Annotated in this window: 46 protein-coding genes and 1 pseudogene (1 of these 47 running past the window's edge); 12 read left to right on the top strand and 35 right to left on the bottom strand. The window is 43.4% G+C overall.

Going from position 1 to position 57,671, the window contains the following annotated elements; all coding sequences use genetic code 11:
* From L5M18_RS14350 to L5M18_RS14340, 3 genes are all read right to left on the bottom strand, one after another.
* Positions 1-1,124, bottom strand: the 5' portion of a protein-coding gene (locus tag L5M18_RS14350; protein ID WP_263197465.1) for a TonB-dependent siderophore receptor. It extends 1,054 nt beyond the left edge of the window; the window shows 1,124 of its 2,178 coding nt (coding positions 1-1,124); its start codon is at positions 1,122-1,124; its stop codon lies beyond the left edge, outside the window.
* Between the two features lie 272 nt (positions 1,125-1,396).
* Entirely contained in the window at positions 1,397-1,873 is a 477-nt protein-coding gene (locus L5M18_RS14345; protein ID WP_105252512.1) for a hypothetical protein, read from the bottom strand.
* Positions 1,873-3,042, bottom strand: a complete 1,170-nt coding sequence (locus L5M18_RS14340; RefSeq protein ID WP_263197464.1) for a PepSY-associated TM helix domain-containing protein — start codon at positions 3,040-3,042, stop codon at positions 1,873-1,875. Before L5M18_RS14340 ends, L5M18_RS14345 begins: the two co-directional genes overlap by 1 nt.
* Positions 3,043-3,170: 128 nt before the next feature.
* On the opposite strand from L5M18_RS14340, the gene L5M18_RS14335 reads away from it, so the two are divergent.
* Both L5M18_RS14335 and L5M18_RS14330 read left to right on the top strand, forming a co-directional pair.
* Positions 3,171-5,258, top strand: coding sequence for a TonB-dependent siderophore receptor (locus L5M18_RS14335; RefSeq protein WP_317629899.1), 2,088 nt, complete (start codon positions 3,171-3,173; stop codon positions 5,256-5,258).
* A gap of 175 nt (positions 5,259-5,433) precedes the next feature.
* Entirely contained in the window at positions 5,434-6,369 is a 936-nt protein-coding gene (locus tag L5M18_RS14330; RefSeq protein WP_263197461.1) for a hypothetical protein, read from the top strand.
* A 159-nt stretch (positions 6,370-6,528) separates the two neighbouring features.
* On the opposite strand, the gene L5M18_RS14325 is transcribed toward L5M18_RS14330, so the two are convergent.
* The 7 genes from L5M18_RS14325 to L5M18_RS14295 form a co-directional block, all read right to left on the bottom strand.
* A complete protein-coding gene (locus L5M18_RS14325) occupies positions 6,529-7,326 on the bottom strand; it encodes a CLCA_X family protein (RefSeq protein WP_263197459.1) in 798 nt (265 codons plus the stop codon).
* A 185-nt stretch (positions 7,327-7,511) separates the two neighbouring features.
* On the bottom strand, positions 7,512-8,546 hold the full coding sequence (locus L5M18_RS14320; RefSeq protein WP_263197457.1) for a sensor domain-containing diguanylate cyclase: 1,035 nt from the start codon (positions 8,544-8,546) through the stop codon (positions 7,512-7,514).
* A gap of 187 nt (positions 8,547-8,733) precedes the next feature.
* Entirely contained in the window at positions 8,734-10,635 is a 1,902-nt protein-coding gene (locus L5M18_RS14315) for an ATP-binding protein (RefSeq protein ID WP_263197456.1), read from the bottom strand.
* Positions 10,625-10,924, bottom strand: coding sequence for a hypothetical protein (locus L5M18_RS14310; protein WP_263197454.1), 300 nt, complete (start codon positions 10,922-10,924; stop codon positions 10,625-10,627). The genes L5M18_RS14315 and L5M18_RS14310 overlap by 11 nt, the downstream gene beginning before the upstream one ends.
* A gap of 3 nt (positions 10,925-10,927) precedes the next feature.
* On the bottom strand, positions 10,928-12,121 hold the full coding sequence (locus tag L5M18_RS14305; RefSeq protein ID WP_263197453.1) for an EAL domain-containing response regulator: 1,194 nt from the start codon (positions 12,119-12,121) through the stop codon (positions 10,928-10,930).
* A complete protein-coding gene (locus tag L5M18_RS14300; RefSeq protein ID WP_131524741.1) occupies positions 12,118-13,086 on the bottom strand; it encodes a helix-turn-helix transcriptional regulator in 969 nt (322 codons plus the stop codon). The genes L5M18_RS14305 and L5M18_RS14300 overlap by 4 nt, the downstream gene beginning before the upstream one ends.
* Before the next feature lie 1,524 nt (positions 13,087-14,610).
* Positions 14,611-15,207 carry a VF530 family DNA-binding protein gene (locus tag L5M18_RS14295; RefSeq protein ID WP_263197451.1) on the bottom strand — a complete coding sequence of 199 codons (597 nt, stop codon included), beginning with the start codon at positions 15,205-15,207 and terminating at the stop codon, positions 14,611-14,613.
* Between the two features lie 664 nt (positions 15,208-15,871).
* Here L5M18_RS14295 and L5M18_RS14290 point away from each other — a divergent pair.
* The gene (locus L5M18_RS14290; RefSeq protein WP_263197450.1) at positions 15,872-17,482 is read left to right on the top strand and encodes an ABC-F family ATPase; all 1,611 of its coding nucleotides are present in this window, start codon (positions 15,872-15,874) and stop codon (positions 17,480-17,482) included.
* A 206-nt stretch (positions 17,483-17,688) separates the two neighbouring features.
* Positions 17,689-17,844 (top strand): hypothetical protein, encoded by a 156-nt coding sequence (locus L5M18_RS14285; protein ID WP_173913200.1) that lies wholly within the window; start codon positions 17,689-17,691, stop codon positions 17,842-17,844.
* Positions 17,845-17,847: 3 nt separating this feature from the next.
* Here the strand turns inward: L5M18_RS14285 and L5M18_RS14280 are convergent, their stop codons facing one another.
* The 5 genes from L5M18_RS14280 to L5M18_RS14260 form a co-directional block, all read right to left on the bottom strand.
* Positions 17,848-18,285: a Fic/DOC family protein gene (locus L5M18_RS14280; protein WP_263197449.1), complete on the bottom strand. Its 438-nt coding sequence runs from the start codon at positions 18,283-18,285 to the stop codon at positions 17,848-17,850.
* 289 nt (positions 18,286-18,574) lie between these two features.
* Positions 18,575-19,159, bottom strand: coding sequence for a hypothetical protein (locus L5M18_RS14275; RefSeq protein WP_263197448.1), 585 nt, complete (start codon positions 19,157-19,159; stop codon positions 18,575-18,577).
* A 21-nt stretch (positions 19,160-19,180) separates the two neighbouring features.
* Positions 19,181-19,609: a hypothetical protein gene (locus L5M18_RS14270; protein WP_263197447.1), complete on the bottom strand. Its 429-nt coding sequence runs from the start codon at positions 19,607-19,609 to the stop codon at positions 19,181-19,183.
* 326 nt (positions 19,610-19,935) lie between these two features.
* Complete coding sequence (locus L5M18_RS14265; RefSeq protein ID WP_263197446.1) at positions 19,936-20,997, bottom strand: HNH endonuclease; 1,062 nt, start codon at positions 20,995-20,997, stop codon at positions 19,936-19,938.
* Positions 20,987-21,667, bottom strand: coding sequence for a class I SAM-dependent methyltransferase (locus L5M18_RS14260; RefSeq protein WP_263197445.1), 681 nt, complete (start codon positions 21,665-21,667; stop codon positions 20,987-20,989). The genes L5M18_RS14265 and L5M18_RS14260 overlap by 11 nt, the downstream gene beginning before the upstream one ends.
* 391 nt (positions 21,668-22,058) lie before the next feature.
* Between L5M18_RS14260 and L5M18_RS14255 the strand changes: the two genes are divergently transcribed.
* Complete coding sequence (locus L5M18_RS14255) at positions 22,059-23,693, top strand: diguanylate cyclase (RefSeq protein ID WP_263197444.1); 1,635 nt, start codon at positions 22,059-22,061, stop codon at positions 23,691-23,693.
* 114 nt (positions 23,694-23,807) lie between these two features.
* On the opposite strand, the gene L5M18_RS14250 is transcribed toward L5M18_RS14255, so the two are convergent.
* From L5M18_RS14250 to L5M18_RS14205, 10 genes are read right to left on the bottom strand one after another with little or no spacing between them, the layout of a single operon-like run.
* Positions 23,808-24,857 carry a chemotaxis response regulator protein-glutamate methylesterase gene (locus L5M18_RS14250; RefSeq protein ID WP_263197443.1) on the bottom strand — a complete coding sequence of 350 codons (1,050 nt, stop codon included), beginning with the start codon at positions 24,855-24,857 and terminating at the stop codon, positions 23,808-23,810.
* Positions 24,858-24,860: 3 nt separating this feature from the next.
* On the bottom strand, positions 24,861-25,481 hold the full coding sequence (gene cheD / locus L5M18_RS14245) for a chemoreceptor glutamine deamidase CheD (protein WP_105252529.1): 621 nt from the start codon (positions 25,479-25,481) through the stop codon (positions 24,861-24,863).
* On the bottom strand, positions 25,468-26,313 hold the full coding sequence (locus L5M18_RS14240; RefSeq protein ID WP_028759906.1) for a CheR family methyltransferase: 846 nt from the start codon (positions 26,311-26,313) through the stop codon (positions 25,468-25,470). The genes cheD and L5M18_RS14240 overlap by 14 nt, the downstream gene beginning before the upstream one ends.
* Positions 26,314-28,311, bottom strand: a complete 1,998-nt coding sequence (locus tag L5M18_RS14235; protein ID WP_263197441.1) for a methyl-accepting chemotaxis protein — start codon at positions 28,309-28,311, stop codon at positions 26,314-26,316. It abuts the gene before it with no gap.
* A 5-nt stretch (positions 28,312-28,316) separates the two neighbouring features.
* Positions 28,317-28,829 (bottom strand): chemotaxis protein CheW, encoded by a 513-nt coding sequence (locus L5M18_RS14230; RefSeq protein ID WP_049821692.1) that lies wholly within the window; start codon positions 28,827-28,829, stop codon positions 28,317-28,319.
* A 10-nt stretch (positions 28,830-28,839) separates the two neighbouring features.
* Positions 28,840-30,993: a chemotaxis protein CheA gene (locus tag L5M18_RS14225; RefSeq protein WP_263197439.1), complete on the bottom strand. Its 2,154-nt coding sequence runs from the start codon at positions 30,991-30,993 to the stop codon at positions 28,840-28,842.
* 17 nt (positions 30,994-31,010) lie between these two features.
* Positions 31,011-31,376 (bottom strand): response regulator, encoded by a 366-nt coding sequence (locus L5M18_RS14220; RefSeq protein WP_028759902.1) that lies wholly within the window; start codon positions 31,374-31,376, stop codon positions 31,011-31,013.
* Between the two features lie 3 nt (positions 31,377-31,379).
* Positions 31,380-33,113, bottom strand: coding sequence for a SpoIIE family protein phosphatase (locus L5M18_RS14215; RefSeq protein ID WP_263197438.1), 1,734 nt, complete (start codon positions 33,111-33,113; stop codon positions 31,380-31,382).
* A gap of 8 nt (positions 33,114-33,121) precedes the next feature.
* Complete coding sequence (locus L5M18_RS14210) at positions 33,122-33,406, bottom strand: STAS domain-containing protein (RefSeq protein ID WP_028759900.1); 285 nt, start codon at positions 33,404-33,406, stop codon at positions 33,122-33,124.
* A gap of 14 nt (positions 33,407-33,420) precedes the next feature.
* Positions 33,421-34,563 (bottom strand): methyl-accepting chemotaxis protein, encoded by a 1,143-nt coding sequence (locus tag L5M18_RS14205; protein ID WP_263197437.1) that lies wholly within the window; start codon positions 34,561-34,563, stop codon positions 33,421-33,423.
* A 276-nt stretch (positions 34,564-34,839) separates the two neighbouring features.
* On the opposite strand from L5M18_RS14205, the gene L5M18_RS14200 reads away from it, so the two are divergent.
* Positions 34,840-37,545 carry an acetate--CoA ligase family protein gene (locus L5M18_RS14200; protein WP_263197435.1) on the top strand — a complete coding sequence of 902 codons (2,706 nt, stop codon included), beginning with the start codon at positions 34,840-34,842 and terminating at the stop codon, positions 37,543-37,545.
* Positions 37,546-37,676: 131 nt separating this feature from the next.
* On the opposite strand, the gene L5M18_RS14195 is transcribed toward L5M18_RS14200, so the two are convergent.
* The 5 genes from L5M18_RS14195 to L5M18_RS14175 all read right to left on the bottom strand — a co-directional run bounded on the left by L5M18_RS14195 (position 37,677) and on the right by L5M18_RS14175 (position 44,742).
* Positions 37,677-38,705, bottom strand: coding sequence for a GGDEF domain-containing protein (locus L5M18_RS14195; protein WP_028759897.1), 1,029 nt, complete (start codon positions 38,703-38,705; stop codon positions 37,677-37,679).
* 188 nt (positions 38,706-38,893) lie between these two features.
* Positions 38,894-40,519: a phosphoethanolamine transferase gene (locus L5M18_RS14190; RefSeq protein WP_263197434.1), complete on the bottom strand. Its 1,626-nt coding sequence runs from the start codon at positions 40,517-40,519 to the stop codon at positions 38,894-38,896.
* Between the two features lie 268 nt (positions 40,520-40,787).
* The gene (locus L5M18_RS14185) at positions 40,788-42,881 is read right to left on the bottom strand and encodes a prolyl oligopeptidase family serine peptidase (protein ID WP_263197433.1); all 2,094 of its coding nucleotides are present in this window, start codon (positions 42,879-42,881) and stop codon (positions 40,788-40,790) included.
* A 211-nt stretch (positions 42,882-43,092) separates the two neighbouring features.
* Positions 43,093-43,572, bottom strand: coding sequence for a MarR family winged helix-turn-helix transcriptional regulator (locus tag L5M18_RS14180; protein ID WP_028759894.1), 480 nt, complete (start codon positions 43,570-43,572; stop codon positions 43,093-43,095).
* Positions 43,573-44,742, bottom strand: coding sequence for a cation diffusion facilitator family transporter (locus L5M18_RS14175; RefSeq protein WP_263197432.1), 1,170 nt, complete (start codon positions 44,740-44,742; stop codon positions 43,573-43,575). It abuts the gene before it with no gap.
* Between the two features lie 454 nt (positions 44,743-45,196).
* Here L5M18_RS14175 and eco point away from each other — a divergent pair, with 454 nt between their 5' ends.
* Complete coding sequence (gene eco / locus L5M18_RS14170; protein WP_063882899.1) at positions 45,197-45,748, top strand: serine protease inhibitor ecotin; 552 nt, start codon at positions 45,197-45,199, stop codon at positions 45,746-45,748.
* Between the two features lie 87 nt (positions 45,749-45,835).
* On the opposite strand, the gene L5M18_RS14165 is transcribed toward eco, so the two are convergent.
* From L5M18_RS14165 to L5M18_RS14150, 4 genes are all read right to left on the bottom strand, one after another.
* Positions 45,836-46,111 carry a hypothetical protein gene (locus L5M18_RS14165; RefSeq protein ID WP_006081699.1) on the bottom strand — a complete coding sequence of 92 codons (276 nt, stop codon included), beginning with the start codon at positions 46,109-46,111 and terminating at the stop codon, positions 45,836-45,838.
* Positions 46,104-48,092, bottom strand: a complete 1,989-nt coding sequence (locus tag L5M18_RS14160) for an ATP-dependent DNA helicase RecQ (RefSeq protein WP_263197430.1) — start codon at positions 48,090-48,092, stop codon at positions 46,104-46,106. Before L5M18_RS14160 ends, L5M18_RS14165 begins: the two co-directional genes overlap by 8 nt.
* A gap of 348 nt (positions 48,093-48,440) precedes the next feature.
* A complete protein-coding gene (locus tag L5M18_RS14155; protein WP_105252539.1) occupies positions 48,441-48,779 on the bottom strand; it encodes a hypothetical protein in 339 nt (112 codons plus the stop codon).
* Between the two features lie 168 nt (positions 48,780-48,947).
* The gene (locus L5M18_RS14150; RefSeq protein WP_263197428.1) at positions 48,948-49,475 is read right to left on the bottom strand and encodes a hypothetical protein; all 528 of its coding nucleotides are present in this window, start codon (positions 49,473-49,475) and stop codon (positions 48,948-48,950) included.
* Positions 49,476-50,065: 590 nt separating this feature from the next.
* On the opposite strand from L5M18_RS14150, the gene L5M18_RS14145 reads away from it, so the two are divergent.
* Together L5M18_RS14145 and L5M18_RS14140 are read left to right on the top strand one after the other, a co-directional pair.
* The gene (locus L5M18_RS14145; RefSeq protein WP_263197427.1) at positions 50,066-51,181 is read left to right on the top strand and encodes a tyrosine-type recombinase/integrase; all 1,116 of its coding nucleotides are present in this window, start codon (positions 50,066-50,068) and stop codon (positions 51,179-51,181) included.
* 419 nt (positions 51,182-51,600) lie between these two features.
* The gene (locus L5M18_RS14140) at positions 51,601-53,658 is read left to right on the top strand and encodes a PhoX family protein (RefSeq protein WP_263197425.1); all 2,058 of its coding nucleotides are present in this window, start codon (positions 51,601-51,603) and stop codon (positions 53,656-53,658) included.
* 147 nt (positions 53,659-53,805) lie between these two features.
* Here L5M18_RS14140 and L5M18_RS14135 read toward each other — a convergent pair whose 3' ends face one another.
* Entirely contained in the window at positions 53,806-54,570 is a 765-nt protein-coding gene (locus L5M18_RS14135; protein WP_263197424.1) for a tRNA-uridine aminocarboxypropyltransferase, read from the bottom strand.
* A 397-nt stretch (positions 54,571-54,967) separates the two neighbouring features.
* On the opposite strand from L5M18_RS14135, the gene ampC reads away from it, so the two are divergent.
* From ampC to tnpA, 3 genes and pseudogenes are all read left to right on the top strand, one after another.
* The gene (ampC, locus tag L5M18_RS14130) at positions 54,968-56,152 is read left to right on the top strand and encodes a class C beta-lactamase (protein WP_263197423.1); all 1,185 of its coding nucleotides are present in this window, start codon (positions 54,968-54,970) and stop codon (positions 56,150-56,152) included.
* A 380-nt stretch (positions 56,153-56,532) separates the two neighbouring features.
* Positions 56,533-57,423: pseudogene (locus L5M18_RS14125) on the top strand (MFS transporter); the annotation flags it as partial.
* A 79-nt stretch (positions 57,424-57,502) separates the two neighbouring features.
* Positions 57,503-57,671, top strand: a 169-nt coding sequence (gene tnpA / locus L5M18_RS23495; protein WP_411569266.1) for an IS66 family insertion sequence element accessory protein TnpA, incomplete at its 3' end; no start/stop codon positions are given.

The raw sequence follows: 57,671 nt of genomic DNA, 5'->3' as shown, positions 1-57,671 counted from the left end.
ACAAATTGATGCTCACGGTTAAAGAGTTGGTAATCGCCTTTCAACTGAAAATCGAAATTATCAGAGTTACTTTCACCATGGCTGTGATAACGCTGACCGCTCAAACCTGCACCGGTTTCTTTATTCAGCAAGCCAGACATATAGATCATTTTGGTGGTGGTTTCATATTCCATGCGATTATAGTTCGCCACCAACTGCCAACCATTGCTGAAATAATGGTTCAAGTTAGCAAAATAGTTGATGTTAGTCGTTTCCCAACGGCTCCAATCTGCCGCTGTTGTAGTAGAAACATCCCAATCAGTAGCCGAACCATCGCTGAATACTGCTGGTAACGCACCCCACATCGCTCCTTTGGGGTTGTTGTTATTGTAACTACCGCCAACGCGCAGCATAGTGTTGTCAGTAATGTCTGAATCAATTACGCCGTAAAGAATGGTCTTACGGTCTTGATAAAGATCCTGATAAGAATCGCTATTGACATATTTCGCGACCATGCGACCGCGCACACTGCCACTGTCGTTGAGGCCATTAGAAACATCTGCGGTAACTTGTTTTTTATCCCAGCTACCCGTAGCAACATCAACATAGCCCTTAAGTTCGTCACTGTCGGCATGTTTGCGCACTAGGTTGATTGAAGCAGAAGGATCCCCTGCCCCCGTTAGTAAGCCTGTTGCACCACGCACCACCTCTACACGCTCATACAGAGAGATATCAGACACAGTCTCACCTGCATCGCCCCCCAAACTCCAAGATAAAGGTACGCCATCAATCTGGTAATTCTGAACCGCAAAACCACGGGCCATAAAGCCATTTCGAACGTTATCTGTTTTAGATGAAGACAAACCTACTGTGTTATTAACCACATCAACAACGGTATTGAGTGCCTGATCCTGGATCCGTTCAGCGGTCAAGATGCTCACTGACTGTGGCGTTTCCTGCAGTGACAGCCCTAAGCCTGTGGCGGTATCAATGGTTCGACTCACAGTGTACTTGCCCATCACTGTTATTTTTTCAATATTTTGATCATTTGCATCTGCAGCAGAAGACGGCTCTGCAGCCAAGACTGACAAAGGGTTTAATGCCAAAGTAATGGCAGACGCGAGAGGTAGTAGATAAAAGCGCATAGTAATTTAGGGAGTTTATTTAGGATGAACATACGGTAACACTATTGCGAATCACTTTCATTTGTATTTTGGTGATGTATATAACAAATTCATCATTTATTAATGAGGAATAAACGTCCCCGTTGTGTTTATGCCTTCAAAAGTGAGCATTTACGGCGAAAAAGGTTATTCTTTACCCGTATTCGGTTAATCATTCTTAATCTACGCCACTAAAAGCGACCCTGAAATTATTACTCCATAGGATCGCCATTAGTGTTTAGCTTTTACCTCATTCAGTGTGTCTGTACTATTAGCTCGGCAGGCAGAGGCCACTTTGCCACTTGCCACTCACCTTGCCAATTCTCTATCGATATCCACAGACTATCTGCGGAGGTTAGTGTCTTAGTTGCGATGGCGTGTACGTGTTGGCCATGCTTATTACCGTGCAAAATACCATTCTCGCTGCGCTGTAAATCTGCTATTGGCAAAGCCTGCGTTCCAATATTGGCATAGCCTTGGCGTATATTGCCTACCTCACCTTTTTCAAAAACCAACATAAAATCTTTCACATAGTCATCATGATGTACATAGGGTGCTTTTAGATCTAAGGGTAAAGGGGCTATTTTAAATTCACCTAACTCTTGAGCCTGCCAGGCCGGTGGAAATGTAGGGGTTAGCGACTGATACAAAAACAATAGGGGGAGCAATAGAATAAACCCACTCAGTTTATATTTATTTTTTTGCCAAAAAGTTGAATGAATGAAAGCCATTAACGTACCTCCTCTAACCTATCTGCCACAGTACTGGGGGATCCCATTTTTTTAATTGCACGCACATTACGCAGTCCCCACATCATAAATCCTGTGATTGACATACCCGATAGGATCACCCCAAAAATAAACCAAATGATTTTTGTCCAGATACCACCTAAGGTACCGTAATGCAAAGGATCTGCGATATGCATTAGCGTTTGTATCCCTGTCATCGTCTCGGGTGATGTCGCTCTTGCAATCTCCCCCGTCCAAGGGTTAATGCTGAGGTTGTAAGAATACTGATCGTAAAAAATGTGCTCGCCACTACCACTCAGATGATACATGTCACGATTATGCTCGGGTTTCATCACATAGCTTGGTTGAAAGTCAGGAAAGTGCGTTTGTGCTAATGTTAAGGCTTGTGCAAATGACACGCTTGGATCTGCGGGATTCACATCACCCTTTTGGATAAAGGGCAATTGCTCAGCAGCAACCAATGGCGCATGTGGCTCGATATCAATATCAGCATGCCAAAAAATGGCTTGGACTAAATACCATAATCCGGTAACGGCCATAATCGCGATAAACCAAATAGACCACACACCAGACAATTTATGCAAATCGGCCAATAGTGTCTTTTTACCTTGACTCACACGCAATTTCGGAGCAAAAAAACTTCGCCAAAAACGTTTATAAACAATGAGTCCCGTCACTAAAGAGGCGAGCATAAACAGCGCCATCGAACAGACAAGGTAATAGCCCAAGCTGTAACCGCTTTGCCAAGGAAATAATAACCAAGCATGTAAAGATCTGATAAAGCCGGAAAATGTCATGCCTTCATTAATCTGTTGTATCTCACCTGTGTATTGATTGACATAGGCCATGGCATAGGGTTTATCTGCGTCACTGAACATGATCACATTGACCATATAAGGTTCTAAGGTCATAGCGCCAGAGACTGCCGCACTTGGGTAGGCTTCCTCAACAAGCGTCATTAATTCACTAACTGGTTTTACGGGTAAATCATTAGGGTTCAACGCCCTCGATGCAGGATTCGTTAACCAAGTGATCTCATGACTCAGTACCGCAATCGTCCCCGTCAAGCAGATAAAACAAAATAACAACCAAATTGGGAGCGACACCCAACCATGCAACATAAACCAGAATCGGTTACTGATCTTCGCCATTTGTGACTTTCCTAACACTTATCGTATTTCGCGAGTGTAAAGGTAATGCAAATTGTTATCAATACGATGTACTGAGAATTGTTTTCAATTAGAATGCCGGTCACAAAATACTATGATGGGGAATCATGATGGATAAAACCTTGTTAGCAGCGCTCATTTCGAGCCTATTGTTAGCGCCGAGTTCCTACGCCGACGAAACTCAATCAGACGCAGACGCCAATATCGAAGTGATCAGTATTAAAGGTAGTCGTTTAGATAAAGCTGCTACAGCAACGGGCTTACCCTTAACACTGAGAGAAACGCCGCAGTCAGTGACGATTATAGATCAAGAATTTATTCAGAGTTTTTCTCTTAACAATGTTGCTGACTTAATGTTTTTAACACCGGGTATTTCTGCACAGAAAGCAGAAACTAACCGCTACTTTTTCAGCGCCCGTGGTAATCCAATCACTAACTTCCAATTTGATGGTGTGCCCGTTAACTATTCTAGTTTCTTCAATGATGCTTCGACCGATACAGTTATCTTCGATCGAGTAGAAGTGGTTCGTGGTGCAACCGGATTATTAACGGGTGCAGGAGAACCCTCGGCCGCCATCAACCTCATTCGTAAACGTCCAAAATCTTCACCAGGGGGTTACCTCAGTGCAAAAGTAGGTTCATGGGACAGTTATCGTGTAGAAGGTGATAGTTCAGTGGACATAACAGAAGATGCCGATGTCCAAGCACGTTTTGCCGCCGCCTATGAAAAATCAGATAGTTTTACCGATCTAGCCGAAGATGAAAATCTGCAAATTTATGGCGTCGTTACTGCAAGATTAAGTGATAGCACATTATTCACTTTGGGCGCGGACTATAGTGACCGCGATCCTAAAGGCTCCACTTGGGGAGCGCTGCCACTGTTTTATGCCGACGGCAGTTTAGCGAGTGACCTTCCCCGTTCGACGACCACTGCAGCATCTTGGTCTAGTTGGAAACGCCATGGTGCGAACGTTTTTTCTACTTTAGAACACAACTTTGATAATAACTGGGAACTCAAACTCGACATAGAACATCGTGAGGATAAGATGGATGGGCACTTGCTATATTTATATGGCTCCCCAGATAAAATCACAGGTTTGGGGATGAGTGCATTGCCTATGATTTACCAATCAACCCGTAAGCAAGATGCGGCGCGAATATTTGCTTCAGGGCCATTCGAACTATTGGGTCGAGAACATAAACTAACAACCGGGCTACTCTATTCAAAACAAGATATTAGCGCCGACTCTTACTACACCACAGATGTTTTAAGCGTAGGCAATTTCTTTGAGTGGGATGGCTCGATTGCAGAGCCAAATTATCCATCGATTCCCACCAATGAAGAGACTGAAGAGATCCAAAAAGGTGCCTATATTGCTACCCAACTCAATTTGCACGATCAGGTCACACTGCTGTTAGGAAGCCGTATCAGCCAATATAAAGTCGATCTAGGTTATGAGCACAATGATGTCATTACGCCGTATGCGGGATTGATTTACGATATCAGTGACAGTGTGTCGATTTATACCAGTTACACTGAGATTTTTCAGCCTCAAGATGCCAAAGATGCTAATAACAAACGCTTAGACCCGACAACTGGCAATAATATTGAACTTGGCAGTAAAGCCGATTTTTTCGACGAAAAACTCACCGCCAGTGTTGCAGTGTTTAAAGTTCAAAAGGAAAATGTGGCGGAAAAAGATCCTAACATTAAAGACCCACTTCCTGATGGTAGCTTTCCAATGCGCGCTGTGGATGGCACCAGTAACCGTGGTTTTGAAATGGAGCTAACGGGTAGACCCACAGAGGATTGGGATCTGTACTTCAGTTACACCTACAGTGAATCTGAAAAAGCCGATGGTTCGGCCTTTGGCACGCATTTGCCTAAAAACTTAGTACGATTATCTTCGCTCTATCACTTTGATGGCGCTCTAGAAGATCTCACATTAGGTGGCAACTTAAGCTGGCAGAGCAAGATTTATGTAGAAAACGCAGGTCCTAACGGCGAAAGCTCTGAACAAGCCAGTTATTTCCTTACCAATCTTATGGCAAGTTATCAACTCACTGATGATGCGATTGTGCGTTTGAATATTCGAAACTTGTTTGATGAAAAGTACTACTCTAGTATCGATTTCTACAATCAAGGTTTCTTCGGCGAACCGCGAAATGTCGAACTTAGCCTGAGCTATAATTTTTAGTCTAATTGTTAATCGCCAATACCGCGCATCACTTTTATGCGCGGTATACCTAAAGCTAAACTATCCTGCATTAAAACAGCATCCGGTAAACTTCAATGGATTAACCCTTTGGGCTCAGGGGGGTAATCCATTACAATGAAGTCCATTTTGAGTTCGTAAAACAGATGTTCCGCCTATGCCAAAGTCTCACACCCACATGCATCAACATTTGCAGATGCCACATGCTAAATTAGATCTGCAAGCTCTAGCGGACACCCTTGCCTTTGAGCAAGTGACCATTATTGGTAATGCTTCTGGCGATTGGCAGCCTGCGACCACAGGTACGACATTTATTTTTAACGGTACTCAATGGGCTGAAAACAGCAATGTAAATAATCAGATAGTAAATATTGCCAACGGTGGTTTTGCTGAATCAAAATATGCCTTTGTGGTACAAGGTCATCCACAAAGTGGTCTGCTTACCCAAGCCTTAACGCAAGTTGCGATTGAATTAACGCCTCAGCTTGGCTGCTGGCCTTCATCTGGGTTAACCACAATCGTGTTGATGCAGCAGTTGTCTCAGCATGTGCAAGTGCAGCGTATGTCGCTGTTTCCGAGTTTAGCAAGACCCAATGATTTACCGCCTGACGATCACTTACCTTGCATGGTGCATAATTGGTTAGGCGAACGACGGATTGCTCAGGCTTTGATACCATCGCTCGACTGGCCTGAATTTAGCTTAGCGTCCGTATTTTTACCTCGCCTATCCGCAATAAACCAAATGCAACCATGCCAAGTCGCACCTAGGATAAACGCAGATAATCCCTTTGATTTGCTTGAGCGTTTACAGGAATCGAGCTCATTAATCGCAGATGCACTAAATCCAGCCACGCGGCAGATGCAACTTGAATGGCTAATCACACTGGCGCATACACCCATTAATATTTGGCTACAACTTGCTCACCCTAGCCAGATCATCAATGCTGAAGCTTTATTTTTCAACCACATGCCTGAATCAAAACCCAGCTATTGGTATTTAATGGATACTCAGGCATCTCAATATCTTGATGCGATTCGCCATAGTTTGGCCTATTGTTGGCAAACGTTGTCGACTAAGCACGCGAGCTTGTGATTGGCAATCAGTCTTCAAACGGCTCGTGACCCTCCCCCAGTCCACTGCCATTCGCATTCAAAACACATTCAAAATACCTAAGGCGAATGTCGTTTTACCTTTTACCTTGCCCTCTAGCGACGCTAACCCAACCTCTGTTTAAATGCATGACTCAAAACGTCAACACGCCCTAGTTAAGGGATTTTTACCCAATGCGATCCCCAACGGTTCAAAGTAATTGATCAGCGCCTGAAAAATCACTTGTCTGTGGGTCTCATCGGGATAAGCCCCCTCCTTTGCCATTGTTGAGAAACGGGTTCCCGACACTAAATACGGATTCGAAATATCAGTATAGGATTCTATACAGGCTTCAAATGCTCGCGCCATCATCTCCGTTGGCCGAGAGAAGTACTGCATCCCATGTTTTTTATCTAATGCAATCGCTCGGCGAACATAATCATGGGGCTCATCACCCTGTCCACTCAACAATGTCACTTTGAAGATCTCAGATAATCGAGCATTTAATGGGTGCTCTATGATGGGCAGATCGGATAGCCAAAGATCGCTCGCACACTGAAACCGTTTATTAGTGGGTTTGAATGATTTAGTGGCAATATAATGGTCAAACGCATGCCAAAACTCATGGGCTAAAGCACCAGCACCTGCATTTTTAGCCAATGCCAACTCTCGGGTCGCGGGTGCATAATGGGCCTGAACGCCCTTTTGGCCGCCATGACCAAAGGCCAGGCTGACGGTTTCCCGCAGCCCTAAAGTTAAAGGTGGTAATTTTAAGATAAAGGCCAAATCGGCGAGCGAATCAAACACTAAATCTGCAGCAATGCGCGATTCATCCCGCGTCACCCAGCGGCCAACACGCACATGGCTAAAACCAAAGGTTTGTTTAATATCAAGAAAAGTGACTTGCTCACCAAATCGATAATCGGGTCCATGGCGGTTATATTGCTGATTGATTAACACGGCTTCCCTTGAACCCTATGACAGTGAGAGACAAATTAAGCTGGCTATTTTAGGTGAAAATGCACAGGAACAAAACGCTGCATTAAGTGCAATATCAAGTTAAGAATAGGAGCCAAGCAGCGCTTACTCTTGGTTTTCTCTCGGTTTAGATCGCGATGCCTAGATTTCGACAACCACAGGGTTCGCTAAGCTTTAGCCGTTAATATCACATCATCCCAAACCACGACACGATTTCGCCCCGTAGTTTTAGCGTGGTACAAGGCTTTATCGGCCTCGGCCACCAGCTTTTCAGCATCTGAACGGCACTGACTCCCGATTTCAATCGGTGAAGGCACAGACTGAAGCGCTAAAATACCGCTGTTTTCTTCGATGGCATGATGAGTCATTACAGGTGTTAACGCACTCACTCCTGCCGAAAATTGATAGTGAAAATCGGCGACTATCGCTGAAATATCTTCATTCGCAAGCGCTAACATCATACGCGTCACAATTTTCTGCGCGACATCGACCGACGTTTCTGGCAGTAATAGCGCAAATTCCTCACCGCCGAAGCGACCAAAGATATCGTATGGGCGCGTGCGAGCACTGATAAATTGGGTAAAATGCTGCAGTATCTTGTCACCCACTTGATGCCCATAGTGATCATTAACGAGTTTAAAATAATCGATATCCATCATGACAAGGCACAAAGGTAACTGTAGACGACTCAAGCGTTTGATTTCATGCTCTAACTGCTGGAAAAAATGCCGTCGATTGGCAATACCAGTTAATTCATCGGTGAGTGCGAGTCGATTCAACTCAGTCTGCGCATTCCTTAGGGCAAATTCGACCTGTTTTAACTGGGTAATATCGGTGCAAACAATGACCATATCGCCATTGTGATAAACCTGCTCAGAAAGTTGCAACCAGCTACCGTCAACCAGATCCACTTCAAAACGTCGAAAAGCTGATTTACGTTGATTCGCATGAATAAGTTCAAGCCATTCCTCTATGGTTTCATGATCAATTTTAGGCCCTTGCTTATGGGTAAAGGCAAAGTGCATCATGTCGTCAAAATGCCGGCCAGCCATGTCTTGATCAACAAAACCAAACATTTTCGCAAAGGTTTGGTTATAAAAGATAAAATGATTGTGCTTGTCCAAAACAGCGAGGCCATTCTCGCTTAGCCGTAAGGCTTCGGTTAAAAAGGGGTAAACAGACTCAAGAGATTCTTTTTCCATCGATTATTCCTAGCAATGACGCTTTTAGAGAAGATCTCCGACATGTTTAGATTAGCAGCGTTCTACACTAATCACAGCGTCTTTGTCTTTACCCCCATATTACCGCAACGGGATTGGCTCTACCGCGATGTAAATCCCACACATTCGGCAAATAAGCTTTAAAAATCAGATCCAATACTTTGATAATTTACGATTTTACGGCCAATTTACTGAGAAATATTTCAGCACTAAAAGGTTTCTGCATGAAATGTACCTCAGGGAATAATGCTAACTCAGGAATATCATCGCTATCATTAGCTGAAAGCAAAAAGAAGCGACAGTGATGCTCAAGCTGGGTATCACTGGCAAGGTTTTGTAATGTTTGTTGCATCTGTTTGATAAGTTGCAAGCCATTCATATCTTGTAAACGGTAATCCACAATAACAATATGTGGCAATGAGTGAATCAACATCTTAAGTGCTTGCGCGGCGTTATCAACACTGAAGGTTTGAAAATGATAGTGCTCTAGCATGGCTTTGCAAATCTCAAGGTTAAACAGATTATCATCTATGATTAACACTTTTTGTTGATCATATTGAATCGTTAATCGTTCTTTCACCTCGCTAAGTTGACAGGGAAAATGTAACAGCACTGTGGTGCCTTTGCCCTTTTGACTGCGCAACATAAACTTACCGCCAATCTGCTCAAGCAATCGATTACAAGTATAGAGTCCTAATCCCATGCCCGATGTTGTATATGAGTTAGATGCGTGCATAAAGGGATCAACTAAAGCGCGCTGTGCTTCCTTTGACATTCCCTCGCCAAAATCGCGGATCAGTACCCTAAGCATAGGACTATGGTCTTTATGGTTACGTTTAAGGCGTAAGTCCATATAACAATGCACTTCGCTACCCGTACTGTATTTAAAGGCATTATTGATAATGTTAGTCATGAGTTGGAATAACTTAGTCCCATCGAGCTCGATAAACTTCGGCAAAGACTCATTCACGACAACCTGTAAACGTTTACCCGATGTCGCACTAAAAGCACGATAGTAATCCTCAATATTACTCAGATATTCGTGTAAATTGACTAAATGCCGATTCAATTTTAACTGCCCAGCTTCGGCCTTACTGTAATTCAACGTATTTTCGGCAACCGAGTAAAGTAAGTTAGCTGACCAGGTCATTTTATCGATAATTTCGTCCAGTTTTTGTGGCTGTGAGCGCGCTTTTTTTAACATGCGACTGTAGCCAAGAATGGCATTGATAGGGGTGCGGATCTCATGATTTATGCTGGAAAGCACTGCTAATCTAGATCGATTATCGAGCTTAATCTGCTCTACAATATGCTGATTTTTAGACTTAAAGTACAAAAGAAAAGACAGAGTAATACCAAGAGAAGCTATCAGTAAGATAATCACGATTAGCTCGACAACCTCTTTTTGTGGCACTTGATATTCTATGCGTAAATTCACCCGGGTTTGGTATCCAGGAATATCCAAAGTTCGGCTATCTGAGTAGCTAAACATTGAAAATATGCCTGTGGAAAACTCATGATTACAGGATGAACTTTGCAATAACGATTGTTCAAATTGATAGCTAATACATACACCTTGCTCCTGCTCAATCCGCGCTAATATCCGCTGATGAGAAATGGCATAGACTAAATAAAGCATATTAGGCCCATCGATATTAACAACCGCTAACGTGTAATCGGCAAGGCTAGCCTGAAGTTCCCCTTTACTATTCTTGACTAATTTAAGTGGCTTAAGTTCTGGCGCCATTGTCTGATCAGAGATATAGGCCAGTTCAAGTTCGGGGGTCAGTGTAAAAGCGACAGCAGATTTGATCTTCAGTAAGTCCTTAGCAAAAACCTCAAATTCCTGTGACGTTACCTCACTCGAAGCATAAAAAAACGATTTTAGCGCATCCAACATAATTTCATGTTGTAAGAACATATCCCGTGAAGAAGTAAAAACCGCTTCTGCTTTTTTATTGTAAATGGAGTCAAATTCATAACGTGAGTGGGACAAGGTTAACCACAGCACCAACAGAGTGACCCATAAACCACTGAACATATTGATACAAGCACTATATTTAAAGCTCATTAGCGTAATCCATTACGGCCTTTAGCAAGCTGCATAACTGATATTCAAACTGCTCTCGCTCGCAAACATCCATGACAGACAGCATATCTTTAAGCTGCAAGTAGCGCGCAATACCCGTAAATTGATGTTTCAGCCCTTCGATATTGTCAGAAGATTCATATTGTTCTAGCTCAAGTCGCATTCGCTGTAATTCAGCAATCAGTGTCAATCGCAGTCGCGATTGCTGTTCTTCGCCGTATTGATCAAAGAATACAGATAAGGCCTTGGGTAACTCAGTATTAGCATTCATACATTAGGCACTCCTATTATATTGAGCAATCCAATCAATAAGATAACGACCTTCAATCGGGGGGCTGTACAAATAACCTTGGGCAACATCACACCCCAACTCAGAGAGAATTAACTCTATTGCACTTGTCTCAACGCCTTCTGCAACCACCTTTACGTGCATCTTTTGCGCAAGCGCGATGGTGGACTCTACGATGAGATAATGTTGGTGATTGATATCCATATCGGAGACAAAACTTTTATCAATTTTGATCTCTTTAAAGGGAATGGCATCAAGACGATCATAGGTAGAATAACTTTTACCGAAATCATCGAGGGAAATATCAATATTATTGATGATCAGCCGTGCAATTGAATTAAGTACTCTATCTTGGTTAATGATTTCCTGTGATTCGGTGAGCTCTAAAATCAAATGAATTTGTTTATACTCACGACCACATTCGATGATGTACTCAATGAGTTCATCACAGGTCAAATCATCTGCGGTAATGTTAATCGACAGGGCAAACGCCATTAATAACGGTTGGCGCGACCAACATTGCAATGCTTGGGAAATAACCATCCGCGAAAACAAGCTATTTAGCCCCTGCTGATTCACCAGTGGCAAAAAAACGTCGGGATAAATATAGCCATTGGATTGATCGCAAAGCCGCGAAAGCACTTCAAAACCGATGATTGCCTTTGTCTTAAGGTTAATCTTAGGTTGATAACACAAAATTAATTGTTCATTTTTGAGCAATTGCCGCACATTGATATTCGCCGCCATGTCTTGCACAATAGACTCATCTTGATGGGCACGGTTTCTATCGTCGGAGGCGTCTAGCAATGGCGTTAAAATGTCATTCACATTGATAGGTTTAGCAAATACGCCAAGCAAGTTGAGCTTCAAGCCCGTGATAATGCTATCCACCAGTTCTAAAGTCCGTTTATCCGAGGAGCTGATCACCGCAATCGGAATGGCAGTAAATCGGGGCTCGGAGGCCAACATATTAATCACCGCAATACCGTCACCTTGATCCATTTTTAAATCTAAAATGACTAAATCAAGTTTTGCTTCTACAGCTAAGATCAGTTCAATTCCTTGATTACCATTACTGGCTTCATAGATCTCCACATTGTCCTCTGCTAAGTACTTATGGATATCAGCTTTCATGGTTTCTCTAATAAAGCGTTGATCATCTATGATGAGAATATTCATATATTGGTCTCTAACTGCATAAAGAAAATGGGATCGATCGTCTGGGATTTGGATGTAGGGATAACAGAAAGCTTGAGTAAATTACGATTCGCCATGACTTCTGTGCGACTGGAGAAAAACGAATAGTTTTTGACTGGTTTGAAGCCGCCTTCTATCGTTCTCACTTTAAATATGGGCAACTTAAATTGCGTCAATTTTCGTTTTAGTGACTCATCACAGATATTAAAACTCAAAAACTTAAGTGAGCGACTCGTGGCCAATTCATTGAGATAAACAGACATCATATAATTTTCAATATAAGGCGTTACGCCAAAGGAGGAGAACACCATTAAGGTATCTGGCAAAGCTTGACTGTTATGGTTAATGACCTCAAACAAGTCCACCTCATCATTCATAAATTCGAGGGCAATTTTGCCTTGAGTGCGGCAGAATAGACTGTGTCCAATGATTTGATCGCCAAAGCTAAAAGCCACCACCAATGAGAGTCCACGAAAAAAAGGTTGAGACAACTTACGGCTCACAAAGGATAAACGCGGGTTACTTTCATAAATCAAGCTAAGTTGCAGCAGGGTCATAAAGTTTTGATGGTGGCTTTCGATAAACTCGACACGATAAGGAGTATTACGGTAGTACGGATGATCACTGCGTTCTATGGTCGATTCAAAAAGGTTAATTAACGCTAAACCTTCGTTGATGAATTTTTTGTCCTCCCGATAAATATCAAATAGTTCAGAGCCAAATATTTCAACGATTTCAGACTGTTTAGCTAGGGATGGAATGTTAACTCCCCGCTCCCAACGGCTAATAGTGATGGAGTCTAACATATCGAACAGGCAGCTTTTTTGCCTGAGCAGACTACATAAATCTTCTTGAGATAAATTATTCTCAGTTCTGGTGTGTTTTAAGAAATTGGAGAATGTCTGTGCACTTGTTTTGCTTTGATAGGAGATAGGTGTACAAATCATATCGCGTTCCATCTGAATTTTTTATTTTATCTAGCAGCTCCATATACGTCTTATGGTCGATGTCATCTACTGGCTCTGGATGTCTAAATGTAAAAGTAATCCAAATGCGTTGAAGTTTCTCGATGAAATAAAGTCCAGTGATTTTTTCGTCACTCATCACTCAGTTCCTCCATCTCAGCCTTTTATTCACCACGTTTTTTGCAATAGGAAAACGAGTATAAATGCCATTGTTTATCTGAGACCATGGCACAGTCAAAAAAGCGATGGAAAAAAGTGTCTAGTTATTCGTTCGGTTAAATCATTGCATCATAGATAAAACCGCAATCAACAGACCCTCCTATAAAACCGCATAAAATATAAGATTCACCAGCAATGGCCATAAAACGCCAAATTGATTATTTATGCGCCAAATATTCAAAATGTGGGATATAACTTCGGGATTTTTCTCACTGATCTACGTTTTTTTGCATGGTTATTCACGTTTGGAATAGGCAAACCGCGACAGTATCAGCTTAGAGATATAAGTAGGATAGTTTTTAATGGCTTATGGCTTATGGCTTATGGCTTAAGCAAGCCAGCTGCGAAAATAAGTAGGTAATGGGCCAGTCCAGCGTTTAAAGGAACGCCTATAATCACTGGCGTCGCTGAAGCTGTGAGCATCTTGCGCAGGTGTAGCCAAGTAATACAGTGCTCTGATTAAACGGGTCTCATCAGCAAGTATCAGCGAGTTGGCCAAAGTTTAAATCCATCTCGGCCAAACACCGTTTTAAGGTGGCTGGGCTCATTGTCAGTTTTTCCGCTATGTCAGGCAAACTTAAGTTATCCCGCATTAGACACAAAAGAATACCAACCACTAAGCCTAACCGCAGTTCGCATATAGTAGTGATTGAAATATCCCTTGGCGCGGAATGACGGCAGCGCCGAAACCTATGGTTTGGCCATTACACATCAGCCAGTCGGCAGCGGCGTTTGGCAACAGGGAATGCTGGTGGATCAAGACGGCTAAAACTACTTACCCGATGATAATCAAAAATTTAAATGGTTACCTTGGAGCTGTATCGTCAAACACCTTGACGTTAACTCTGGGCATTTAGCAGACTAAGATGAACAAAGGTATAGAATATAAAGCACAGGTGTTAGAGAAGGCGCTGGTATTGGTCCTAAACATGAGCAATCGGTACCATCTGATTGCAAATTGATGAATTAACTAGTTATGCACTAGATATGCAAATCTAAAACTATAACCCCCGATATTTTTCTCACCTCAATGCAATAAAGTGAATAGTTAATCATAAAAAAGAGGTTAGCTGTATTCAACAGCTAACCTCTTCTCTTTAAATCAGGCGATAAATCAGATGTTCTATCATACAACCAGAGCCATGACTTCAAAACGACTCTTACAAAAGCTAACTCATACCAAAAGCTAATTTTTACGGATACAAAAATAGCAAGCTGAGGCTAGTCACTGTAAATAACGAATGTAAAACCGAAAAACCATGCCCACACAATTCGACAGACATGGGATTAGCCGCGTTTAGTGCCCCACGGATCGTTATCATCCGTCGATGGGCTTGGTCCTGAACGCTCAGCCATTCTTGAATCGTTTCGGGGTTCGCTGCGGCGCTGTGAGTTGCTATTCGATGAACCATATCCAGAGCCAGTGCCACGTCCACCCGTAGGTTTTTTGCCTGAGCTTTTACCTGAACCATTACCAAAGCTCTTACCTGAGCCATAACCAGAGTTAGGACGTTTATTACCCGCTTCGTACTCGGCGCTGGCTTGTGCCTGCATTTTAGCGATAGATTCTATGGTGAGTTCCATCGGTTTACGCGGCGCGATACCTGAGGCAAAACCTCGTTCGCGTGGCTTAAGATCAAACTGCTCACCGACGGCTTTAGGCATACGCTTGAATCGATACAGGTAAAAGTTTTCCACTTTCTCCCGCGCCCACTCAGTCTTCTTGAGGAAAATAATACAGGCCTCAATGGTCGGGTTGGTGTTAAAGCAACCTAGCTTTAATGCCGCGTATAAAATTTTCCAGCCATAAAAATCGACTAACTCAGTGATCATTGTCTCGAGTTTGAGGCCGTGTAACGGGTTGTTCTGTTGCTCTTCAATCATGGGAATTCCAAGTTCAGCCCTATTGGCTGATTTTACTGTATTAGTTTACGGTTTTGAGTTGTTAAACGAGTGACTCAATTCGCTACTAAAACTCGCGATTAGAGAAATCACTCAAGTTATGAAGTCATGAGCCACTGACGTTGTTACGGCAATAGCATAGGGCGTTAATCCTTGTTACTCGTGATGCTTAGATCTTAAATCTTAAGGACCTGAAGCCTCCAAACTGAGCCATTAAATATTAGCCGTAAAATCTGCTGCTCGACAAAACTGCGAGAATAATAACGGTAAATAAGCTAAACGCCTTCTTTTATTTGCGCTAGCGAGGTTTGGTATCGGCTTTAGGGCAAAGAAAATACGCCGCAGCTGACAGTTTTAATCTGCATATCTGCGATATCACGCTACTCAGCATCAAGCTCAAACCCGTTTCTAAATTTTACCTATGATCCGCTGATGCCTTGGGTCAACCTCAAAATAAACGCAACTGAAACGGCTCGATTTATAGCTGCGCATCACATCCTTGCTCGCATCTTTAGCCCTTAGTCTGTATACTCCGCGACCTTATTATCCCAACTTTAATGTTTTAGCTTAGAGTGGGTGAAGCGCATGTTTCATTTTGAGGCTTGTTTGTCACAATCCCCGTTAGCAAATACCTAGGAAAGCTCCTTTGATCTCTACCGCGAACATCACGATGCAGTTTGGCCCTGAGCCATTGTTTGAAAACATTTCAGCGAAATTTGGCAATGGTCACCGCTATGGTTTGATCGGCGCGAATGGCTGTGGCAAATCGACCTTTATGAAGATCCTCAGCGGAGCGTTAGCGCCAACCTCTGGCAATGTGTCCATCACGCCCGGCTTAAAAGTCGGTACCCTAAGCCAAGATCAGTTCGCGTTTGAACAATACAGTGTGATCGATGCGGTGATCATGGGTGATGTTGCCCTGTGGAAAGTCAAACAGGAACGCGATGCAATCTACGCCAATCCGAATATGACCGAAGAAGATGGCATGCGCGTTGGCGATCTTGAAAGTGAATTTGCCGAAATGGATGGCTACAGCGCCGAAAGCCGCGCCGGTGAAATTCTGCTCGAAGCGGGTATTGAAGAATCTTTCCATTACGGCCTAATGCAACAAGTCGCACCGGGTTGGAAACTGCGGGTACTGTTGGCACAAGCACTATTTGCCAACCCAGATATTTTGCTGCTCGACGAACCAACCAACAACTTGGACATACATACCATTAGCTGGTTAGAAGCCGAGTTGAACAAACGCAAATGCACCATGATCATTATTTCCCATGATAGGCATTTCTTGAATGCCGTATGTACCCACATGGCCGATATCGATTACGGCGAACTGCGCATTTACCCTGGTAACTACGAATACTTCCTTGCACAATCGTCTTTGCTCCGTGAACAATTATTATCGGGTAACGCCAAGAAGAGTGCTGAAATCGAAGAACTGCAAGACTTCGTCAACCGCTTCGGTGCCAACGCATCTAAGGCAAAACAAGCCAGCTCGCGCGCGAAAAAAATGGACAAGATCAAGCTTGATGAAGTGAAATCATCAAGCCGTATTCACCCTTCTATTCGTTTCGATGCCGGCAAGAAAATGCATCGCCAAGCACTGATCCTCGAAGATTTGGCCCACGGGTTTGATGGTGAGCTGCTATTCGAAGGCGGCGACTTAATCCTCGAAGCCGGTGCAAAATTAGCGATTATCGGCGAAAACGGCGTGGGTAAAACCACTTTCCTGCGCTGCTTAGTCAATGATTTAGAACATAATAAAGGCGTGATCAAGTGGTCAGAAAACGCATCAATCGGCTACTGTCCACAAGACAGCAGTGACGAATTTGATAATGACTACACGTTAATGGATTGGATGTCACAGTGGCGCCAGCCTAAGCACAACGATCTTATGGTACGCGCCATGTTAGGCCGTCTGCTGTTCACTGAAGATGACGCGAACAAGAAAGCCCGTAACTGTTCAGGCGGAGAGAAAAACCGCTTGTTATTCGGTAAGTTAATGATGCAAGACATCAACGTGCTGATCATGGACGAACCGACAAACCACATGGACATGGAAGCCATCGAAGCACTCAATAATGCATTGAAAGACTTTGAAGGCACTTTGATATTCGTCAGCCATGACCGTGAGTTTGTATCGTCGCTCGCAACACGTATCATTGATATTAAAGATAAAAAAGTGATTAACTTCCAAGGCACTTTCGATGAGTACCTTTCAAGCCAAGCTGAAATGGAAGCGAGAAAGAGCGCGTAATGTTATGCTTTGATAAACCTTAATCGGCTATGTCAGCTTGATTAAAAGAGTCGTCATTGGAGAACCTACTGACGACTTTTTATCGATATCTAAAGAGCGATATGATTGGTAAAACATGAAGTATTGCTGCTTTGGGCCTTGGATACACAGCTGTCTATTCGTTATCTAGAGTGCTATAATTCATGCACTTAATTGAGGTTGATCCTATGAAAACTAAATCAAAAAACACACAAGTGACTCAAAATCGACTCTATCGCGCTGTGGCCAGTTCAACCGCTATTGAGACGGGTAAAACTACGGCTGAAGTTGAAGCAAAATTGAAGGCCAAAAAAAGCCGTTTCAGTCATTTGACCTTAGCCTAAACTTCATTCGTTTTTAGCGCTGAGCACATCGTTTACCAAACGAGCCATATGTTGATAATCCCCACCCAACCCTGCTTGAATTGACTTAAAATAAAAATCTCTATTTTGTTCCCAAATCCCATAATCAAGTGGGAGATAACCCGCCTTTACTGCCATCACATCGAGTATCAAACGTGACAAACGTCCATTTCCCTCTCTAAATGGGTGAATTAGGATAAATTCCACATGACTTTCAGCCAAGTAACTCACAACTTCGTCTCTAGAAAACGAATTTAAACCATTGAACTTGCTTAAATATTCCTTTTCAAACTGAGTGAGACACTTAAATATTTGAGCCGCTGCCGTAAATTCGAAACCACCTTTTCCCATATTGACTGTACGCCGTTCACCAGCCCAGTAATAAACATTACCGAGCCATTTTCGATGCCACTCAAAGAGCATACCAACCGATAGATGCTCGCTTTCACGTACTCATAAAGCTTTAGTAACAACTGAGTCTCTACCTCTGCCATATCCTCTTCATCGGTTATCGCGAGTTTGTTACGAAGTACATGGCCGCCGGAACCGGGTTCGAATTCATCCTCGGTAGTGCCAATATGATATTTCAACATGATAATAGACCCGCTAACTGTAATAACTAATAGAAAAGCAAATATCCGAGTCACAGACAACTTAACACAACTACTCGATGAGATTGACCACACAAGTCTTTGAAATAGGTATGTAGAAACTATGGGCTATAAATTAGCTTATTAATTTTTTTAACCAATATCTCGCGATTTTTAGCCAGTTTAAAAATTGTCGGCAAATGTCGAATAACTATCGGCTCAGACTCGAATACCGCATCGCGATCTTTGGCCTGAATATAATCACGGATCTGAAGCATCATCTGTTTATTAAATGCCCAAAGTGAATGACCTTTAAACTCAAGGGAATAAAATGCGTCATTGGGCCATTCAAGTCGATGTTTCTGTTTTGCCATACACTGATAACAACAAATAAGACCAAGATCTGTACCATCTGTAAAAGCACTGTTTGCCCTATGTTCCCAAGTCGAAGTACCTTGGTATTTTTCTGGCAATTTTTCCCGCCAAGAAGCATCCAATAGCGGAGGGAAAAACAGCACACCTGGCCATTTATGGGCAAACCTTTGATTAAACTGCTTGATCTCAAACTGCCTATCTTCAAATAAATGCACATCTTTTTTCTCTAAACGAAAAACATGGGCAAAGGTAAAAGTGGCGCAGCCAGTACAATGGGGGCAAGTAACCTCAACTCCGTTTGGCAGGCTAAAAAACTCATAAAATCCTGTCATTGATACGATATTCCAAATGATTTAGAGACTAATTTGGAGCTCATCAATTTTCCAACCACCTTCATTTATCATGCTAATTCTTTGTTTTTCATTCGCCTCCGATGCATTACCACAGAGATCTTTTTGTGCATATTCAAGGACGGCCGTATCCCCTTCTATCACCTGCGACACTAAGGTGAGTGCTTTGCACTTGGCAGCGGCTTTTGAAAATGAAAGATAAGATGCGATCACTTCATCGCGGGACAGCTTCATCTGCTGCATATACTGTGGGAACTTAGACTCAACATCCGCTTGCTTACGTTGGGTATAGTAAGCCTTGTCCTCTTGATAACTCATCCCCTGCTGTACCTTAGCATTGTACTCGTCATACACTTCGCTCGGCGATTTAGGCGTTGTACAACCTATCAACACAAACACAGATATGGGCAGTAAGAAAATCGATTTCATCATCGAACCTCCAAAACTAGACATGTATTATCAATAAATTCCATGGTGCATTCATCTGCTTGTTGTCACTGAACGAGTGCGCCATATATGTCCACCAAATACTCCTTATTTTCTTTGAAATCAATTACCTTATCAGGAAGTAAACCTTTAATATCAACAGGTAACAAAATCAATGAAGATAAAATGTAATGCCACCAAGATAACATATAAATAGTTCATCGATTACTTTAGCTTGGCAGCGTTGCTCATTCAATTGCAGCACAGTTGCCTTAAGGTCACTCGACCTTGACGAGTGCTAAAAATAAGTGCCATAAAACTGTGAGCATGCTCTAAATTGCTGTACTTGATAAGTCATTATCTAATGCGTTAAAAGGCACAAAGGTCTTTTTATCAAGCCAGAGAGGCGAGCGATTTTGTCCTGCAAGCTGATAAGCCCAAGTAGTAATGGCTTCAGAGCGATCACTCTCACAGACGAAATATCGATTGAGTTCAGAGTGTAACGTTTGGCCATGCTGGATAATATTTTGCTCATACCAGTTATCTTTATGGTGCTGAGCGGCAAGATGATCGCGTTTTTGATTATTACAACTGCTATGTGCGAGGACAAAATTATGGCCTAAATCATTAGGATATCGTGCCCAAGGGATAAAATGATCCACTTCGCCTGTTTCTTTTAATGATTTTTGGCAATAGAAGCATTGGCCTTTTTGGATATCAAGCAGTACAGGTCTAGCATAGGTGATCGTCTGTCTGTCGCTACCAAACAGAAACTCACTTAAATTGCCTTTACTGCCTATAATGACCTGATTTGCTGGAAACTCGGCGATTTTTTGTACCCATTGAGTACGAGCCAATGACACCACTAAATCGTGAAATCGCTTGAAGCAAAATGCGATACCCGGATTCAACTCAATGTAATTTTTCGTTTTATCATGGGGATAAAGGAAACATTCTTCATTACGAGACAAGTTTTGTAAGCGCCATAAGGGGCCATCTTTAAACGTACCGCGCGTTTTACGCAATAAAGCTGGATAACTAAGATGCGCTTTTAACTGGGATAGACTGTTAACACCTTGATGGCGTAGTTCAATCAAACTGTTGATCAAGGCTGATTGCTTTCCACTATTTTGGATCAGAACAAAATACCCATCATTGGCACCAAAAGGCAAAGAGTGTTGCCAGTAAAGTTCAATAAACTTCTCTACCAAATCATCAATACTGATCGCGGTTTTCAGCGCAGGATCGGCATTGAGTATTAATGGCCGTTCGATACAGATATCGGCGATCGCATGTAGTAAGGCAAATTTGTAAGTTGCAACGAAATCCCCTTCAACTAACAGACGTTGTAAATAGCTAATAAATTCAACTTGTCTTCTCGCATCAATCGGCATTCAGTCGCTCCTGAATAATAACGCTTGCTTCAGGTGTATTTACGTTTGGCATCAGTTTGGGTGTAAAAACTAGCGTCTGCCAATGCACTTGTGAGCGACCGAGTTTATCGGTTTCATCTTGGCTCAAATCTAAAAGTTGTAGCTGACAATCTGCAGCCAGTGTGAGCAGCTCATCGACACTGACTGGGTGCATAACGCGCGCATCGGGGCTTGGGCCATGGCGCAAACTGATGACTAAAAGTCCAGTCGAATTGAGTAAGCGTGAGAGTGTTACTAGTGCAAGTGGGCGCTCTGAGGAAGATAAATGCATCCACACAGCGCTGAGTAAAATCAGATCAAACTGTTGCGCTAGGCCAACCACTTTTTGCAACTGAGGTAAACCATCCTCAATCCAACGCACGGGTAGATCCCGAGTTAACACCTGCCCCATTTTCGCTAAAACAACCGCAGGTTCGACTGCAATAATTTGTGTCTCTTTGCCCTGTGCTTTTTCGGCTAAATAATACACATCCCGGCCAGAACCAGCTCCCACATCCAATATCGACAATGTATTTTTGGTAAGTAGAGGCAAAAGATGATGCAACCAACTCGAATGCACTTCTTCAAAGGTTTTAGACAAATACTGTGCCGCGAGTATTTCGGCGTGGTCATTATAAAACACTGTGCTCACTGACAACGATCCTTTTGCAACAAGTGATTGTTTTTACTGACGCTAACTTATCACAGTCGTATTTGATAAAAAATACATGTCATCATTATCATGCTGTTTTGCATAAAATATTTAGCATTATACTGTTCGCGATCACTGTGCTGATTTCGGCTATTCGACCCAATATTCTTATCAATGCCTATGCAATCTCAGCATTTCCCCGTCGTTTTTTTCGCAGTGGTTTACACTCTATGAGTGAGTGTAAAGATAAGTGCAATTGATTGAATCTGTTACATGCTTCTCCAGAGCAGTTTCCATTTCAGTGTTGGAGTGAACGGGTTTTAACGTCTTGGCGTAGCGTCTACATAGAGATTAAGACCTAGGGCTCAATTATTTAGGATATCTATTGCCTATGAGTTTTGAAGATTCGTTAGAGCAACTTAAACGACAGTTTTTACATGCACTGCCGGATAAAAAGAAACAAATCATTACCTTGTGGATTTCATTGCGTAAAAATTGGGACGCACACATGCTGTCTGCCGTGTACCGAGAGGTGCATAACTTAAAAGGGTCGAGCGAGACCTTTGGGTTGTCAGATACCAAACACATAGTCGATAAACTGGAGGTGCTGCTTAAGGGGCTGCTCAATGCGCCAGCCCCCGAACTGCCTACGATCAAAGGCTTAGATACTCTCTTCCACCAGTTGTTACAAAACAATATGCGCGGCCAACCGTCGGCGCCAGTAGTGGAGGCGCAAATGCAGCAAAGCCCCTATAAACCATCAAAGGCGCGCCATGAGCACCATATTGCCATCATAGAAGACGATGGTAATGTAGGCGCGATGATCACAAAGCAGCTGCGAGAGTTCGGTTTTAGTGTGCAGCATTTTTTGAATTTCACGAGCTTTCTGGTAGTGCAAAATAAAACACCCTTTGATCTGATTCTATTGGATTTAATTCTACCCGATTGGACTGAAGAGGCCTTGTTCGAAGCCGCCACTGAGTTTGAGAAGAATAATACCCGAGTGTTTGTTTTATCCTCGCGGGGGGATTTTGACATGCGGCTATTGGCCATTCGTGCCAATGTCAGCGAATATTTTGTCAAACCCGCTGAGACCACCTCATTAGTGCGCAAAATCCATCAATCTCTCAAGATGTCAGAGAAACAGCCGCTTAAGGTGTTACTGGTGGATGATCAACAATCTATGGTGGATTACTTTTCAAGTCTGTTACGCAGTCACGGTTTGATGGTAAAAGGGTTATCGAGTGCCGAGCAAGTCTTGCCTGCCCTTGAGCAATTTGAGCCTGATTTGTTTATCTTCGATTTGTACATGCCCGAAGTGAACGGGCTTGAGCTGGCAAAGATGATCCGTCAATTGGACAAATACACCTCGAGCCCAATTCTCGTGTTGAGCTCTGATGATACGATGCAGAATAAAGTCAGCATCATACAAGCGGGATCAGATGACTTAATTTCAAAGCAAACCGCGCCGAGTTTATTCGTCGCGCAGGTGATTTCCCGTGCGCAACGGGGTCATGATATTCGCAGTTCGGCTAGTCGCGACAGCTTAACTGGGCTGCTAAATCATACCCAAATTCTGGTGGCTGCGAGACGCTGTTTTAACGTAGCGAAACGGATTAACTCTCAAGTTTGTATCGCTATGTTCGATTTAGATCACTTCAAAAAGGTCAACGATACTTATGGTCATTCCGGTGGTGATAAGGTGTTGTTGGCATTTGCCCATCTGTTACAACAATCCTTACGTCAAACTGACTTTACCGGCCGCTACGGTGGTGAAGAATTTATGTTAGTGCTGCCAGATATGCAAAAACCACTGGCGATTGCCAAGTTGAATGCGATCCGTGAAAGCTTTAGCCATATCGTATTTGTTGAAGATGGCGTCGAATTTAAGGTGACGCTCAGCGGCGGTTTAGCCTTTTCGGATCAATGTGAGGAATTTCAAGATTGCCTGTTACTGGCAGATAAAAACCTTTACGAAGCTAAGCGTTTAGGTAGAAATCAGCTCGTGGTTTCTCCGACTGACTAACCCTAAACAGAATGAGCCACTGCAGCGCACAAATCAGTTCGGCGTAATGCTCTTCCTGCGAGACTCACGCTCTATCCGTTACTTTTTAATCCCACTCCCACTCAGCGTAGGCGGTCACAGTGAGCTTAAATGGTTAATGAGCTTGCTCGGCATCTGCGATAACTCCACCACATAATCTACCGCACGGCACTTTATTGCTTCTCGTGGCATGCCAAATACCACACAACTTTGTTCATCTTGGGCAAACGTAGTGACGCCTTTTTGGTGTAGCGCCACCATGCCTTCGGCGCCATCTTTGCCCATACCGGTTAAAATCATCGCGCTGATATTAGGCGCGGCACATTGGGCCAAGGCCGTAAACATCACATCGACCGAAGGTCTGTGGCCACTGACCTTTTCATCTTGGGTTAATTTGACTTTATAACTGCCACCCACTTTGATGATCTCAAGGTGATGATCCCCTGGTGCAACATAGGCATAACTGGGTAAGAGTCGTTCCCCATGCTCGGCTTCTTTGACAGTGATCCGTGACTGTCGGTTTAAACGTTCAGCAAAAGTGCGGGTAAACCCCGCGGGCATATGTTGGGTGATCACTATCGGCGGCATAGCCGCGGGTAAATGTTGTAATACATAAAGAATGGCTTCAGTACCGCCAGTAGATGCGCCTATCGCGACTAAATGCTGAGTCAGGGTTGTATTGGCCAATACTGGCCGCTTACTTGAAACAGGGCGTACTGGCTCAACAAATTTCTGCGGCTTGATGATTTTGGCTTTCGCGGCAGATTTGATCTTATCTAAAATCAAATCCTGATAATCATAGATACCTTGGGGCGAGTCTAATTTCGGTTTAGGGATAAAATCCACCGCGCCTAAGGCCAAGGCGTTAAATGTCGCATCAGCGCCCTGCTCGGTTAACGATGAAATCATCACTACTGCAGTGGGTCTGGCTTTCATCAAGCGGTCCAAAAATGTTAAACCATCTACTTTGGGCATTTCGATGTCTAAGGTAATCACATCGGGGCGAAATTGGTTCACCAGCTCCTTGGCCTCGTAGGCATCGGCAGCAAGCCCAACCAGAGACAGTTCAGAGTCAGCCTCAATCATTTTACCGAGCAAGCTGCGCATTAGCGCAGAATCGTCAACAACTAACACTTTGATCGTCATAACTTAATCACCAAATAGTTCAACGTCGCCGCCCGAAGGTAAATTACGAACCCGTAAACGGTACTCACTTTCCCTGTCAAGAATTGTGCTGTTATGCATGGATTTAATTTTGCGGACTTTCACTTTGCCCGAATGGGGGAAAAAATACACTTTGCGCGGATACACATCGAGTAAATCGGCAGCAACGATAGGGATATTTTCAAGATTGAGGTATTCAATCACAAACTCAGCATTACGCTCACCAATGTTGTGCACAGTAAAACTGCGTAACATATTGCCGCCCCCAAACACCTTAGCTTCGAGTGAATTACGCTGTGCGCCAAGCTTGAGCAAGTCGTTGATTAACAACTCCATGGCATACACGCCGTAACGGGCAGAATCGGCGAGCACCCCAGTACAATTGCTATTGTCACTTGGCAATAAAAAGTGATTCATTCCACCAATTTTGAGCTTAGGATCATACAAGCACACTGAGACGCAGGAGCCTAACACTGTTACTATCATGGTATCTTCACGGGTTGCAAAATACTCACCGGGTAATATTTTTACCGCATCGCAACCAAAATGATGATCGTGATAGCGATTCGGCTCCGCAATGGCATATTCGATATTAGGTTTTAGCACTCATAAGCCCCTTCACTGGCCGATAGGTTGTTTGACCAACGGCAGTGATGATTTGCGGGAACATATTAAAATTTTCCGAATGTCCCGCAATATAAAGCCCATCCTCGCTAAGGGAGTTCATCATGTGTTTTAATATGACTTCCTGCGTTTCTTTATCGAAATAAATCATTACATTACGGCAAAAAATCACATCGATTGGCGTTTTTAGCGGCCAAAAAGAATCGAGCAAATTAATGCGGGTAAACTTGAGCATCTGCTTTAATTCGGGCACCACGCGCACATTGCCCAACTGTGAACCGCGTCCGCGGTGAAAAAAACGTTTCTTGCGGATATCGCTAACAGTATCGATCCTGTCTAAGGGATAAATACCCATTTCAGCCTTTTTAAGCACGCCGCTGTCAATATCGGAAGCAATGATCTCGATAGGCGTTTTAAAACTGTTGAAATGTTCAGCGACGACAATCGCAATCGAGTAAGGTTCTTCCCCTGTGCTACTGGCCGCACACCAGATCCTGCGAGTATCAGGGTTATCGATTAAATACTGTTTTAACACCTCAAAGTGATGCGGTTCCCTGAAAAATGCCGTTTGATTCGTGGTTAACGCATTGATAAATTCTTGGTGTTCGTTTTCATGGCTTAGCAGATACTCAAAATAAGCCGAAAATCCGGCTAATTTCAATGTTCTGATCCGCCGCACTAAACGGCTATACACCATAGCATCCTTGCTATCGGCGAGTTTGATCCCCGCTAAGCGGTACAGCGTCGTCCTCGCGGTATTAAAGTGCACCGAGGTATAGGCAAACTCTCGTTCCAATGGTTTGTTTTCACTCAATTAAAATTCTTCCCATTCATCTTGATCTTGCTTAATGGGCTTCATCGCATTGGTTTTAGGTTTCTCTGTCACTCTGGCTCTTGCCATAGGTTGAAGCTGCTGTTTGATGGGTTTCATCGCCTTCGCTTTGGGCGCCGCTAATCTCGCGTTGCTGCGTCTTGGGGCTTCATCTTCGTCATCCACGCGAAAACTGGCAACACTGTCTGAGAGTTGCTGCGCTTGGGATTGCATGCTTTCCGCTGCGGCGGCCGCTTCTTCAACCAATGCCGCATTTTGTTGCGTCATTTCATCCATTTGCACTACGGCTTTGCTGATCTCATCGATACCGATGGCCTGCTCATTAGAGGCTGAGGCGATTTCCGCCATGATGTCGTTCACCCGTTTAATGGCGATGACGATTTCCTTCATGGTATCGCCGGACTTACCGACAAGGCTGTTGCCACTCTCGATTTTAGACACCGAATCCGAGATCAGTGCCTTGATATCTTTAGCGGCATTGGCCGAACGTTGGGCTAAGCTGCGCACTTCTGATGCGACCACAGCAAAGCCGCGCCCTTGTTCTCCTGCCCGCGCGGCTTCTACCGCGGCATTAAGCGCTAAGATATTGGTTTGGAATGCAATACCATCGATAACACCAATGATGTCGGCAATCTTACGCGCCGATTCATTAATCGATGCCATGGTCTGTACGACTTGTTGGATAAGCTCACCACCGTCCACCGCGACTTCAGCCGCTTTAGAGGCTAAGGCATTTGCTTGACTAGCGTTATCTGCATTGAGTTTCACTGTACCTGTGAGTTCCTCCATGCTGGCCGAGGTTTGCTCTAGGCTCGAAGCTTGTTCTTCGGTGCGGCTGGATAAATCAGCGTTACCTTGAGCTATTTCTGCCGAAGCGGTATTGATGGTATCCGCGGCTCGTTGAATATCTTGGATCATGAAGGATAACTTTTCAGCAGTTTGATTTGAGTAATTTTTCAAATCATCAAAGGTGCCTTCATAATCGTTATAAATGCGAGTGGTCAAATCGCCATCCGCTAGCGCCATCAGCACCCGCGCCACATCTTGCAATCCACGTTCCGAGGTTTCAATTAACGAATTTAAATTGTTCGCCAGCATTAAAAAGAAACCTTGCTTGCCATCTGTTTCCGCCCTTTGGGAGAAATCACCCGCCGCTGCGGCTGTGACTATGCGGGAAATTTCCTGCTCGGTTTGTACTTCAATGGTGCGGTCGAGCCATTCAACCACAGTGCCTAAGCGCTCACCTTCTTTAGACACAATGGGGCTGGCGGTTAAGCGAAAATGGCAACTCGCGACCTTAATAAGCGATTCATATTTACGGTCTAATTTATCGAGTAAACTTGCTTGGTGGGCAGGATTGCGGTGGAAGATATCCATCGAGCTGCCGAGGATTTTATCCACGGAAAAATGCGGTAAGGCTTGTCTGATCTCACTTTCAGAATGGCGCAACATAGTTTCGACCGAGCGATTCATATAAATGATCGTACGGTTAGCATCGGCTATCATGACGTTGGTACTGGTATTATTGAGCGCTTCGAGGATGCGCTGGGTTGCTCGCTCGGCTTCGATACTTTCGGTGCGATCTATCCACTCAACACCTGTACCTAAATGTTTATTTTCAGCCGTGATAATCGGCGTCAGAATCAACCTAAAAGTACGTTTGCCTATGGTGATTTGCGCAGTATGGGATTGAGTTAGGCGTTCTAATAAATTGCGCTGATGTGGAGGATTTTTATGGAAAATATCGATATTACTGCCGATCAGTTTGGCAACTGAGAACTGAGGTAACTCTTTACGAATATCGTCCTCTGCCTCTTGCAGTAAACGGACGACGGCTTTATTCGCATAAATAATATTACGCTGACTGTCAGCGATCATAAAGCTGTTGCCACTGTTATCAAGTAACTGAAAATAGCGCTGACGCTCTTCATCCCTTTGCTCACGCGCCTCATCATTGCCAAAAAAATTGAAAATACTCATTATTGTTACTCCTGATCAGTCAGACTATTTGCATCAATTAGACCCAGCTCATCACTGCTGATCAGAGCCTGAATATTTACTAAAATGATCATCTTATCCTCGACTGTGGCTAAGCCTTTGAGGTAGCGGCTATCGAACGCCACCCCAAATTCTGGGGCAGGTAAGATTTCCTCCGCCGACAGCTTAATCACATCGGAGACGGCATCGACCACTATGCCGACTATACGTTCAAACACATTGAGCATAATAACGATAGTGAACTCGTTATAAGTGGCGGTTCCAACAGCAAATTTCATCCGCAAATCCACTATGGGCACTATGTCACCGCGTAGATTAATCACGCCTTTTATAAAGCTAGGGGCGTTGGCGATTTTAGTGACCGACTCATAGCCGCGGATTTCTTTGACGGACATAATATCGAGGGCATAGTGCTCTTCGCCTAACATAAAGCTTAAAAACTCCACCTCATCATGGGCGTTGTATTCCACTTTGGCGGTCATAGTTGATCGACTCTCCATGGCTATTTCCTTAATTTTTAATGTGCAGAGCGAGTGATTCGACATCGAGGATCAACGCGACGCTGCCATCGCCCATGATGGTGGCGCCGGAAACACCGGGGATCCTGCGATAATGTTTTTCAAGACTTTTAATCACCACTTGCTGCTGGCCAACTAAGGCATCAACGCACAGGCCAAAGCGCTTGTGGTTGCTTTCGAGCAATACGACTATGCCCTCTTCTGGGCAGCGGGCATTGGGCTCAATTTCCATCAGCTGATAAAGATTGAGCAGAGGTAAGTACTCTTCACGTACTTTTAAGAGTCTTTCTTTGGCGAGAAATTTAAGTTGTTCCGTTTGCGGCTGAATAGATTCTATGATGTGCACTAAGGGCAAAATGTAGATCTGATTTCCCACAGAAACCGTCATACCATCGACAATGGCGAGCGTGAGTGGCAACTGGATTTCAAAGGTTGAGCCTTGGCCCTCAGTGGACTCAATATCAATGCGTCCGCCTAAGGCTTCAATATTACGGCGCACCACATCCATACCAACACCACGGCCTGACACATCAGTGACTTCCTCCGCGGTTGAAAATCCTGCGGCAAAAATCAATTGCCAAATTTGCTTGTCGCTACTGTTATCAGCCACTTGCAAACCGTTTTCCCGCGCCTTTTGAATAATGCGTTCACGATTTAAGCCTGCGCCGTTATCGTGCACAGCGATAACGATATTGCCGCCCCTTTGACTGGCTTTAAGGGATAACACACCCACTTCAGATTTACCCGCTGCGAGCCGTTTTTCAGGTTTTTCGATACCGTGATCTAAACTATTGCGCACTAAGTGAGTCAGCGGATCGACGAGCTTTTCAATCATGCCCTTGTCTATTTCTGTGTTGCCACCTTCAATCACGAGATTGACGTTTTTACCCAGTTGCTCAGAAAGGTCCCTTACTAAACGGTTGAAACGGTTAAACACAAAGGATACCGGCAGCATACGCACCGACATCACTGCCTCTTGCATCTCACGGGTATTACGTTCCAATTCATTGAGTGCGGTCTTGAGTCGCTCACCTAAATCGCCCATCATCTCGTTACCAATGAGAGTCAACATGGACTGAGTGATCACCAGCTCGCCCGCGAGATTAACCAAAGTATCTATTTTGGAGGTTTCGACCCTTAAGGTGGCATCCTGAGCCGACGCGGCTGTTTTTTTTGTCGCTGTTTTCACCTCTGTGGTATTGGGCTTTGGGGCAACGGATGAGTTTGATGTTGCGTTTGAACTCAGTATTGCAGACGAGCTTGCTTTCACAGAAGGGCTCGTGGGCACGGTTGAATCAGGTGTGGTGGGGTCAGTCGCGTTGGCTTTAAATAGGGTGTTTTTAGATTGGCTACTTCCAGTTTCCTTGGCTTGATGTGCTCGAGTGGTCGCTGGCTTATAAACCTTCTGCACTAGCGGTTTTGAACTTAATAACTCGATTTCATTGGCGAAGGATTCTGGCGTTAATGCTTCAAAAAAACCAAAGCCTAACTCATCATCGTCAATTGTCACATCACACAGCTCAGCATTACACTCTTTATTATTTGCCACACTGTCAGCGCTGATGTCTTCCGCTTGATAAGCCTCATCAAAAAATCCAAAGTCTTCACCTTCGATGGCAATATCACGTGCCATTTCATCTTCAAAAAATCCAAAACCCAGATCTTCTGCCGCCACTGCTGCGGTGAGTGTTGCATTTATGGTGGGAGTGCTAGCGACGTCTGTGCCGTTACGTATCGCAACTGATGAACTAAAAGGCTCACCATTTAACGCTGCAACCAACTGGCTTTTACTGTATTCGACCTCCTGCCAATCAATCTGCTCTTCTTCGCGGTACAAGCTCAAGATATGGGATAACGTGTCCACAGTACTCAGCAGTAAATCGATAATAGATGACGTTAATTGGAAGTTACCCTTACGCGTTTTATCCAGCAGGTTTTCCATCACATGGGTGACACTGGTTAATGCGGTAAAACCAAAAATACCACTGCCGCCTTTTATAGAATGTGCAGCACGGAAAATGGTGTTCAGTTCTTCAGGATCGGGAGAAGCAAGGTCCAATGCCAATAGCAATTGTTCCATATTTTCAAGATGTTCATGACTTTCTTCAAAAAAGACCTGATGGAACTCGGCCATATTGATGGACATAGCGCACCCCGTTGCAGTTAACCCAGCACTTTAGCCGTAATAGCCAACAACTTTTGAGGATCAAAGGGTTTTACCATCCATCCCGTCGCACCCGCGGCTTTCCCTTGGGCTTTCATGTCATCGCCCGCTTCCGTGGTGAGCATAATGATCGGCGTACGCATAAATGCCGACATAGCACGTAAGGATTTAATTAAGGTCAGCCCATCCATTCGAGGCATGTTTTGGTCTGTCAGAATGAAGTCAAATCTCTGCCCATTACAGATATCGAGTGCTTCTCGACCATCTTTGGCTAGTACCACTTGATAATTAGCCGATTTAAGGGTCGCTTCGACCATTTGTCGAATCGCTGCGGAATCATCAACAATTAATATTCTTTTACTCATGCGCTATTCCATTATGACTTTAGTTATATTCCCTGGCGGTACTAATTCGTAGGTCTTAGATAATGTTTTCACCAGTAAGAGACCGCGCCCAGACAACTGAGGAATGTCCGCCATCAAATTTTCATCACCCTCAAAGCCTTTGCCACTATCAGCCACGCTAATATGTAATTCATCCTGCAATGAACGCCAGATGATGCTCACTTTTACCCAATCATTTTCCGTGAGCCTATCTGCAAAACTGTCCCTAATACTATGGTACAGTTCGAAGCCTTCTGGATCATTTTTTAGTCGAGAATCTAATTTTAGTACACCATGATCAATAGCGTTGCTAAATAACTCTGCGACAACAGTAAAAACCCGTTGACAGAAATTAGTCGCAAATCCCAATATGCTGAGAAACTGATTCAATGAACTTAAATAATCAGCGCTGAGTAACATAGGCCCTGCAATGCTGACATCCCAGCAGAACTCACCATCCATAATGGCTTTAATACGATTGACATCACGATCTTGATGCCAAGTGTTTAATCGTTCGAAATCTAAGGTACAAATAGTGATGTCATCTGCAATATTTTCAGCAGAACAGTACTCATTCATATTGTTCTCTAAATATTTGACTAGACCACCGGACAAATGAATAAATAGATCTTTTAATTTATCAATGCCAAATGGATTGCCGTCATGGGTATATTGCTCTATTAAACCATCACTAAAAAGGCAAGCATGCCCATGGGATGGTAAATCAACCGTAACAATATCCGCTATAAAAGTATGCGGAGGTAAAATACCAAGAGCCATATTTGTCGATTTAAATTTATCAATGGATTGATTACTGACTGAACGAGAATGGTCAGTTTCTTTAATATTGTGGTTTGTTAAACAGTCAATTCCCCCCGTTTGAATATACACGGGGGGCATACCACCATTCCAAATGTGTAATTTATTACGATTAAAATCGGCTTCTAAAATAATACAGGCAACAAATCTGTCTTCAGGGTTTTCTCGGTGGAGCTTAGCATTCAGTTCATAAATAAACGTAACTAAAGAAAACCCCTTTGAAACCATGGCCCTAAATGTACTAGCAACACGCATGATGGGCATGGCTGCACTCAGGCCATGACCTGTAGAATCGGCAAGAATTAAGAAGAAATTGCCATTAGGCGCTATGCCATTGAGGATAATATCACCGCTAAAATTGGCACTGGCTTGGCAGTAAGTATGTACAAAATCAAAGTCAGTATTATCAATATTGACTAAGTGCTCAAATAAATGCCGGGCCATGTGTTCTTCTCGGGCCTTTTCATAAAGCATTTTTTCAAGTTCAATTCTTTGATGCTCTACTTTATGCTGAAGTTGAACCCGGGTAAGTAAACATTCAACCTTGTACCAAAATATTTCAACATTTATCGGTTTAACAACAAAATCCAAAACCCCCATTCTAAAACAGGCTAACACGGATTGATTTTCTTTTGTCTCGCTCATGACTATAACAGGTGTTTCTTTTTTATCCTTATTTAACTTGTCCAGTAACGCCAGTGCGGTACCATCCTTTAACCAATAGTTAATCAGAATTAAATCAACCGTATTTTGCGTTATTTCAAATAAACCTTCTTCTAGATCACTACAAACAATAACGTTGTAACCTTTGCTATGAATAAAGTCACTGATCCTTTGACTCGCAATAGCGTCATCATCGATAACTAAAATAAAATGTTCTGGCTGAGTAAGCGATACCATAATGAGTGTTACTCTATGATGTAGATTTTCTGCATATTGGCAATACTAAGGATTTCATTCGCCTGACCATGTGCACCTTTTACAGACGTAGAAATATGTAACTCCTGCGCCTTACGATGCAGCAGTACCATCATGCCTAAAGCAGAACTATCGAGGTAAAGCACTCGACTAAAATCTAAAATAATATGGTTAACCTCTGGAAGCGTTAAAATATCTTGATAATCACTGGTGAATTTCTTGTGGTAATAAAAGTCAAAGCGCTCTGGCAATGAAATAACTTTAATATTTGACATTGTGTTATCCCTAATTAAAAGAGTTCAATTTCACCACAGGTAATTTGATCCCTTGAAACGGGATTATGAGTCTCCTGACGTCGGCGACTCATTTGTATTGTGATGTCATCCCCCTTAATGCCAAACTCCTGTTGTGACATAGTGGTGACGCGATTCAGCGATTCTTTTAAATGGTTTAGGGACTGATTTGTGTAAATCAGGCTTTGGGAAGTAATATCACTGAACTGTAATCCCCGAATAGTATCCGAGATGGCTTGTTCTAGTTCATGTGCCGATGAATCGATACGTTCAATCACTTGAGAATCCTTCTCTGCTTTAACGATAATCTGCCTTAGTGCAGTATCTATATCCTTTTTTGCATCAATAATATAAGTCATATCTTGGTCGGCGACTTTACTCACGTGTACGGTTAATTGCTCAATCTGAATTTGAATTGATTTAAGCTGTTTTTGTATGCTTTCACTAAAACCTGCACTACGAGTGGATAAAGCGCGCACTTCATCTGCCACAACGGCAAAGCCTCTACCCGCATCACCCGCCCGCGCCGCTTCAATTGCCGCATTTAAAGCCAGCAAATTAGTCTGGGACGAGATTTGATCTATGTCTTGCAAGGCTTTCATCGCTTGAGGCATAGACTCGTAGATGAGATTCACTTTTTCCAACAACTCCATAGTTGATGCCGACATTTCTATGGTGGATTGAATAAAGCGCTCTAACGTCATTGAGGTATTGTTGGCAAATTGCTTCATTTGATCTGAATGGAATAACTCAGCATCATCAGTACTCTTAACGAGATCTGAAATAAATCCTGTCTGCTCCGTCATTAACCGCCCTAAACCATCGAATGACTCACCGAGCAAATTGACTGCGTCACCTTGCACCGCTAGCACACTGTCAATGTTAGCCTCGCAGCCGTTAAGTGTCGTGATTGACTCTTGATACAGATTGACATGGGCTTGCCAGTCCGCGGCAAGTTGGTTGTTGAAGGACTTATCATCATGCTGTTGAACTGACTGCATTTGCTTATGCTGATAAAATTGCCACAGCAACATAATCAACACAGAAATAACCGGACCAATAGCCCACAATGTCATCAAACTCAGCGAATATCCAACGCCTGCCGCGAGCACCGCAACGACCCCATCCTTGTATGTCATATGGACTTCACAATAATTGTACAGTGATTAAAAAGTAGTTTCATATTGGATGATTTTCAAACACGAAAGTGAAATTATTCACATTGTTACGTGTCGCAATGCGGAAAATGCAGTTATCGCGATAGAAATCCTCAGCATTGAGCGCTAATTCTCAGTAAATTGCCGTAAATTCATGATTTGCTAATAAACTTGTCTTAATGGAACCCGAAACTTAACTGTGCAGTCCTCATACCCTAGGTTACACTGGAAGCGTCATGGATTGGGATGGAATCGCTTATGAGTCAACGTACATTAAACTCCTTATTTAAACCGACTTCCGTTGCCATTATCGGCGCTTCGAATACCGAAAAACGCGCGGGTAATGTGCTGATGAAAAACCTACTATCGAGTGGTTTTTCTGGGCCTATCATGCCAGTCACCCCTAAGTATCGGGCAGTGATGGGTGTGCTCGCCTATCCCAATATTGAAGCCTTACCCATCAAACCGGATTTAGCGGTTATTTGTACCCGCGCTTGCCGTGTGCCCGCCATCGTTGAAACCCTTGCGCAATTTGGCTGTAAGGTGGCCATTATTATGGCAACAGGGATGGCGCAGGAATTTAACGAAGATGGCGTGAGCCTACTCGACCTTGCCATGCAAAATGCTAAGCGTTACGGGATGCGTATTCTGGGGCCAAATAGCTTAGGAATGCTATTACCCCCATTGGGATTAAACGCCAGCTTAGCCCACGCCAGCGCCCTACCGGGCAAAATAGCCTTTGTATCTCAATCGGCTGCTATTTGTACAACGGTACTCGATTGGGCCAATAACAAAGGTATTGGCTTTTCCTCCTTTATCTCCCTCGGTGATGCCACCGACATTAACTTTGACGAACTGCTCGATTTCCTTGGCCGCGATAGCCGCACCAGCGCCATCATGCTTTATATCGACTCGGTGAATGAGAAGCGCCATTTCCTCTCGGCTGCTAGAGCCGCTTCACGCAATAAACCAATTCTAGTGATTAAATCAGGCCGCAGCGCCGAAGGTGCCCGCGCCGCAAAATTGCATACAGGCGGTGTTGGCGGTAACGATGCAGTGTATGAAGCGGCGTTTCGCCGTGCAGGTATGTTGCGGGTTAACGATTTAATTGAACTGTTTGCCGCGGTTGAAAGTTTAGCGCATTCCAATCCGCTGCAAGGTGAGCGCTTAGGGATTATCAGTAATGGTGGCGGTCCTGCCGTATTAGCGGTGGATGAACTCATTATGCGCGGCGGTAAACTGGCGGAGTTATCAGAAGACACAATAGCCAAATTAGAAGCTGTGTTACCGAATACTTGGTCAAGGCAAAATCCCATTGATATTATTGGTGATGCGAACGCATCACGATATGCTAAGGCTTTGACTATCCTGATGGATTCCAATGAACTTGACGCTATTTTGGTCTTGCACTCCCCTTCAGCACTCGGTGAAAGTGTTGAGATAGCTGATGCTTTGGTGAGTGTGATCCACGCGCATCCCAAAAAGAATCGCCTCAATATTTTGACGAACTGGAGCGGTGAAGACTCGGCTTATCAGGCACGAAAACGCTTCACTAAGGGCGGTATATCCACCTACCGTACACCCGAAGGTGCTGTGGGTGCCTTTATGCACATGGTTGAATACCGTCGTAACCAAAAACTGCTGCAAGAAGTGCCGCAATCGATCCCCGATAATATTCCGACAGATAGCCTTACGGCGCGCAAATTACTGCAAGCGGCTCAAGCTAAAGGAAAATCGGTACTGGAAACCCATGAGGCCAGCCCTATTTTGCGTGCTTATGGGCTTAACACTATAGACACTTGGTTTGTGAAAGATGCCGATGAAGCGGTGGCCATTGCGAATGAAGCGGGCTATCCCTTAGCGTTAAAAGTGCAATCCCCTAACATCTTGCATAAGTCCGATGTGCACGGAGTGATGCTCAATTTAACCTCGGCTGAAGATATCCGCCACGCCGCGAATGCGATTACCCAGAGGGTGCATCAAGCCAATCCCGAAGCCATTATTGAAGGCATGATAGTGCAGAAAATGGCGTTGACCGCTGGCGCGCAGGAAATCCGCGTGGCCGTGATAAGCGATCCCGTCTTTGGTCCTGCGATTTGCCTTGGCGAAGGTGGCTCAGAATGGGACCCCACCAATGATGCTGCCGTTGCCCTGCCTCCCCTGAATATGGCACTGGCGCGTTATATGGTGATCCAAGCGTTAAAGACCCATAAGTTAAAGGACAGACATTTACCACTGGGTCTAGACATGAATGCCCTGTGCGTGATGTTAACGCAAATATCCCATATTATTATCGATTGCCCTGAAATCGCCTCGTTAGATTTAAACCCAGTACTGGCCGCGGGTGAAAACATCACTCTGCTTGATGTGAATATCCGTTTGCATGATGCCAATGCCGACAGTTCATCGCGGATGGCCATCATGCCCTATCCGAAGGAATTAGAAGAATTCGCCGAGCTAAAAAATGGCCTTAAGGTAATGCTAAGGCCGATTTTGCCCGAAGATGAACCTAAACATTTGGCCTTCGATAATTCGCTATCCGATGAAGACAGATACAAACGTTATTTTGGGGTGCGCTCGAAAATGACCCATGAAGAAATGGCGGTATTAACTCAAATCGATTACGCCCGTGAGATGGCCTTTATCGCCACGGCTAAGGGACCCGATGGCGATGACATCACCTTAGGTGCCGTGCGTGCGTCCATCGACCCTGATAATACCGAGGCCGAGTTTGCCATGGCGGTGCGTGGCGATCATCAAGGTATAGGGTTAGGTAAGTTGTTACTCGAAAAACTAATCAAATATTATCAGGCCAACGACACGCCCGTGCTCACCGGCTTTACCATGTTTGAGAATCGCAATATGGCCAGTCTTGCCAAGAGTCTCGGTTTTAAAGTGACCTTCGATATGGAGGAGCATTTGATCAAAATGCACATGGATTTAAAACCGCCCAGTGATCAATAGCACCTATCCAGACGAACAAAAACGCCGCAAATCATTGCGGCATTTTGTTATCCTAAGTAAATGATTATTTAACGAAATAGCGACCGAGCTAATACTTAACGCCTTGAAACATCGACACTTGCATCACATTCTCAGCCTCTAACACAGTTACGGCCTTCGGACTTAGCTTGGTACAGTGCTTTATCGGCGCGACTAAACAGCGTTTCAGCATCATCCCCCTGTTGCAATGAGGCCATCCCAATCGAGACAGTAATCGCGCCAAGGGAAAGCTTTTTGTCTTTCCCTACCGTTAAGCGTCGCTCAGAAATACGTTCACGCAGATTTTCAGCCACTTGCAATGCGTCGTGAAAATGGGTGTTAGGTAGCACCACCACAAATTCTTCGCCGCCATAACGCGCAACAAAGTCATCCCCACGCACACATTGCTTTAAGGCTAATGCGACATAGGCCAATACTTTATCGCCGGTCAAATGACCATAGGTGTCGTTAAAGGCTTTAAAGTTATCGATATCAATCAGTAAGAGACTACAGCGGGTCTGGTGATCTTGTGAACGGTAGATTTGATCCTGAATACTCAATTCATAGGCGCGGCGATTATGCAGAGACGTTAATTGGTCTGTCATCGCCGCGAGGCTAAGATTTTCCATTTCAGATTTAAGATTTTGCACTTCTTGACCCATGGTACACAGACTTTGCTCCATCTCACGGTTGTTGATAAGTAGCATCTGCATCTCATCAACCACACCATCAACCAGCTCGTTTAAGGTATTGATATCGGGATTAGTTTGTAATCGCAAACCAAACTCGGCTAATGAGCCAGAAAATGCCGCGGTTCCTTGACTCAACTGGCTGATTTTATTCAACAGGCTATTGATCAAGATTTGTGTTTCAATCTGAACATTTTCAATCACTTCTGGTGACTGTTCTTGGATAAAGGTTTTATAAAGACTGGTATTAACTTCCTTGGTAAAAGAGACAGAATTCGCCAAAAAACCATCAATCGCGCGATTTAAATCGAGATTTGTGCCTGCAAAATATTCATACCAAACAGTGTAATTTTCAGGAGTAACAGGAATATCGAGGGCAGACATTTGCGGCACGGCCAAACGCAAAATTTGCGCGGCAGAATCAAGTTCTTTATTTTCTGCAGTAGAAGACATAAATCGCGAACCATAGATTTGTTATGTTTTTGTATATATTAAGTTAACTCAACTGATTCAATTTGGATATGGGAGAAATCAATTATTATGACAGGGAGCAAAAGAAAAGAGGATGTTGCCATCCTCTTCCTCATCATGGTGTCGAACCAACTAGAACGAGCAAAACCTCGCGACAATTAAGTCCACAATTAACCGCGGCAGCGAGCAAAGATATCTAATTCAGGCTGATATACATCAGTTTTGATATTCATTAGTCCCAATAGACTATCGAATAAATTGTCATGGGAGAAACCACCTTTCGCCGCATGCTCAGCCAAACAATCCATATCCAATTGATTATCTTGGCTAAAATCTTTTGACACCCAAGCAAGCATAGGAATGCTCGTCTGCTCAATCGGTGCGATACTGTAAGGCGCGCCATGTAAATACATGCCTTTTTCGCCTAAAGACTCGCCATGATCGCTCAGATACAACATGGCTGGATCAAATTTATCTTGTTGGTTTTCTAACTTTTTAACCACTTCGCTAATAATATAGTCAGTGTACAAAATACTATTGTCATAGGTATTCATCAGCTCATCTTCACTGCAGTTTTGTATATCACTGCGCTGACAATCCGGTGTGAACTTACGGTGTTCCGCTGGATAACGTAAGAAATAAGTCGGGCCATGACTACCAATGACATGCAATACGATCACAGTATCTTTGCGTTCTGCGTTGGCTAAGGCTTCATCTAATTTGTTCAGTAACACTTGGTCGAAACAATATTGGCCAGTGCACAACTTAGGATCACTGTTCAAATCAATGGTTATGTTTTCAACTTGGTCACACACCCCTTTACAGCCAGAATCATTGTCAAACCATTGAACTTTAATACCGCCATGATCCAACACATCAACGGCGGTGTCTTGAGCATATGCACGGCGTGAATCGTAATCTTCCCGTCCCATGCGAGAAAACATGCAAGGCAAAGATACCGCCGTTGCCGTGCCACATGAATGGGTATCTTTAAAGACTATTAATCCTTGGTCTTGAGTGTGGGCGTTGGTTGGCTTGTCGTAGCCATAATACTGATAACTCATTGAACGCGCGGTTTCCCCCACGACTAGGACTAATAAATTCGGTTTTCCATTTGAGTTGGCACTGACATTTTTTGCATCGAGGCCAAGTTGCTGATATTCCATTGGCGTTTGCAAGTACTGCACATTGATGTACTTAGACACAGCACCAATAAAATACGTCGGCACGATATAACGTTTTAGCTCGTCGTTGTTGCGGCCAAAGGCCGCGTAATCTTGAAAATAGAAGAAAGCAATAATGCCCAGTCCTGCCAACATCGCTAGCATAAAAAGCACTTTATGCAGTAGTTCTTTTAGGAAAGGTTTGTACTGAATATCCGCTTTATAGATAAGGTACGCGGGTAAAATCCCCGTCAGTAACATATTCATTATTGAAGCGAAATTCACATACATGAACGCTTCGGCATGATTGGTTTGAAAAGTGTTTTCTATCATGCCGTAATCGAAGACGACATTGTATTGGTAGGCAGCGAAGAACACACTCGATGATAACAAGGTGAGTAAGATGAAAAACGGTTTAACGAGATACTTCACCGTAAATAAGGAAAATACAAAACTGAGTGCAAAGGTTAAAAACAACGGCACTGTAGCGATGAAGATAGGATCGACATCAGGTTGTTTTTCAATGCCTTTCTTAATGATGCCAAACAATGGGATATTGAAAATACAGACGTAAAATAACGCTGTGATAAAAGTGAATCGATTCACCGATAGAGTCTTAAATCTTGCTAACACTGATAGCTCTCACTCAAATTAGTTGTTTGTCGAGAATAACTTAGTATTCTTAAGGTAGTCTTAGGCCTTTGACTGTGAAATTTTTCGCAATAGTAGCAAGCTCTTGGCAATGGCTCAAATTATCTGTGGGTATTGTTAACATTAAATAATAAACTTAAAAAAACGGCCGAACCTCAATAAGTTCGACCGTTTTCTGCTCCCCAACCTATTAGGGTCTTGCTCGGTTTTACCAGTGAAGAGTTAACAATTCATGCTAACCCAGCGGTAATTATCTTAATTGCTGTAATAAGTAGGCAAACGCCATTGAATTAAGTTCCGCGGCTTGATTATTATCTGCAGCGCCGGCGTGGCCACCTTCAATATTTTCGTAGTACAAAACATCAATTCCCATGTCTTTCATCTTAGCAACCATCTTACGGGCGTGACCTGGGTGAACCCTATCATCACGGGTCGATGTGGTGAAAAAGACCTTTGGATAATGCACGTCTTTATGCAGATTATGGTACGGAGAGTACGTTTTAATGTAAGCCCATTCCTCAGGAATATCCGGATTACCGTATTCACCCATCCAGCTGGCGCCGGCGAGTAACTTATTGAATCTAAACATGTCAAGTAAAGGCACTTGACACACGACAGCGTTGTACAGATCAGGCCTGCGGGTAAATGCCGCCCCCATTAACAGGCCACCGTTACTGCCACCTTGGATGCCTAAATGTTTACTTGACGTGATTTTACGGGCAATCAAATCTTCCGCTATCGCCTCGAAATCCTCATAGGCTTTATGTCGATTTTGCTTTAACGCCGCTTGATGCCAAGCTGGGCCATATTCGCCACCGCCACGAATGTTAGATAACACATATACGCCGCCCTGCTCTAACCAATTCTTACCAATGGTGGCCGAATAGGATGGACGCAGTGAGACTTCAAACCCACCATAGCCATAAAGTAGCGTAGGATTAGTGCCATCTAACTTAAGATCCTTAGCCATCACCACAAAGTACGGTACTTTAGTGCCATCTTTAGACGTCGCAAAGTATTGCTCAGTTTTAAACTTATCCGCAGCAAACTGTTGCGGCATACCTTTAATTTTCTTCGGATTTAAGGTTTTTGCATTAACCGTATAGAGGCTTGAAGGCTCAAGAAAACTGGTGTAATTCACGAAAAAATCATCACTGTCTTGCTCAACGTCCATTACCGTCAGGGCGCCATTCGCTTCGAATGGGACTTGGGTGCTTTGCCAAGCGCCCTTTTCGTCTTGCTCATACCGCACTAATTTGCTTTTCACGTTATCGAGCCAATTCACGAAAATCGCACTCTTACTAAAACTCAGCTGCGCTATCGATGCGGTCTGAGTCGGGCTCACAAATAAACTGAATTTGGCTTTTTGGGCGATAAGATCCGCCACATCGGCATACACGACCGCGCCTTGCTTAAAGTTACCGTCTTTGTTGGTTAAATCGCTCTTTAACTCAATAAATAACTTACCTTTAAAATAACCTTTAATCTCAGCATCTTGAGGTAATGGCAACCCAATGAGTTTGCCATCTTGATAGACATATTGGCTGGCGGTATAAAAAGTATGTGCCTCGGTGACTAAACTCAGCGGCGTTTTATCATCGAATAAAACCCAGCCTGATACTGCGACTGAGGTTTTGTCACCAGTGAAAATCGGTTTCGCTTGCTCGAGTGCTGTACCACGTTGCCAGAGTTTCACTTCCCGTGGATAACCTGAGTCAGTCATGCTTTGACCATCACCAAAATCAGTACCGACAAAGGCGTGGTCTTTATCTATCCAGCTCAGACTTGATTTGGCTTCTTTCAAAAAGAATGGCTTATCTTTGGTGGCAACAAAGGATTTAGTATTTAAATTAAATTCTCGCACTTCCACCGCATCGGCACCGCCGCGGGAAAGTGAGATAAAACAGCGCTCATTCTCGGGATACTGACAGCTAATATCCTTAAATACCCAATTGACGGATTCAGCTTTACCTAGAGCATCGATATCGAGCACGGTTTCCCATTTGGGATCGGGTTTAGCATATTCTTCCATAGTAGTACGGCGGTAAATACCGCGCACATGGGTGTCATCCTTCCAAAAGTTGTATAACTTGTCGCCAATGTGGGTCGCGTAGGGAATGCGTTCTTTATCGTTCAGGATGGCGAGACTGTTCGCCACTAAGGTATCAAAACCTTTAAACGCTTTAATTTCGGCGGCAGATGCAGCATTTTGGGTTTTCACCCATTCCATCGGCTTTGCGCCTTCAACATCTTCTAACCAAATGTATTTATCTTCTTCTGCGTGAAGTTGACCGCTCATACCGAGCACTCCTGCAATGCACAAAGGCAGTAATTTATTATTCATTCTATTCCTTTTAAACAAAGTCCATCTTGAGATCTGCCCTTACATTACCTTAATTAATATCCAGTTCAACTATTAATCCAACAAGAATGTAACAAAAGGTAAGATACTGTAATAGCTGATGATTAATCTTGAATGAATCGTGTTTTTAAAGATGTCATGCTATAAAAAAGCGTCCACGAGGGACGCTTTTTAGTGGATGAAATAGGGTAAATTAAAACTCGTTATTCATACGAGACAACAAATTGAGCAGTACGATTCGTTCCTCACTGCTCATTTTAGCGGTGAGATCTGTGGTGAGTTGTAGATGTAATGCATCATGTTCGAGGAACAAAGTTTGGCCCTTTTCGGTTAACTCCACCAGAATCGAACGACGATCGGTTTCATGGGGACGACGTACAACCCACTCAGCTTCAACCATTTTGTCGATTTGAACCGTTAGTGTGCCTGTTGTGACACCAATTTTATCCGCCAGTTCTTTCATCCTCATAGCGCCGTGCACGCCGAGTAACTCAATGGTGTGCACCTGCGATAGGCTAAAACCTTTGTCACGTACAATGGCGTGTTCCCAAGACGACAGCTTTTCGTAAAATTCAATAATCACATGATTTAATGCATGATCTGTTGAATGTGCGGCCGTTGAATGAGCAGTCGTTGAATTCAGGTTTGATGAATGATGATGTTCAACAGTCATTTAGGCTTCCTTAGCCATACACTCGCGCTGACGACAAGTATGGAGTTCAATAGTGATATGGGCCAATTCAGGAAATTGTGACAGTAACTGATTAAAATAACTGACATCTTTCGGTGAATGGGACACGATAGACACCATAATAGCATGGTGATCGGCGCTCACTCGCCAAAGATGTAAATCGGCCACTTGATGATCCGGTACGGCCTCAAGAGTTTCCACGACCTTACGCTGCAATGACGCTTTAACGCCGCCGTCCAGCAAAATAGGGCTGGTTTGCTGAATGAGTCCCCAAGACCAACGGCTGATAATCACAGCGCCGACAATCCCCATAATCGGGTCGAGCCAAGTTAGTCCCATGTATTTACCAAACAACAAAGCAGCGATGGCGAGCACTGACGTTAACGCATCGGCCAGTACGTGAAAATAGGCCGCACGTAGGTTGTGATCATGGCCACCGTGGGCCTTCTGGCTCTTGTGCTCATGCTCTGCAGCATGTTGGTGATCCTGTTCATGTTGGCAATGGCTGTGATCATGATGACTTTCATCGTGTGCATGTGAGTCATGGGTGTGTGCTTGGCAGTTGTGATGCGCGTGAGCATATTCGTCTTTATGATCATCTTGATGGTCATGAGCGTGACTATGTCCGTGCCCATGGTCGTGGGTATGATGATCTTTAAGTAAAAATACACTCAGCACATTGACGCTTAAACCAATAACGGCCACAAAAATAGCTTCGTTGAAATGAATTTGCTCGGGACTAATCAGTCGCATTCCCGATTCAATCAACATCACCAGTGCCACAAGTCCTAGCGCTATTGCGCTGGTATAACCGCCAAGCACACTCACTTTGCCAGTACCGAAAGCAAAGGCAGGATCGTTAGCGTGTTTACGGGCATAGGAATAGGCGAATAACGTGATCATAAAGGCCGCGGCATGGGTTCCCATATGCCAACCATCGGCGAGCAATGCCATAGAACCGTAAATGGTTCCGGCAGCAATTTCAGCCACCATAGTGATCACAGTTAAATACAGTACATAACGCGTGTTCTTTTCGCCATCGCGGTTCTGGCTCGAAAACTCATGGGAGTGTTGCCACTGGGCGAGTGAGTGCCCTTGGCGGTGGGCAGTAGCTTGATGCCCTGTCGCTTGCTCGACTGCTGTTGATTTCATTGTGTAATTCCTACTCCATGTCCATCGCTATCAATGATAAAAAACGTGTTGCCTGAATTATAGTTTGAAAATCAAAATATATGAAGTTCAAATTAGTCATTTATCAAGATATACCGTTTTCAAACTTTTAAACGTGCATCTGGATCCCCATAATGCATCTGTACTCCTATCATCAGTCAGACGCTGATATGTGAATTAAGATAGGCAGCTAGACTAGGCAAAGGATATCAGGCAATGTTTAATGGATTAGCGTTTGATTTATGTGTGAAAACAGCTGATTCAGCAGAGTAAGATTGGCTTTATTGCAGCCTTATTATTCAGATGGATAAAAATTATTTGGGTAAAAATCGATTTTTTATTGAATAATTTAACCTTTTTTACCTCTGCTGCGTTTATAGGGGCAGAACAACGACAAACTTGTCGACATCCATTCAGTTCGATTAGGAGAAACAAGATGAAATTGAAGACCTTATTTAGCGTTAGCGCTGTTCCCCTTGCATTTACATTATTGTCATTCAATGCTGCGGCAGTCAGCCCGCCACACCCAACAGGATTAGATGCGCCTATGATCAGCATTCAACGTTTTGACCCAAAAGATTACAGCGCACAGGAAGCGACTAAGATGTTCCCTGCTCCGGCGGCTGGTATGGTGCAGCACATTTTGAGTTTGCCTAAGTTAGAAAACGAAGATGACTACATGATCGAAATCCAAATTGGCCAGACTCAAATGGTCGATTGCAATAAGCATGGATTAAACGGGGAATTGAAGGAACTGACTGTACAAGGTTGGGGTTATAACTACTATCAAGTGGATGAAATCGCTGAAGGGCCGAGCACTATGATGGCCTGTTTCGAATTGGCGAAGAAAGAAGCTTTTGTTCGTATTCCGGGTGAACTGAAAATGCGCTACGACAGTCGTTTACCTAAGGTATTTTATCTACCAGAAGGCGCGGAACTGCGTTTCAGAACGTGGAAAGTGGATTCAACCTATCAATATTCCAAGTAAGTAGCACGATTTTAACGATCGAGTCATCAATCGAATGCGCTTCGAGTCTTTGCTGATTGATAAAAGCAAAGACTCGAAGAACATTAACTAGAATCGTTTAATTCTAACAACTTGCATGATTTCTATCTCAAAACCCGCGACTGTTTCTGTCTCTGGGTAATAGATGACATTGATCTTTTGCCCTTGCAGATTACGATATTTTTTCACCCGTCTGAATTTAAACGGAACATCACAATCTTCAATCATAACAGTATGTTGTACCCACTCTGCCTTTTCCCTTTGCATATGGGAAACCACAGTCACACCTTCAGAGTGAACTAAATGTTCATGGGTGGCTAACATCTTTTTTACGGCCTTATTCATGTTCAACTCTTTTATCATCTAGTTGCGACAACAGTGACTCAACTTTCTGTTTAATTTCAGCATATCTCAATTTTTCACAGCGGCCGAAACCACTCAACTTACGCACTTGAAAACGACTCACCAAAGGAACTGACATACCAGCGAGGCAACGACAATAGGTATCGATTGACAAAGCACCAATGCCTTTAGCCGTTAAATGATGTTTCAACTCACGCAAATCAGCCAATATCTGCTGTTCTGTCGGCCAAGTAGGTTCCGTCGAATAACTCAACTTAGCGAAATGACCGCGGCAGACACTGCAATGACCGCAGACCGCCGGAGCCTCATTATCATCAAAATAACGCGATAAATTGTGGCTTAAGCACGTCTCAAGTTCAAAAAAGCGGACTAACTGCGCTATTCGCGCAATTTCTTTCTGCTCTTTATCAATAAAATAATGGTACAGCTCATCGATGAGTTCCGGACGCGCTAATGCGGCAACATCCACCCGATACACATCGGTAATTCGTTTGGTTTCTAATTCAATCAACTGATGTTCAGCTAAATATTCCAGCGCGGCCAACACGCGACTGCGTTCATGGCCCGTCGCACTGTACAAGGCATCAAAATCTAACGCGCCCCATATTTTCTTCATCTGCGTATGATTAAAAATTTGCGTCAAAAAGGCCTGCCGCTCTGGATTAAAGCGGCTCAGAATGACATGTTTATCCATTAAAAATTTGTAATTAACATCGGCGTAGTAAGCAAATAACGGCTTAACCACACCTAGAATTTCTAGCTGCACAAGTAACGTTTTTAACGGCAACTGGCGAATATTGCTCGCCGTCGACACGCCATTAAGCTGACATTCCCACTGACCAGAATCTTGTTCAAGTCGAATAGCTTCAATGACTTGCGCTATACCTTCTCGCTCAGGCGTATCGCCATACACAAAATTTTCAACGGTATTGAGTCCGTCAAGATTGGCTAAAGTCACACAATGGGATAACGCACCATCACGCCCTGCTCTGCCGATTTCTTGACTGTAGTTTTCAATGGATTTAGGCAAATCATAGTGGATCACAAAACGGATATTGCTCTTATCTATTCCCATACCAAAGGCGATGGTAGCAACAACCACTTGCAGCTTATCCTGCATAAAATCATTTTGAATTTGTTGACGTTTTTCATCTTCAAATCCAGCATGATAGGCACTGGCGACTATGCCTTGTTGGCTCAAGAGTCGTGCGACTGTTTCGGCGGTTTGCTGTAACGTCACATACACAATACCAGCACCTGAGAATGATGTTATCTGGTTAACCAGTAAGGCATTTTTCTCTTGCGTCGACACGGGCAGAACAGTCAAATCTAAATTGGGTCGATAAAATCCCGTTTGTACTATGTGTTCGGGCGCGATATCGAAGCGCTTGGCCATATCCAGTTTCACTTTACGTGTCGCGGTGGCCGTCAGTAACAGTACCAGCGGGATTTCAAGCTCGCGCCGATAATCGGGTAATTTAAGATAATCAGGCCGAAAATTGTGGCCCCATTCTGAAATACAATGCGCCTCATCTACGACCAACATAGACAGCGGAACCGATTGAATAAACTGCCTAAAGCGTTCATTTTTGAAACGCTCCACCGACACCATTAAAACTTTCAGTTTGCCAGAGCGCGCATCTGTCATCACTTGCTGACTCTGCTCAGCGCTTAAGGTTGAATCTATGCTGGCCGCATGAATTCCCTTAGATTGCAAAAATTCCAGCTGATCTTTCATCAAGGCGAGTAAAGGCGAAATCACTAAACTCAAATGGGGTAACTGCAATGCTGTAAATTGATAACAAAGGGATTTACCAGAACCTGTCGGGAAAATCGCTAAACTCGACTTCCCTGCTAACAGTTGTGTTATCGTTTGCGCTTGACCAGGACGAAATTCAGAAAAACCGAAATCCTGCTGCAACAAACTAACGTATGGATTGGTTTCCGGAATGGGATTGAACATCAACCGTCCTTTACACTTATCCTTACCACCCACAAAATTCAGGCATACCGCAAGAAAAAGATTCAGCATTAAGTGAGTCGACTAGTCTAGCAAATTTTGACGTACTTTACGGAGTTAATTAGCAACAACTGAGTTTTCAAGCCAACTTAACTGCTCATCAGGAGCGTAATTATAGGTTCGAATTTTGTTACAAGACAATGATTAATATAGGATTAATTTTATTTTTTAGTCAGAAATTAAATATAAAAATAAAACCGATTTGTAAAAATACAAATCCGATATCTCCTATGAAAAAACAAGAAGTCAGATGAATCTCAGCAAAAAATACATCTCCGATAAATAGAGCATTTAAGGTTTTCTAGCAAGATATAGGTTGATCAGCGACGTCAGTTTGTCCTGAAATCTTTCTTCAAAACCATCAATGTCACGCCCTATAGAAACTAAATATTTAGTTGCCTGCTCACGCGAAAGCAGCTTATTTGCAAGACTATATTGCATCTCTTCTAAGGTTTTATCATATCTTGGGATCAACACCCAAGTGCCGACATCGACGTCAAAATGTTGCATCGCTTTCTGGGCTAAAGCACAAAAAGCCTCAATATGATCTACGCCATCAGGTCCGAGACAGCCAGGTTCAATTCGGCATAAAACCGCAATTTTCCTATCGTTTGCAATACTTAAACTCATCTCTAATGCCCCGCGTTATCTAGTCGTAAACATAAGATCTTAACAGTAATTTTACGTGTCTGCACAGATAAGTCACGGCTAACTTACCCTTATTAGATAATCCATTTTAGGCAATAGAACAACTTTAAAATCATATTCTTCAAAACATAGATCCGCGGTTATTTTGTTCTATTCATCAACAATGTCGTCTACAACATCCTCATCAGTATGTTGTAAAACATTAAGCGAAATATTTTCATTATGCTCTGACAATAGGGTATCAATGGCTTGGTCAAAACTGTCTAACTTTTGAGTTTCCATATAACGTTTTAACCTCAAAATAATATCCCTGCTCAGCTCAATATGAGACTTTTTTTGCCGTTTTTTTATTTGAGATAATTCTTTGCGAACCATACGCCAGCCAAAATCAGTAAAATACTGATTGAGCATTTTGTTTACATTAATAAGCTCGTTGTCGATCCGCTGTGCCTTTTTGCGTAATCGGACCAATTCATTTAGTTGTGTTACCAACTTAGTATAGGAAACCGTTTGTAACTCAGCGTCACAAAACCAATCCGGTTTAGATGCCACAGCTTCAGGATTGATAAGGCGATAAATTAAGGGTAAGGCAAAAATTAATTCTGCTTCCTCAAGCAATAATAATTTTCTCCCTGCTGTTGGTTTGTCTTGTTGATATATCCAGGCTTGCGGTTCCATAAATACGTTTCTTTAGCTAAGCATGTGTCTAATGCAGATGAAATAAATCGGTCCTCATGCTAGTACAAATCGACAAGTATTAATATATGGTTCAACCATTTTTTGTGTTTGATATCGATTCCTTGTGCTTTCCTTTTACTTTAGGAAGAATAACTCAACTCGTATCAGGTCAAATACCTAGCAAGCTGTTGTACTTATTAGCTTAAATTTCATCCAATAGACAAGCCTAGTTTAGCGGCATTCCATTCAACAAAGTCAATAAAATGGTTAAACCATTCTTTAAAATTGTGATTATGTGGCTAACCAAGTTCGAAACTATCGCATATAGAAAGTACGAATTTCATACTATTTTTGCTTTTAATTCTATATCCGCATAATTAATCGCTATTGTCCAAACGGCTTTATCTTGGCTATTTTTTAAACTAAAAAAAACAACTAAATGCTATTTAATGCGCCCTATTCCGATAACAGAAGTTTATTTGAACAAATAAGCACTCTACCAGTGATAATGACGATTATCACTGGTAGATGTAGGCGTGATTTGCGTATAATTACGCCTTCTTAATTCGATATTAGGTGACTTCAACGGCATGTCTAAAATAATCCGGACAAATAGTAATGCTCAAAATAACACCAATATATCGAATGAAAGAGTGACTAGATCAGATCATCACAATAATAACCGTACTGAACAGCCACGTTTTTTTGAAGAGACTTTCCTGCCACAATCTGTTCGAAGTGATTATTTAAGTGCTGCCGAAGAAACTGAATATGAAATTTCAGCCAATACCCGCCGTGTTTATAATACGAGCTTTAGTCTATTTAGCCGTTATTGTGCCGAACACCAACTGCAGGCCCTGCCCGCAGATCCAAGAAGCGTAATTTCATTTATTGGTCATCAAAAAGAATTGATCCAAGAGAGTACTGGAGTACAACTTTCTAAACAGACATTAACGACTCGACTCGCGGCGATTCGCTACCATCATATTCAAGCAGGATTCCACTCGCCTACCGAGCACCCTCTGGTGATCAGAGTGATGCGTGGCTTGAGCAGAAATCAATCTCGCCATGTGAGTGATTATGATCAACAACCGATTATGTATGATGAAGTGGAAATGCTCATTCAAGCTATCGATGAACAAGTGCAGCCATTAACCCGAGCAAGAGACAAAGCCATTATTCAGTTAGGATTACAAGGTGGATTTCGCCGTTCTGAACTTGCAGATATAAAAGTTCAATATGTCAGTTTTTTACGCAATAAGCTAAAAGTTCGCCTACCTTATTCGAAGAGTAATCAGCAAGGTCAACGGGAATGGAAAGACCTACCGGATCATGAACCTTTTGCAGCACTCAACGCGGTAAAAAATTGGTTATCACTAGCCAATATAGAGGATGGACATTTATTTAGATCGCTTTCCCGTGATGGGAAATATTTACGCCCTTATCAAATAGTAGAACATCACTCTGAAGCTAATTCAAGTTTACATAAAAATAGTGGTTTTCTCACGGGAGACGATATTTATCGCATCATTAAAAAATATTGCACAAAAGCGGGCCTACCTGCAAAATTTTATGGTGCCCACAGTCTGCGTAGTGGTTGTGTCACTCAACTCCATGAAAATGATAAAGATCATTTATACATTATGGCCAGAACTGGCCATACCGATCCGCGCTCACTTCGCCATTATTTAAAACCAAGAGACTAAAACACAAAGACTAAACTAGATCATGACTCGATAAGGATCAGTTAGTCTTTTACCTAAAATAAAATAGCAATTTTAACGTTAAATATAAATCTATCATGTTTATGAATAAAAATGATATTCAGTAATTATATTAAAATTATTTCCAATTTTTAATTTTAAAAATAATTAAAGCAATAACTTCACATTATATATTTTTATCTGTGACACAACATTTGACATCATAGCAGAATAAAAATCCTAATTGAGGTACTTTGACCTCAGCAGCTTAGACCATAGCAAACTGCTGGTTAACATTTTTATAGCATATCGGGTTTATTGCTCACTGCAGTATTATTGTAATATAAAATCATCTTTATTGTCATATTGATACTTTAGCCTTAGTCACGAAATTTAATCCATCGTACTAGCCGGAGTAATATATGAGTAAGGCCACCTTTGATCCTACACTTTATAATAAAAGTAATAACGAGCCATTTAACCAAGTGTTGGATAAACATTTATCTCGCCGTAACTTCGTCAAAAGTGGTTTAGGCCTCAGTGCTATGACAGCTTTTGCCAGTGTAGGCTTAACTGCTTGCGGATCAGATGACGCCCCTGTTACAAAACCTGTTGATCCAGTGACACCTTTGCCACCGACAAAAAGTACCGCCAAGCTAAACTTTACGTCAGTTGCGGGTTCTCGTTTAGATGCCGTCGTTGTGCCAGAAGGCTATACAGCGCAAGTACTTGCACCATGGGGCACGCCATTAAATGCAAAAGCAGCACCATGGAAAAGTGATGGTAGTAACACTGCCGATGACCAAGCGAACTCAGTCGGTATGCACCACGATGGCATGCATTTCTTTCCATTAAATGATACGGGTAATGACGGTTTACTTTGCATTAACCATGAATATATTGATGAAGTTGCATTACATCCTGCAGGACAAACTTTTGATCCTACTTCAGGTTTGCGCACGATTATCGATGAGGTACGTAAAGAAATCAACGCCCATGGCGTATCGGTTGTACGTATAAAACTGGTTAATAATCAATGGGAAGTGGTTAGCAATGATAACCATAACCGCCGATTCACCGGTGCGACTGTAATGGATATTAGCGGTCCTCTCGCCTACTCTTCTCTACTCGAAACCCGCTACTCTCCCGACGGTAGTCAGGCTCGCGGTACATTAAATAACTGCGGCAATGGTTACACGCCTTGGGGCACTTATTTAACCTGTGAAGAAAACTGGCCAGGCTATTTCGCTAACCGTGGTACGTTAACTGCCGAGCAAAATCGCATTGGGATCAGCAAAACCAGCACACGTTATGGCTGGGATGATCTTGCAGGTCATGATGAGGAACGTCTCGATGAATTCGCGCGTTTTGATGTCACCCCAAAAGGTGCAAGTGCTCAAGATGACTATCGTAATGAAGCGAATGGTCACGGTTATATTGTTGAAATTGACCCTTTCAATCCAACATCGCGCGCAGTAAAACGTACCGCGCTTGGTCGTTTCCGCCATGAAGGCTGTACCTTTGGCAAGTTAACCGAAGGTAAGCCAGTAGTATTCTATTCTGGCCACGATTCACAATTCGAATACCTCTATAAATTTGTCTCGGCCGCGGCATGGGATGCAAAAGATGCTGACAGCAGCAATCGCATACAAACTGGCGATAAGTATATGAATGAAGGTACTTTATATGCAGCTAAGTTTAATGCAAATGGTGGTGGTGTTTGGTTGCCTTTAACCTTAGATAGCCAAACTACGGACGGAAAAACCCTAGGCAATACTTTCGCTAGCTTAGCCGAGATTATTTTGAACACCGCAGGCGCAGCGGATCTTGTTGGTGCAACACCTATGGATCGCCCTGAATGGTGTGCTGTCGATCCTTTCACAGGTTCAATTTATTTGACCCTGACCAACAACTCAAAACGAACTGAAACCAATCCAGCGAACCCAAGATTGAAAAACCACTTTGGCCATATTATTCGTTGGGATGAAAGTGACAAAGATACTGAATTTACATGGGATATCTTCGTATTCGGATCACCAAGTGATGGTAACGCAGAGACAAACTTATCAGGCTTAACGGATCTTAACCAATTTGCCAGCCCAGACGGTTTAGCCTTCGATCAACGCGGTATTTTGTGGGTTCAAACCGACAATGGAGCCAAGGAGGTCGCAGAAGAAACCAACGATCAGATGCTAGCAATAGTGCCTTCAACGCTTGTTGATGACCAAGAGAAACAGCTCGGCGTAACGGCTAATAACCAAATGGAATTAAAGCGTTTCTTCGTTGGACCAAACGACTGTGAGGTTACGGGTTTTGCTATTAGCCCTGATTACACTTCTGTTTTTGCTAACATTCAGCATCCCGGTAATTGGCCTTATTCGTCCAATGCCGCTGAAAAAACGCCTGCGGGCACGACATTACGCCCTCGCGCCGCTACGGTCGTTATCCGTAAGTTAGATGGTAAAGAAGTCGCGGTATAAACAATTTGCTTGTGCGAGGTATCTTCTTAAATATGAAGTTCCTATAAGTTAATTGCTACACATAACAAATCCCCTCAATGTAGGGGATTTGTTTTTTAAGAAGATAGTTAACTAGCCTTTTTCAAAATTGATTAAATCCAACATCGATTAGCTCTTACTGCGACTTGCTTGTTCAAAGGCCAGTTCAAAAGCATCGGTAAAATCTGTAATTGGCAGAAGGTCCTCACGGCAACGGCGATTACGGCCAAGTAAGGAAGATTCAACAAACAAATCAAACCAAGTACTTAAGGCTTTGCCATTAGCCGCTTCGCCAATCGCTCCTAAAGCCAATGATGCCACCTCGGCGGTGCCAAGTTGAAAATCATGACTACCTTTACGCAATGCATAGGTCGCGAGCGTGTCGGGATCGAAGGAAAGCAACGGCAGTGAGTGTAAGTAAGGACTCTTACGGAACATTTTAATCGCTTCACGCCAACTGCCATCGAGCATGATTAGCAGCGGCCGTTTACCTTCGGCCAATGTCGACATCGGCACTTGGTTCAGTACGGTTTGCCCTTGCTCTGCATATTGGGCAGGAAACACTAAATAGGGTTGATATTGCGGCGAATTCAGCAAAGCAAGCAACTCAGCTTCAGGTTCTGTACGTGACCAAATATAGGCGTGGGTATCAGGAATAAGATCCGCTATGAGTCGTCCACTATTAGTCGGCTTTAACACCTCATCGTTATACATAATCAGCAGAAAACTGGCGTGAGTATCTAACTGACGGCGTAGCGCACAGGTACAGAACTGCTCACCTAAGAGGCATAATGGACAGCGGATCAGTTTTTTACCGCGGGCACCAAAGGGTTTAGTCGAAATAGACTTACGGTACTGATATAAATGGTGCACTGCATGGGGGGGTAAAGCCATAAAAACCAATTCTCTATCAAACTTATTAAGGATCGCGACCACATCAGTTAGCACTTTTAATCGCGGTGGCGCAGTTTATCCCTTGGCCATCAATGGTGCAATCGCGTAATACATTATCGTGATAAAAGGCCTGTGTCAGTGGTTGATGGTTTCATCTGCAGCCTAACGTCAGCGAGATAATTTTAGAGCACCGAGCAATTATCCCTTAAAAAAGCTGTAATGTATTAATCTGTGTTACCACTTAGCATGCAACACTAAATCGACCAAATTAACGTTTAACTTACCTATTGGGGGAGTATTTAAGCTAAATATCAGTAATGACTTAACTTAGTGTGGAATTGCCCTAATATCATGCGAAAATCTACTCTACAAATACAGTTTCGATGAAAGGTCAATTATGCAACAAAAAGCCCCGATCGCTTTAATACCACTACTAAACGGCATCCTCATCTCTGCGGCCCTATTCTCTCATGCCACTGCAGCCAAAACACTTAATACCAAAGAAATACAGACTCTTGTAGATTCGGCGGTGAAACCTTTGATGACTGAATACGCTATTCCCGGCGCAGTGATTGGCGTCACCATAGAAGGTAAGCAGTTTTTTTATCAGTATGGCGTCAGTTCTAAAACCTCTGGGCAAAGTGTGACTGAAGATACCCTGTTCGAGATTGGCTCTATCAGTAAAACCTTTACCGCAACACTGGCTAACTATGCACAGGGCGAAGGTAAATTAACACTCACAGATATGGCCAGTGATTATGTTCCAGCATTAAAAGGCAGCCATTTTGATAAGATTAGTCTTATCAATTTAGCCACCCACACAGCGGGTGATTTGCCGATGCAAGTTCCTGATAAGGTCACTAATAACGCAGAGTTAATGGATTACCTTAAGCATTGGCAACCGTCATTTGCCGCGGGGACCCACAGAAATTACGCCAATCCGAGTATTGGGCTGCTCGGTATGATTGCCGCGCAGAGTTTAGGGAAAACTTTTCCACAAGTACTTGAGCAAACACTATTTCCACAATTGGGTATGACAAACAGCTATCTCAAGGTTCCTAGCAACAAAATGGCCGATTATGCCCAAGGCTATGATAAGCAAGACATGCCAGTGCGAGTCAATCCCGGTGTATTAGCCGATGAAGCCTATGGCGTTAAAACCTCTGCCAAGGATTTACTGCAATTTGTTGAGGCCAATATGCATATACATTCGTTATCCAAACCACTGCAAACGGCACTCGATGAGACCCACACGGGATACTTTGATGTCGGCATGATGACCCAAGATATGATTTGGGAACATTACTCATATCCTATTGATCTTGATAAAATACTTAAGGGTCACACTCAGAAAGTCGTGTTTGGCAGTACACCCGTTAAACCTATAGTGCCGCCCCTCGCACCGCAGCAAAATGTGTGGATTAATAAAACAGGATCAACGGGTGGTTTTGCCGCTTATGCAGCCTTTATTCCGGCCAAAAAACTCGGCATTGTACTGCTGAGTAATAAAAACATCCCCGTTCCGCCACGGGTCACTGTGGGCTACCAGATTTTAACTGGGATCGAAAAGTTGCAAAAATAACCATGCACTAGGATAGAGGAGATAAGTATATTGGTACTATCTCCTTTTCCTTAACGATATTTTCTTGTCGCTACTGATTTATGGCTGACGCCTTGCTACTGACTCACAGCTTCCTTGCAATCTCCCTTTCCTCATCGGCGGCTTGTAAGAAAATATGCACCACAGAGTTAATCCTTGCGTTAATTCATTTGCAACTCATCGACCTAGTTAACAGACAAATAACCTATCGTAAGTTTAGCTTTACAGCTTAAAATCAGGATAAAAACTTATGTATCACATTAAAAATTATTTCGTTAAATCAATATGATTGACACTTGAAGTTACGATTTTAGGGAGTAAGATGCGCGCAAATACCTTAAGTGACCTTTTTCGGGAATATCATGTCAGGCACGCCACATTCTCCTATTCATCACGATGTCGCTCCAGCGGCGAGTCAGTCTAGCCTACTGTTAATGATTGTCTTTATGGTCGCCTGTGGCCAAATGGCGCAGACGATTTTTGTACCTGCCCTTCCACAAATCGCACTCGGGCTCCATGTGGACGCCAGCCAACTACAAGCCGTGATGGCCTGTTATTTACTCTCCTACGGGATGTTTCAATTTGTGTATGGCCCAGTGTCAGATCGCGTTGGCCGCAAAATGCCACTCGTCGTGGGTATCGCAATTTTCGTTCTAGGCGCTGTATTCGCGGCAAAGGCCACAAGCTTTAACCAACTAATTATGGCAAGCCTTATCCAAGGATTAGGCACAGCCAGCGCAGGCGCATTATGCCGGAGCATTCCCCGCGATCATTACTTTGGCGACCGACTGGTAAAATTTAATAGCTATGTCTCTATGGCTGTGGTGTTTTTACCTTTGCTTGCACCATTTATCGGCAGCGCCAGTGCAGCCTATTTCGGCTGGCAAGCCGTATACTGGGTATTAGCGGTATTCGGTGTCATGGTCTGGCTGTTGTTAATATTCCTCTTTAAAGAGTCTTTACCTAAGGCGCAACGGGAACATCAAGCCGTTTTCAAATCCTATAAGCATGTCCTACGCCATAGAGCGTTTCGCGCTTATTTATTTTCATTGATCGCCACCTTTGCCGGTATTGCGGCGTTTGAAGCCATTGCTGGTGTACTCTATGGCCAATATCTCGGACTGACACCTTTTATGGTCAGTTGTTATTTTGTTGCGCCAATTCCTGGCTACTTACTGGGGGCACTCATCGCTGGCCGACAAAATAAGCCACAAAGGGTTGTTTACCAAGGTGTTGCGTTACTCGGTGCTGGGTAAGCGTCCATTTTAGGACGTCCTATTCCCACTTAAGATCGCGCGATAAGCTGTGCACTCATCATAACAGGAGAGTGATATGGCAAAGCGAGCTTACCGCAATGCTGCACAGTGGCAGCAATTAATCGACTTATGGCACACATCAGAGCTGAGCATCACTGAATTTTGTCAAACCCATCAACTCAGTACCATGTCATTTTATAAATGGCGGCAACGCTTGGCTGAGCAAACTGAACAAGCGCCTGTGC

Origin of the sequence: Shewanella sp. SM20 (assembly GCF_025654545.1) — a bacterium.
In the GTDB taxonomy this organism is placed as follows: domain Bacteria; phylum Pseudomonadota; class Gammaproteobacteria; order Enterobacterales; family Shewanellaceae; genus Shewanella; species Shewanella oncorhynchi.
This window is presented reverse-complemented; position numbering and strand designations above follow the sequence as displayed.

Bases quoted from the DNA above. Each gene is read 5' to 3' on its own strand.
- L5M18_RS14345 (WP_105252512.1), bottom strand. From the start codon at position 1,873: ATGGCTTTCATTCATTCAACTTTTTGGCAAAAAAATAAATATAAACTG.
- L5M18_RS14340 (WP_263197464.1), bottom strand. From the start codon at position 3,042: ATGGCGAAGATCAGTAACCGATTCTGGTTTATGTTGCATGGTTGGGTG.
- L5M18_RS14335 (WP_317629899.1), top strand. From the start codon at position 3,171: ATGGATAAAACCTTGTTAGCAGCGCTCATTTCGAGCCTATTGTTAGCG.
- L5M18_RS14330 (WP_263197461.1), top strand. From the start codon at position 5,434: ATGCCAAAGTCTCACACCCACATGCATCAACATTTGCAGATGCCACAT.
- L5M18_RS14320 (WP_263197457.1), bottom strand. From the start codon at position 8,546: ATGGAAAAAGAATCTCTTGAGTCTGTTTACCCCTTTTTAACCGAAGCC.
- L5M18_RS14315 (WP_263197456.1), bottom strand. From the start codon at position 10,635: ATGAGCTTTAAATATAGTGCTTGTATCAATATGTTCAGTGGTTTATGG.
- L5M18_RS14310 (WP_263197454.1), bottom strand. From the start codon at position 10,924: ATGAATGCTAATACTGAGTTACCCAAGGCCTTATCTGTATTCTTTGAT.
- L5M18_RS14305 (WP_263197453.1), bottom strand. From the start codon at position 12,121: ATGAATATTCTCATCATAGATGATCAACGCTTTATTAGAGAAACCATG.
- L5M18_RS14300 (WP_131524741.1), bottom strand. From the start codon at position 13,086: ATGATTTGTACACCTATCTCCTATCAAAGCAAAACAAGTGCACAGACA.
- L5M18_RS14295 (WP_263197451.1), bottom strand. From the start codon at position 15,207: ATGATTGAAGAGCAACAGAACAACCCGTTACACGGCCTCAAACTCGAG.
- L5M18_RS14285 (WP_173913200.1), top strand. From the start codon at position 17,689: ATGAAAACTAAATCAAAAAACACACAAGTGACTCAAAATCGACTCTAT.
- L5M18_RS14280 (WP_263197449.1), bottom strand. From the start codon at position 18,285: ATGCTCTTTGAGTGGCATCGAAAATGGCTCGGTAATGTTTATTACTGG.
- L5M18_RS14275 (WP_263197448.1), bottom strand. From the start codon at position 19,159: ATGACAGGATTTTATGAGTTTTTTAGCCTGCCAAACGGAGTTGAGGTT.
- L5M18_RS14270 (WP_263197447.1), bottom strand. From the start codon at position 19,609: ATGATGAAATCGATTTTCTTACTGCCCATATCTGTGTTTGTGTTGATA.
- L5M18_RS14265 (WP_263197446.1), bottom strand. From the start codon at position 20,997: ATGCCGATTGATGCGAGAAGACAAGTTGAATTTATTAGCTATTTACAA.
- L5M18_RS14255 (WP_263197444.1), top strand. From the start codon at position 22,059: ATGAGTTTTGAAGATTCGTTAGAGCAACTTAAACGACAGTTTTTACAT.
- L5M18_RS14250 (WP_263197443.1), bottom strand. From the start codon at position 24,857: ATGACGATCAAAGTGTTAGTTGTTGACGATTCTGCGCTAATGCGCAGC.
- L5M18_RS14235 (WP_263197441.1), bottom strand. From the start codon at position 28,311: ATGAGTATTTTCAATTTTTTTGGCAATGATGAGGCGCGTGAGCAAAGG.
- L5M18_RS14230 (WP_049821692.1), bottom strand. From the start codon at position 28,829: ATGGAGAGTCGATCAACTATGACCGCCAAAGTGGAATACAACGCCCAT.
- L5M18_RS14225 (WP_263197439.1), bottom strand. From the start codon at position 30,993: ATGTCCATCAATATGGCCGAGTTCCATCAGGTCTTTTTTGAAGAAAGT.
- L5M18_RS14220 (WP_028759902.1), bottom strand. From the start codon at position 31,376: ATGAGTAAAAGAATATTAATTGTTGATGATTCCGCAGCGATTCGACAA.
- L5M18_RS14215 (WP_263197438.1), bottom strand. From the start codon at position 33,113: ATGGTATCGCTTACTCAGCCAGAACATTTTATTTTAGTTATCGATGAT.
- L5M18_RS14210 (WP_028759900.1), bottom strand. From the start codon at position 33,406: ATGTCAAATATTAAAGTTATTTCATTGCCAGAGCGCTTTGACTTTTAT.
- L5M18_RS14205 (WP_263197437.1), bottom strand. From the start codon at position 34,563: ATGACATACAAGGATGGGGTCGTTGCGGTGCTCGCGGCAGGCGTTGGA.
- L5M18_RS14200 (WP_263197435.1), top strand. From the start codon at position 34,840: ATGAGTCAACGTACATTAAACTCCTTATTTAAACCGACTTCCGTTGCC.
- L5M18_RS14195 (WP_028759897.1), bottom strand. From the start codon at position 38,705: ATGTCTTCTACTGCAGAAAATAAAGAACTTGATTCTGCCGCGCAAATT.
- L5M18_RS14185 (WP_263197433.1), bottom strand. From the start codon at position 42,881: ATGAATAATAAATTACTGCCTTTGTGCATTGCAGGAGTGCTCGGTATG.
- L5M18_RS14180 (WP_028759894.1), bottom strand. From the start codon at position 43,572: ATGACTGTTGAACATCATCATTCATCAAACCTGAATTCAACGACTGCT.
- L5M18_RS14175 (WP_263197432.1), bottom strand. From the start codon at position 44,742: ATGAAATCAACAGCAGTCGAGCAAGCGACAGGGCATCAAGCTACTGCC.
- eco (WP_063882899.1), top strand. From the start codon at position 45,197: ATGAAATTGAAGACCTTATTTAGCGTTAGCGCTGTTCCCCTTGCATTT.
- L5M18_RS14165 (WP_006081699.1), bottom strand. From the start codon at position 46,111: ATGAATAAGGCCGTAAAAAAGATGTTAGCCACCCATGAACATTTAGTT.
- L5M18_RS14160 (WP_263197430.1), bottom strand. From the start codon at position 48,092: ATGTTCAATCCCATTCCGGAAACCAATCCATACGTTAGTTTGTTGCAG.
- L5M18_RS14155 (WP_105252539.1), bottom strand. From the start codon at position 48,779: ATGAGTTTAAGTATTGCAAACGATAGGAAAATTGCGGTTTTATGCCGA.
- L5M18_RS14150 (WP_263197428.1), bottom strand. From the start codon at position 49,475: ATGGAACCGCAAGCCTGGATATATCAACAAGACAAACCAACAGCAGGG.
- L5M18_RS14145 (WP_263197427.1), top strand. From the start codon at position 50,066: ATGTCTAAAATAATCCGGACAAATAGTAATGCTCAAAATAACACCAAT.
- L5M18_RS14140 (WP_263197425.1), top strand. From the start codon at position 51,601: ATGAGTAAGGCCACCTTTGATCCTACACTTTATAATAAAAGTAATAAC.
- L5M18_RS14135 (WP_263197424.1), bottom strand. From the start codon at position 54,570: ATGGCTTTACCCCCCCATGCAGTGCACCATTTATATCAGTACCGTAAG.
- ampC (WP_263197423.1), top strand. From the start codon at position 54,968: ATGCAACAAAAAGCCCCGATCGCTTTAATACCACTACTAAACGGCATC.